We start from the raw sequence: 56,541 nt of genomic DNA, 5'->3' as shown, positions 1-56,541 counted from the left end.
GTCCTGATGGGGGGCTACCCGCTGGTGCTCAAGGCTCTGCACCGAGGCGAGCCGATGCTGACGGTCACCGGCTGGTCGCTGATCACCGGTACCGGTTGGCTGACCCTGGCGCTGCTATTGGTCCAGCCCCATTGGGAGTGGCCCACCCTGGCCCAGAGCGGAGCCATCCTGTGGCTGGCCACCGCCACCACCATGCTCACCTTCTTCCTGTTTCAGTCTGCCAGCCTGGTGGTGGGCGGCAGCTCCGCCAACGCCTACTCCTTGCTGAGTCCGGCCCTGGTGCTGGTGATCAACACCCTGCAGGGCAAGCCCTGGCCCAGCCTGTGGGTGTTGCCGGCGGTTGTGCTGATCGTCATCAGTCTGCTGATGCTGCTGCAGCTGGATCGCCGCAGATAGACACAAAGGATTCAAACATAAAAAGGGCGCCCTAGGGCGCCCTTTTTCATCGTGTAGCGGGAGCTTATCTGCCCACGCCTTTGCGGATGGTCTCAACAACTCGGAGTTGTGCCATCGCCTTCGCCAGCTCGATAACCGCGGCCTCGTAGTCGAGGTCAGCAGAGGCTTTCGCCATATGCTCTTCGGCGGAACGCTTGGCTGCCTGGGCAGCTTCAACGTCAATATCTTCACCACGAATGGCCACATCAGCCAGCACGCTGACATTATCGGGTTGAACCTCGAGAATGCCACCAGACAGGTAGATTACCTCTTCACTGTCGTCTTGCTTTTTGATGCGAACCATACCGGGCTTAATGGCGGTGAGCAATGGAGTGTGGCCATGCATAATACCCAACTCGCCCTCAACACCTGTAACTTGCAGGTACTGAACGCGGCCAGAGTAAATGCTTTCTTCCGCACTGACTACATCCAAATGAAGTGTCATAGCTGCCATCTCATCCTCTCCGCAACCGGATTACAGTTTCTTCGCTTTCTCGGCGGCTTCGTCGATGCCACCAACCATGTAGAACGCCTGCTCAGGCAGTTCATCGTACTCGCCGGACAGGATGCCCTTAAAGCCAGAGATGGTGTCTTTCAGCGAAACGTACTTGCCGGGAGCACCGGTAAATACTTCGGCTACGAAGAAGGGCTGAGACAGGAATCGCTCAATCTTACGGGCACGGGCTACGGTCTGCTTATCTTCCTCAGACAGTTCGTCCATACCCAGAATGGCGATGATGTCCTTCAGCTCTTTGTAACGCTGCAGGTTGGACTGCACGCCACGAGCCACATCGTAGTGCTCCTGACCGATGACCAGAGGATCCAACTGACGAGAGGTGGAATCCAGTGGGTCGATCGCTGGGTAGATACCGCGGGCCGCAATGTCACGGCTCAGTACTACGGTCGCATCCAGGTGAGCAAAGGTGGTCGCTGGGGACGGGTCAGTCAAGTCATCCGCAGGTACGTATACCGCCTGTACGGAGGTGATGGAGCCTGTCTTGGTGGAGGTAATACGCTCCTGCAGAACACCCATCTCTTCCGCCAGAGTAGGCTGGTAACCTACCGCAGAAGGCATACGGCCCAGCAGTGCGGATACCTCGGTACCGGCCAGGGTGTAACGGTAGATGTTGTCCACGAACAACAGTACGTCACGGCCCTCGTCACGGAACTTCTCAGCCATAGTCAGACCGGTCAGTGCTACACGCAGACGGTTTCCTGGTGGCTCGTTCATCTGACCGTAAACCATGGCTACCTTGGACTGGACTTTGTCATCCAGGTTAACTACGCCAGATTCGGCCATCTCGTAGTAGAAGTCGTTACCTTCACGAGTACGCTCACCCACACCGGCGAATACAGACAGACCGGAGTGTGCCTTCGCGATGTTGTTGATGAGCTCCATCATGTTTACGGTTTTACCTACACCCGCACCACCGAACAGACCGATTTTACCACCCTTAGCGAATGGGCAAACCAGGTCGATTACCTTGATGCCGGTTTCCAGCAGCTCGGTGGCGCTGGATTGGTCTTCGTAGCTGGGCGCTTCACGGTGGATTTCCCACGTTTCTTCCTCGCCGATCTCACCGCACTCGTCGATGGGATCACCCAGAACGTTCATGATACGGCCCAGAGTGGCAGTGCCCACTGGAACCTTAATTGCACTACCGGTGTTGGTAGCTACCAGTCCGCGACGCAGACCTTCGGACGCACCCATTGCAATGGTACGAACAACACCGCCACCGAGCTGCTGCTGAACTTCCAGCACCAGCTTAGCGCCATCGTTGTCGATGTGCAGGGCGTCGTATACCTGTGGTACGGCGTCTTGTGGGAACTCCACGTCAACTACCGCACCGATCACTTGAACGACAGTACCTGTGCTCATGATTAATCCTCTGATTATCTCGTTTCCGCTGCCTTAAACCGCCGCTGCACCGGCACAAATCTCCGACAGTTCCTGCGTAATCGCAGCCTGACGGGCTTTGTTGTACACCAGTTGCAGATCGTCGATCAGGTTGCCTGCGTTGTCGGTTGCGGACTTCATTGCAACCATACGGGCGGCCTGTTCAGACGCGGCATTTTCAACTACACCCTGATAAACCTGAGATTCGACATAGCGAACCAGCAGTTTATCCAGCAGAGCTTTCGGATCGGGCTCATAGATATAATCCCAAGCGTGAGCTCGTTTTTGGGTGTCATCTTTTGGCAACGGCAGAAGCTGATCGATCACCGGATCCTGTTTCATGGTGTTCACAAACTTGTTGTACACCACGAACAGGCGGTCCAGCGTGCCCTCGTTGTAGGCATCCAGCATAACCTTCACAGAACCGATAAGGTCGGTGAGGCTGGGGGCGTCGCCCAGGCCAGTGGCCTGTGCAGCAACGTCACCACCAAAGCTCTGGAAGAAACCTGCGCCTTTGGAACCGATGGCTGCGTAGGACACGTTTGCGCCCTTCTCAGTCCATTCGGTCGCGGCTTTCACCACCTGCTTGAACATGTTGATGTTCAAGCCGCCACACAGTCCACGGTCGGTGGAAACGACGATAAAACCGACGTTTTTCACCTCACGCTCTTCCAGGTAGGGATGCTTATATTCCAGAGAGCCCTGCGCTACGTGACCAATCACCTTTCGCATATTCTCTGCGTAGGGACGGCTGGCGTGCATGCGATCCTGCGCTTTACGCATTTTCGAAGCAGCCACCATCTCCATGGCAGAAGTGATCTTCTGAGTGTTTTTTACACTCGCGATCTTGGTACGGATCTCTTTAGCGCCGGCCATCTTCTATCTCCCCCTGTTACCAGGTTTGAGTCGCTACGAACTTGTCCAGAGCAGCTTGCAGCTGAGATTCGATGTCGGAGTTGTAGTCTCCGGTCTCGTTGATCAGCTTCAGCAGGTCAGCATGTTCGGCGTTCACGTAGGAGAGCAGAGCCGCTTCGAAGTCACCAATCTTGTTAACTGGTACGGAAGACAGGAAGCCTTTCTCTGCAGAGAAGATGACAACGGCCTGGTCAGCCACGCTCAGAGGCGCGTACTGCTTCTGCTTCATCAGCTCGGTAACACGCTCACCATGCTCCAGCTGGGCACGGGTAGCATCATCCAAGTCAGATGAGAACTGAGCAAAGGCCGCCAGTTCGCGGTACTGTGCCAGTGCGGTACGAATACCACCGGACAGCTTCTTGATGATCTTGGTCTGCGCGGAACCACCTACACGGGATACGGAGATACCGGGGTTTACCGCAGGACGCAGGCCAGCGTTAAACAGGTCGGTTTCCAGGAAGATCTGACCATCGGTAATGGAGATCACGTTGGTAGGTACGAACGCAGATACGTCACCAGCCTGGGTTTCAATGATTGGCAGAGCGGTCAGAGAGCCGGTCTGTCCTTTCACTTCACCGTTGGTGAAACGCTCAACGTAGTTGGCGTTTACGCGGGCTGCACGCTCCAGCAGACGGCTGTGGAGGTAGAATACGTCACCGGGGAAGGCTTCACGGCCTGGGGGACGACGCAGCAGCAGGGAGATCTGACGGTAAGCTACGGCCTGCTTGGACAGGTCATCGTAGATGATCAGAGAATCTTCACCGCGGTCACGGAAGAATTCACCCATGGTACAACCGGAGTAGGGAGCCAGGTACTGCAGAGCAGCCGCTTCAGAAGCGGAGGCAACCACTACGATGGTGTTCTTCAGGGCGTCGTGCTCTTCCAGCTTGCGCACTACGTTGGCGATGGTGGAGGCCTTCTGGCCAATCGCAACGTACACACACTTAATGCCAGATTCACGCTGGTTGATGATGGCGTCAACGGCCATCGCAGTCTTACCAGTCTGACGGTCACCGATGATCAGCTCACGCTGGCCACGACCGATTGGGATCATGGAGTCAACGGACTTATAACCGGTTTGTACAGGCTGAGATACAGACTGACGGTCAATTACACCGGGAGCAATTACTTCAACGGGGCCGTAGCCTTCGGCCTCAATAGGACCTTTACCGTCGATGGGCTCACCCAGGGTGTTTACCACACGGCCCAGCAGACCGCGGCCAACTGGCACTTCAAGAATACGGCCAGTGGACTTAACTTTTACGCCCTCAGCCAGATCGGCGTAAGGACCCATTACTACCGCACCTACGGAGTCACGCTCCAGGTTCAGTGCGATTGCGTAACGGTTGCCAGGAAGCTCAATCATTTCACCCTGCATCACGTCGGCCAGGCCGTGGATGCGGATAATACCGTCGCTTACAGATACGATGGTACCTTCGTTGCGAGCTTCGTTGACAACATTGAACTTCTCAATTCTCTGTTTGATCAGTTCACTGATTTCGGTTGAATTCAGTTGCATGCTTAAATCCCCGTTAGGATTGCAGCGTATCGGCCAAGCGGTTTAATTTACCGCGAACCGAGCCATCAATGACCAAGTCACCAGCGTTGATAACAACACCGGCAATTAGCTGCGGATCAACAGTGCAGTTCAGCTTTACCTTGCGCTCTAGACGTTTCTCCAGAGACTCGGCAATCTTCTGCTTCTGTTCGTCACTAAGTTCTGTTGCGGACACCACATCGGCCTCCACCAGGCTTGCTTGCTCATCGGCCATCTGTTTGAACAGAGTGGCAACCTGAGGCAGCACAGCCAGACGACCATTCTCAGCCATCACCTTCACCAGGTTCTGGCCAAACTCGTCGAGGTTCTCGTCACAGACCTTGATAAAGATCTCCGCGAGTTGATCGACGGCAATGGCGCCATTCAACAGCTCAGCAATCGCATCGTTCTCAGCTACCGCGGCAGCAAAGTCCAATTGGCCTTGCCACTTGTCGATAGCCTGATGCTCCACTGCAAACTCAAAGGCAGCTTTGGCATAGGGGCGTGCAACAGTAGTCAGTTCAGACATATGCCCTCTCCCCTGTTAAAGCTCCGCAGCCAATTTCTCAACGATGTCGCTGTGCGCGTCAACGTCGATGGAACGCTCAATAATCTTCTCAGCACCGGCGACGGCCAGAACAGCAACCTGCTTACGCAGAGCTTCCTTGGCACGGTTACGCTCGGCTTCGATTTCGGCCTGGCCCTGAGCGATGATCTTGGCACGCTCGGCTTCCGCCTCAACTTTAGCTTCGTCGACAATTTGCGATTTACGCTTGTTCGCTTGCTCAATGATCTCACCAGCCTGCACTTTGGCGTCTTTCAGCTGATCGCTGATTTTTGCCTGTGCCAGCTCAAGATCCTTGGAAGCTCGGTCAGCGTTTGACAGGCCATCCGCGATTGCCTTCTGTCGTTCTTCGATGGCAGCCATCAAAGGTGGCCACACATACTTCATGCAGAACCAGACAAAGACAATAAAGGCGATGGTCTGACCGATAAAAGTCGCGTTGAGATTCACAACGGCTCCTCCTCAAAACCCATTCAAAGTCGGCTCCGGGTATCCGGAACTCCAAGACATTGGATTAAAGGGTCGCCTTAAACACCAACAACGAACAGGATGTACAGACCGATACCTACACCGATCATAGGTACCGCATCCAGCAGACCGGCCATGATGAACATCTTGGTTTGCAGGGCAGGGGTCATTTCAGGCTGACGACCAACGCTCTCCAGGAACTTACCACCCAGCAGACCGAAACCAATAGCAGTACCCAGAGCACCCAGGCCAATCAGCAGAGCAACAGCAATAGCAGTCATCGTATTCTCCAGTTTCTCTTAATTTGTTACTTAGTCTTAAAAATTAATGATCTTCATGAGCCATGCTGAGGTACACAATCGTCAGCATCATGAAGATAAACGCCTGCAATGTAATCACCAGGATGTGGAAAATCGCCCACGCCAGCTGCGCAAAGCCGCCGAGCGCGCCGATAGCCACGTTACCGGTGTACATAAGAGCAATAAGAATAAAGATCAGCTCACCTGCATACATGTTACCGAACAGACGAAGGCCCAGAGACACAGGTTTAGAGATCAGTCCTACAATCTCAAGCAGGAAGTTAAAAGGAATCATTAACTTGTTGTTAAACGGCTGGAGCGTCAACTCCTTAACGAACCCGGACACGCCTTTCACCTTGATGCTGTAGAAGATCATCAAGAAGAAGACGCTGCAGCTCATCGCCAGGGTGATGTTCAAGTCAGTGGAAGGAACCACTTTCAGGTAGTGAACACCAGCGGCGCCTGCTGCTGCGGGTAGCCAATCAACCGGAATCAGATCCATCAGGTTCATCAGGAAAACCCAGACGAAGATGGTCAGAGCCAGGGGGGCGATCAGCTTATTCTTGCCGTGGAAGGATTCCTTAACGCTGGTATCGACGAACTCAACCAGCATCTCGACGAAGCACTGGAGCTTGCCGGGAACGCCAGTAGTGGCCTTTTTACCAACGGAACGGAACAACCAAAGGAAGAAAACGCCGAGTCCAACCGAAAACAGCAATGAATCCACGTTCCAAGTCCAAAAACAGTACTCACTCGCATCAGCGCTACAACTGCCAGCGCGATACTGCAAGTTCTGCAAGTGGTGCAGAATATACTCCTGCGGATTTGCAGCCATGATTCATCCCAAATGTTTTCGTTGAAACAACAAAGGTGCCATCCATAACACCATGAGGGCGGAAATGTAGCAGCCAAAAACGGCCCTAGGGTCAGATTTAACTACCGCAAATGCCAGCACAAACAGGGTTACGGTCAGCATCAGCTTAATCGCTTCTCCCCGGTAGAAGGCATTCACCATGCTACCAGTTACCTTTTCCCACAAACGGGAGAAGGTGAGAGTTGCGAAAACGAGGTTGGGGACAACCGCCACACTGCCGCCCATCAGGGCTGACAAGGCCAGCTGTTCTCCCCAAAGTACGAAACAAAGCGTACTGATCAGAGCTACCACTATTGCTTGAGCGGCCACTAACCGCAGTGCGGTCATTCGGCCTTTGCGTCTGGGGTCTCGTTTCAACGCCTTGACTCCGTAATCTTTCAAGAGAGGGTCCGAAAACCCTTAATCTGCCTAAAAGCAAGCGAAAGTATACCTACTTGCCTTGCCGATGCAACCAAGTGGAGGTTGGAAAACTGTGATCCAGAACGGATGGTGAAACCTTGAAAACCCTAGGCTTCTCACATGTTGCCGGGCATATTTGTTATTGATCAACAAGAGCTGGTTATAACCTATCAAAAACCACCCAGATCGCTACCACCACCGGCTAGGTTAATCTGGTTTTTGGATTCAAAAGTACAGAATTAACGGTTTTATAATGCATAAAAAATGACAAATTCTGTGAGTTGAGCGATTTTTTGCTCTCGCCTGCCGTACGAAAAAAATTTAGTTTGTGCAAATGATCACAAGCAGAAAAAAACCTCCCGAGGGAGGTTTTTTATCTTAGGTTGCAATTACGCGACTTATGATCCCGTCCAATTGGTCAAGGTTGTCATAGCTGATCACCAGCTTTCCCTTGCCCTTGCTGCCTTGCTGGATGGCGACCTGAGCGCCGAGGCGGTCGGTTAACTCGTTAATCAACCGGGTCACATCCGGGTCCTCCACCTTAGGCGGTTTGGCCGGTTTGGGCTCAAGCTGCCTGCTCACCAGCTTCTCGGTTTCACGAACCGTCATCCCTTTGGCCACCACGGCTCGTGCCGCCAGTGTCTGGGCGTCCCCCTCCAGGCTGAGCAGGGCCCGGGCATGGCCCATCTCGATGTCCCCATGCTCCAGCAGGATCTTCACCTCGTCGTTGAGGTTGTTCAGCCTGAGCAGGTTGGTCACCGTGGTCCGGGACTTGCCAACGGCTTCCGCCACCTCGGCGTGAGTCATATCAAACTCGTCCGCCAGGCGCTGCAGGGCAATGGCCTCTTCCATGGCGTTGAGGTTTTCACGCTGAATGTTCTCAATCAGGGCGATGGCCACGGCGGCTTCGTCGGCCACCGGCTTGATGATGCAGGGGATGGTATCCAGTCCGGCGATCTGCGAGGCGCGCCAACGGCGCTCACCCGCCAGAATCTCGTACTGGCCACCGTCGATGGGACGCACCACCACAGGCTGCAGCACCCCTTGACGACGAATGGATTCGGCCAGCTCTTCCAGGGCCTCTTCCGACATATCCCGGCGAGGCTGATAGATGCCGCGCTGCAGCAGTTCCAGTCTCAGGTGCACCAGAGCACCATCCTGCTGAGTCTGGGCTACAGGCTCCGGGCGGGGGGCGCTCTGCGCCTGCTGCTCCCGCTTCTCCACCACAGATCGGCTGGTGCCCAACAGGGCATCCAGTCCCTTGCCTAATCCGCGCTTCTTAGCTGACATGCTTTCCCCTTAAACCTCTTCGGTGGCCGGCTCATTGCGCTCGGCACGGCGCAACATCTCTCCGGCCAATGCCAGGTACGCCTTGGCACCGGCACTGCTCTTATCGTAATAGATGGCGGGCGCCCCAAAGCTGGGAGCCTCAGCCAGTCGCACGTTGCGCGGAATCACGGTGCGGTACACCTTCTCGCCAAAGTGCTGTTTCAGCTGATCGGACACATCATTGGCCAGGCGGTTACGCGGATCGTACATGGTCCGCAGAATCCCTTCGATCACCAGATCGGGATTCACCACCGCAGCCAGCTTGGTGATGGTGTCAATGAGGGCGGTCAATCCCTCCAGGGCATAATACTCGCACTGCATGGGCACCAGAACCGAATCGGCGGCCCCCATGGCGTTTACCGTCAGCATGTTCAGTGAAGGCGGACAGTCGATGAAGATGAAATCGTACTGATCCTTTATCGGCTCCAGGGAGTTGCGCAGGCGAACCTCCCGGGCGAAGAACTCCATCAGCTTGATCTCGGCGGCGGTGACATCGGCGTTGGCGGCGATCAGGTCGTACTTGCCACTGGTATCACGGACAATCACCTGTTCGGCAGGGGTCTCCTCCACCAGCAGGTCGTAGGCAGAATACTCCACCTCGTACTTGTCCACGCCGCTGCCCATGGTGGCATTTCCCTGGGGATCGAGATCCACCAGCAGCACCTTGCGACGGGTGGCGGCCAGGGAAGCGGCCAGGTTGACACAGGTGGTGGTCTTACCCACTCCCCCCTTCTGGTTGGCTACCGCAATCACTCTTGCCATCGACTGTTCCCCAAAAATCTACGAATGGTTTCTGACAAATACCAGGTGACGCTGGGCATCCAGTTCAGGCACATGCAGCGCCTGCTGACCCAGAATCTCGAACCCTGACGGTATGGCAGCCAGCTCTTCGGTGTCCAGCTGCCCTTTCAGCGCGTAGAAACGTCCTTGTGGAGCAGGCAGATGATGGCACCACTCCAGCATGTCGGACAGGGAAGCAAAGGCGCGGCTGAGCACACCATCGAAGCCCTGTTCCGGTTGATACTCCTCCACCCGACTCTGCACCGGAGTAACGTTCTCCAGCCCCAGAGTGTGCACCACGGTCCGGATGAAACGGATGCGCTTGCCCAGGCTGTCCAGGAGGACAAAGGATTTGTCCGGATTGCAGATCGCCAGAGGCAAACCAGGTAACCCGGGACCAGTACCTACATCGATGAAACGCTCTCCCTGAAGATGGGGGCCTACCACCACGCTGTCCATGATGTGACGTACCAGCATCTCCTGGGGGTCACGGACCGAGGTGAGGTTATAGGCTTTGTTCCATTTGTTCAGCAGCTCGACCAGTTGCACAAGCTGACCCATCTGCTTATCGCTGAGCTGCAGATCGGTTTGCGCCACCAGTTCGGCCAGCCTTGTGGCTAACACGTGTAGGTACCTTCAGATTTGGAAAATAGAGAATAGGGTATTATGCGGTGATGAGCGGGGCTTGGAAAGCCCCGCGTTTGGCGGTTAGGCGGTTTTTCGCAGCAGACCGTGTTTTTTGAGATAAACCAGCAACAGTGAGATGGCGGCGGGAGTGATGCCGGAGATGCGCGAAGCGGCTCCCAGAGTCTCAGGTTTGTGCTCCTTGAGCTTGGCCACGACCTCGTTGGAGAGGCCGGACACCTGACTGAAATCCATCTCTTCCGGCAGCAAAGTCTGCTCATTGCGCTGGGCCTTGGCGATCTCATCTTTCTGGCGCTCGATGTATCCAGCGTACTTGATCTGAATCTCCACCTGCTCGGCCGCCTTGGGATCCGCCAGGCCCGGCCCGAGATCCGTTACCTGCATCAACTGAGCATAGGTCAGTTCGGGACGACGAATCAGCTCCTCCAGGTTGGCTTCACGGGACAGGGGGGTTTTCAACACCGGGTTGAGCTCGTCCGCCTGGGCACCGGTTTTCTGCACATAGGTGGTGCGCAGACGCTGCTTCTCCAGTTCAATGGCCTCCACCTTGTGGTTGAATGCGGCCCAACGTTCATCGTCCACCAGGCCCAACTCGCGCCCTTCGGGGGTCAGACGCAGATCCGCATTGTCCTCACGCAGCAGCAGACGGTATTCGGCGCGGGAGGTGAACATCCGATAGGGTTCCTTGGTGCCCAGGGTGGAGAGATCGTCCACCAGAACGCCCAGATAAGCTTGATCCCGTTTAGGGGACCAGGCATCACGCTCCTGCACCATCAGGGCCGCGTTGGTGCCAGCCAGCAGCCCCTGGGCGCCCGCTTCTTCGTAGCCCGTGGTGCCGTTGATCTGTCCAGCAAAGAACAGACCGTCGATAAAGCGCGTTTCCAGGCTGGATTTCAGATCCCTGGGATCGAAGAAATCGTACTCGATGGCGTAGCCGGGACGCAGGATCTCCGCCTGTTCGAAGCCATGAATGGAGCGGATCAGTTTCAACTGCACGTCAAAGGGCAGGGAGGTAGAGATGCCATTGGGGTAGATCTCTATGTTGTTCAGTCCTTCAGGCTCAACGAAGATTTGATGGCTGTTTTTGTCCGCAAAACGCATCACCTTGTCTTCGATGGAGGGGCAATAGCGAGGGCCCACCCCCTCGATTACCCCGGCATACATGGGGCTGCGATCCAGATTGGATCGGATGATCTCATGGGTCTGCTCATTGGTGTGAGTGATGAAACAGGAGATCTGACGGGGATGATCCTCCGCCTTACCAATGAAGGAAACGGTTGGGATCGGGGTATCACCCGGTTGCTCCTGCATCACGTCGAAGTTCAGGGTGCGGCTGTCCAGTCGGGCAGGGGTGCCGGTCTTCAGACGATCGACCCGGAAAGGCAGTTCACGCAGACGACGCGCCAGGGCGTTGGATGGCGGATCGCCGGCACGGCCACCCTGGTAGTGGTCCAGGCCGATATGGATCTGGCCGCCCAGGAAGGTACCTACGGTCAGCACCACTGTCCGGGCATCGAAGCGGACACCCGCCTGGGTGATCACCCCAACCACACGGTCCTGTTCCACCACCAGATCATCGACAGCTTGCTGGAATACGGTGAGGTTAGGCTGGGAAAACAGGATGTTCTGAATGGCCTGACGGTACAGGGCACGATCGGTCTGGGCACGGGTCGCCCGGACGGCAGGGCCCTTGGAGGCATTCAGGGTACGAAACTGGATCCCGGCGCGATCGGTAGCGCGAGCCATGGCGCCACCCAGGGCATCGATCTCTTTCACCAGATGACCTTTTCCAATGCCTCCGATGGCGGGGTTGCAGGACATCTGACCCAGGGTATCCAGATTGTGGGTCAGCAGCAGAGTTCTCACTCCCATGCGGGCACTGGCCAACGCGGCCTCGGTGCCTGCGTGACCCCCACCTACAACAATGACGTCATATTGATCCTGAGACTGCATCTGCCTTACTACCCCTTTTAGTCACTCGGCCTGGAAAAAGCGCGACATTCTAGCATTGCCAGAAGCGGAGATAAATGGTCATTTTTTAGTCTTGGCGATCGGGCTGGAGACTAATAGATCATAAAGATCTTTATATAAGATCTTTGTTATTACTCTTTTTAGGGAGGCCGATCTCTGTGGTTAACCCAAAATTACGTTTGATCATCAGGATCTTAAGTGCGATCGATCCCTGTGAATAGATCGCGATCTACTGCCGTATAAGCTGGGATCAGATCGGGGTTTTATACACAGGCAGATCTTGAGCTCGCTAGGGGAGTGGATTAATCCAAGGTTAGATCCCAGTTTGATCCAAAGTTATTCACATAGGCCTGTGAATAGAGATCTTTTCTGTGGGTAACCTTGGATCAGATCTGTATAAGGATCAGGGGTTGAGGATCGGGATCAGCTGATCGATCCACAGCAAAGCCTTGTCTTCAGGGAGTTCCAGGCTCTGCACATCGATCTCGATCTTATTCACAAGCTCGGTGGCCCCGTTTTGCTGAAGCAGTTCTTCCACGGTTTTGGCGGCACCGCAGAAGGTGTCGTAGCTGCTGTCACCAATGCCGCAAATGGCGTATCGAATGCTGGAAAGATCGACACATTCCAGGGATTTTGCCAGGGGCTGGAGGTTGTCTGGCAGCTCTCCGGCGCCATGAGTCGAGGTGACAACCAACCAGTTTGGTGTCTGTTTCAACGTCTCCAGTTCCGGACTCAAGTGGATCTCGGCATCGATACCCTGGGTCTGAAGCTTCTCAGCCAGTTCATCTGCGACGGCCTCGGCGCCACCCATGGTGGTGCCGACTATCAGGGCGAGTTGGGTCATAGGGGTTTCCTTGTTGTCTGTGACGACCATTATACGGACAGTGATGGGAAAGGCAGTGAGGTATTAAATTGATGACCGGGTAAGTAAAGGAAAAAAAAAGGCGCCTGCTGGCGCCTCTTTAGGATTGAATCTGGTCCCCATTACTTACCGATACAGAAGGAGGAGAAGATCCGCCCCAGAAGGTCGTCAGAGCTGAACTCGCCGGTGATCTCCGACAGGGCCTGCTGAGCCAGCCTCAGCTCCTCAGCCAGCAGCTCCCCCGCCTGAAACACCTCCAGTTGTTCGCGGCCCAGTATCAGGTGCTCATCGGCCCTGGCCAGGGCTTCTAGATGGCGTCCCCGGGCCATGAAGCCCCCCTCGCCGGCTCCCTGGTAGCCCATACAGGCCTTCAGGTGCTGACGCAGCGGCTCCATCCCCTCTCCGGTCTTGGCGGAGAGCTTGAACAGGGGGTAGTCCTGTTGCTGCTCGGTGAGCTGATGTTCCCCGGTCAGGTCCAGTTTATTGCGGATGATGGTCAGTCCCATCTCCCTGGGGAGTCTGTCCATGAACTCGGGCCAGATCCTATGAGGATCGGTGTCGCTGGTTTCTGTGCCGTCCACCATCATCAATACCCGATCCGCCTGCTGGATCTCCTCCCAGGCGCGTTCGATGCCGATCCGCTCCACTTCATCACTGGCTTCACGCAGTCCGGCGGTATCGATGATGTGCAGCGGCATGCCATCGATGTGGATGTGTTCGCGCAGTACATCCCGGGTGGTGCCGGCGATGTCGGTGACGATGGCCGATTCCCGGCCGGCCAGGGCGTTGAGCAAACTGGATTTGCCCGCGTTGGGGCGACCGGCGATCACCACCTTCATCCCTTCGCGCATCAGGGCGCCCTGACGGGCACTGGCGCGCACCTCGGCCAGGGCATCCTGCACCTGTTGCAGGTCGGCGGCGATCTTACCGTCGGAGAGAAAATCCACCTCCTCGTCGGGAAAGTCGATGGCCGCTTCGACGTAGATGCGCAGCACGGTGAGCTGTTCCACCAGCCCGGTCACCTTGCCGGAAAACTCTCCCTGCAGACTCTTCAGGGCACTGCGGGCGGCCTGTTCGGAGGAGGCCTCGATGAGATCGGCAATGGCCTCCGCCTGAGCCAGATCCATCTTGTCGTTGAGGAAGGCTCGCTCGGAGAATTCGCCAGGCCGGGCGGAGCGCGCCAGTCCTGTGGCGATGACGGCCCGTTGCAGCATGTCCAGCACCACAGGGCCGCCATGTCCCTGCAGTTCCAGAACGTCTTCTCCGGTGAAGGAGTTGGGGGCCTTAAACAGCAGGGCGATGCCCTGATCCAGTTGTTGGCCCAGCTCATCCTTAAAGGGCAGGTACTCTGCCTGACGAACCTTGGGCACTCTGCCCAGCAGGGCCTTGGCCAGGGCCTCGGCGTTGGGGCCGGAGACGCGGATGATGCCGACGCCGCCACGACCAGTAGCCGTGGCCTGGGCCACTATGGTGTCTGTGGTGATGGTCATTGGGATAGGTTTTAAAGGGTTTTCTGTATTGTACAAAAAAAGGCGGCATCAATGCCGCCTTTTCAGAGTGAGGGTGGGTTACTTCAGGCCCTGAACTTCCAGGGAGCGGTAGATGTACCACTGCTGAGTAATGGCCACCAGGTTACCGACCAGCCAGTACAGAACCAGACCGGAAGGGAACCACAGGAAGAATACGGTGAAGATGACCGGCATGTACTGCATCATCTTCTGCTGCATGGGATCCATACCCGGAGCCGCAGGCTGCATCTTCTGCATCAGGAACATGGACGCACCCATCAGCAGAGGCAGGATGTAGTAGGGGTCTTTCACCGACAGATCGGTGATCCACAGCATGAAGGGTGCCTGACGCAGCTCGACGCTTTCCAGCAGTACCCAGTAGAAGGCGATGAAGATGGGGAATTGCAGCAGCAGAGGCAGACAACCACCCATGGGGTTCACTTTCTCTTTCTGATACAGCTCCATCATGCTCTGGCTCAGACGCTGACGGTCGTCGCCATACTTCTTCTTTAGCTCCTCCAGCTTGGGCTGCAGCTTACGCATCTTCGCCATGGAGGTGTACTGCGCCTTGGTCAGAGGGTACAGGGCGCCACGAACCAGCAGGGTCATGCCGATGATGGCCATACCCCAGTTCACCACAACGGATTGCAGGGCGGTCAGCAGCCAGTGCAGGGGCACGGCGATAAACCACAGCCAGCCGTAATCCACTACCAGGTTCAGAGTCTCTGACAGGGCGGACAGAGCCTGTTGATCCTTGGGACCGATGTACAGCTGACCGTCGAAGGTCGCTGTCTGGCCGGCACCCACGGTGGTCATAGGCTGTTTCACGCCGATGGCGCCTTCGCTGCTGCCATACACCTTGGAGTAGATGTCGTTCTGGCTGTCAGCGGAGGGAACCCAGGCGGTCACGAAGTAGTGCTGCAGCATGGCAACCCAGCCACCAGGGGTGACCTGGCCCAGGTTACGATCCTTCATGTCGTCGAAATCGTACTTGCTGTAGCGAGTCTCGGCAGTGCTGTACGCCGCGCCGCGGTAAGTGGGCATCATCATACTGCTTTCATCGGCAGTGATGCTCTGACGCAGTTCGGTGAACATCTGCATGGAGGCATTGTTCGCGGTCTGGTTGTCCACTTTGTACTCAACCCGGACATCATATTGTCCGCGGGTGAAGATAAAGCGCTTGTCGAAGCGAATGCCGTTGGCGTCCACGAAGGTCATGGGCACCACCAGTTCGCCCTGTTCACCCATGGTGAAGCTGTCGGCGCTGACCTGGTAAACCGGACGCTGGGCGGCAGAATCGGGGCCCTGGGCGCCGATCAGACCACTGCGGGCCACATAGTTGTAACCGTTGTGGCGCTGAAGCAGTTTCAGGGGCTCGATGGAGTCCTGAGTCACAGGGTACTTCAGCAGGGAGGATTCGATGACATCGCCACCCTGGGTGTCGATCACCAGCTTCAGGGTGTCGGTGGTCACGGTGACCAGCTTGCCTGAAGTGGAGATCTGCTCCGGCAGGGGTTCGACACCGGTGCCGGTGGGCACCTCATTGGATACCTGGGTGCTGCTCTGCTGAGCAACAGGCTGAGGTTGCGGGTTCTGATCTGCATTCCACTGTTGCCAGAGCAGGAAGCTGACAAACAGAAGACAGATCAGCAATAAATTACGTTGAGAGTCCATGGCCGGTTTAGCTCTACCTTTATTTCGCTGGAGGTATGGGGTCACGGCCACCCGGGTGCAGGGGGTGGCATTTCAATATTCGTCTTAATGCTAACCAACTTCCCTTCAAACAGCCATGAACAGTAATGGCCTCAATCGCATATTGAGAGCAAGTTGGCTGAAAGCGGCAATTTTGCCCCAGAAGTGGGCTCAGCAGCTTTTGGTAGAGTCGGATGAATCCGATGAGCAACTTTTGCATCGTTTCGAAAGCTTTTTTAGTAGCTTCTCTACCAGCTTGTGGAGAGTGGCATTGTCCAGGTCATCAACGCCCTTTTTGGCAATGGCAACAATGTCCACACCGGGAAGGTTATGCTGATGCAAGCGGAATTCGTCTCTGACTATACGCTTGATACGATTGCGTTGACACGCTTTTTTGACATGCTTTTTGGCCACAGTCAATCCCAACCGAGGATGGTTCAGGTCGTTGACTACAGCTAGAAGGGTCATGTGGGGATGTGCTGCCCGGACAGGGTTAGCAAAGACAGATTTGAATTGAGCGGGAGTCAACAGACGTAACTCCCGCTCAAAGGTATAACGCACCACTGATGCGCTTTGCATAATCTTAGCGATTAAGCAGACAGGCGAGCGCGGCCTTTGGCGCGGCGACGAGCCAGCACCTGACGGCCAGACTTGGTGGCCATGCGAGCACGGAAGCCGTGGTTGCGCTTACGCTTCAGAACGCTCGGTTGAAAAGTACGTTTCATAGCTTCTTACCGTTTAGTTAAGCTTCGACTCCCGCACAAGGCGGTGGAATCGGTTCAAAAAAGAGGCCGAATTCTACAAAAAGTCGACCTACTTAGTCAATCTGGAGATGGGGATTTTTCAATAAATCTCCTCACCCCCATGTCTTGTGGATAAAACTGTGTTCTCACCCCAAGATATAGACAGCACGATCGCGATCGGATCCTGCGGACGCGGAGTATAGTGTTTTTTGCGATCCCTTTCCAGTCCTTGTGGCTCAGGCAATTGAGCAAAGATCTCCGGGATCCTTTTCTGCAGATCTTTGGGTTAAAGATCAAGGATCAAAATTGGGGATAACTTAGGTAAATGGCTGGCGATCACCCTTTAGGAAGGGTAGAATTGTCGCCCTTGGGTGATCTTTTTTTTTCGGAGTAATTACGGTGACTTTGTCTGTTTGGCAGCAATGTGTAGCAACCCTTCAGGAGGAGCTGCCGGCTCAACAGTTCAGCATGTGGATACGTCCGCTTCAGGCTGAATTTGAAGATCAGACACTGACTCTGTATGCCCCCAACCGTTTTGTGCTCGACTGGGTCCGGGACAAATACCTGGATCAGATCAACAGTTATCTCCAGGGGGCCATGGGCGATCAGGCCCCCACCCTGAAATTTGATATCGGCAGTCGCCCCTCGGCCACCAAGGCCAGTGCACCCAAGCCGGTACAACCTGCCTCTCCAGTGCCCGTCCAGGCGGTGGGCAATGTGGAGCCGTCCCAGGTAACCCCCGTAGCCGGTGGCAACCGCAGTAACATCAACCGCACTTACCAGTTCGACAACTTTGTTGAGGGTAAATCCAACCAGCTGGCTCGGGCAGCGGCCACCCAGGTGTCCGACAATCCCGGCGGTGCCTATAACCCTCTCTTCCTTTATGGGGGAACCGGCCTGGGTAAAACCCACCTGCTGCATGCCGTGGGTAACGGCATCCTGAAGAACAACCCCAACGCCAAAGTGATCTACATGCACTCCGAGCGTTTTGTTCAGGATATGGTGCGGGCTTTGCAGAACAACGCCATCGCCGAGTTCAAACGCTACTACCGCAGCGTGGACGCCCTGCTGATCGATGACATCCAGTTCTTTGCCAACAAAGATCGCTCCCAGGAGGAGTTCTTTCACACCTTCAACGCGCTGTTGGAGGGCAACCATCAGATCATCCTGACCTCGGATCGCTATCCCAAGGAGATCGATGGGGTGGAGGACAGGCTGAAATCCCGGTTTGGGTGGGGCCTGACCGTGGCCATTGAGCCGCCGGAGCTGGAAACCCGGGTGGCGATCCTGATGCGTAAGGCTCAGGAGAGCAAGATCCACCTGCCTGACGAGGTGGCCTTCTTCATTGCCAAGCGTCTTCGCTCCAACGTTCGAGAGCTGGAGGGGGCACTGAACAGGGTGATCGCCAACGCCAACTTCACCGGCCGCCCCATCACCATCGACTTCGTCCGTGAAGCCCTGCGTGATCTGCTGGCCTTGCAGGAGAAGCTGGTGACCATCGACAATATTCAGAAGACAGTGGCCGAATATTACAAAATTAAAGTGGCGGACATTCTGTCAAAGCGGCGTTCCCGCTCGGTGGCCCGTCCTCGCCAGGTGGCCATGGCCCTGGCCAAGGAGTTGACCAACCACAGCTTGCCTGAGATTGGTGATGCCTTCGGTGGCCGGGACCACACCACGGTGCTCCACGCCTGTCGCAAGATCGAGCAGTTGCGGGAAGAGAGCCACGACATTAAAGAGGATTACGCCAACCTCATCCGGACACTTTCCTCTTAATCCAGAGAGACAAAGATGAAATTTTCCATTAACCGTGAAGCCCTGTTGAAGCCTCTGCAGCTGGTTTCCGGAGCCGTTGAGCGGCGACACAACCTGCCAATTCTCTCCAATGTGCTGATGGAAGTAAGTGATCACTTACTTAAACTGACCGGCACCGATCTCGAAGTGGAACTGGTGGGTCAGTGCCCCCTGGAAGGCGAGGTGATCCCCGGTCGCACCACGGTGCCCGCCCGCAAGTTTCTCGACATCTGCCGCAGCCTGCCTGACCTGGTAGAGATTCAGATCGAGCAGCAGGACAACCGGCTGATGATCCGCTCTGGCCGCAGTCGTTTCAACCTGACTACACTGCCCGCCGAAGACTACCCCAACATGGGGGACTGGCATGAGGAACAGCAGTTCACCCTGAAGCAGGGGGTGCTCAAGCAGCTGATTGAGGCCACTCAGTTCTCCATGGCCAACCAGGATGTGCGTTACTACCTGAATGGCATGCTGTTCGAGACCGAGGGCAGCGTCCTCAGGACCGTGTCTACCGACGGTCACAGGCTGGCGGTCAGTTATCGAAACATTGATGCCAACCTCCCCGAAAAGCAGGTTATCGTGCCGCGAAAAGGGGTGATTGAGCTGGTTCGCTTGTTTAACGAAGAAGACGCTGACATCACCCTGTGCATCGGTAACGGCAACATTCGTGCGGTGACCGAAGACGCCATATTCACCTCCAAGTTGGTGGATGGCCGTTTTCCCGAATACCGGCGAGTGCTGCCCCAGGGGGGAGACAAGGTGCTGATCGCGGACCGAGAGGTGCTTCGCAGCGCCTTTGCCCGCGCCGCCATCCTCTCCAACGAGAAGTTCCGGGGCGTTCGTCTGAACCTGGACAACAACGAATTGAAGATCACCGCCAACAATCCGGAGCAGGAGGAGGCGGTGGAGATGCTGGATGTCCAGTATCCCCACGGTGAGCTGGAGATTGGCTTTAACGTCAGCTACGTCCTGGATGTGCTCAACGCCCTGAAACGGGAACAGGTAAAGCTGATCATGAGTGACGCAAACTCCAGTGCCCTGTTCGAGAATGTGGAGGACGATGAGGCCCTCTATGTTGTGATGCCGATGCGGTTGTAATGGCCCTCAGTCAGCTCAGGCTAACCCACTTTCGTAATATCGAGTCCGCCGACCTGCAACCCGCCGGCGGTCTCAACCTTATCCACGGCGTCAACGGCAGCGGCAAGACCAGTGTGCTGGAGGCAATCTGGTTTCTGGGGCTGGGGCGCTCGTTTCGCAGCCTTCAGTCCCACAGGGTGATTCAGTATCAGCAGGACGCCTTTACCCTGTTTGCCCGCGTCGGTGATGAACGGCTAGGACTGCAGCGTAACCGTCAGGGCGAGGCAGAGGTCAGAATCAACGGTGAGCGACCGGAGCGAATGGCGGAACTGGCCAAGCTTTTGCCCCTGCAACTGATCACCCCGGAGAGCTTTGCGCTGTTGCTGGATGGCCCAAAGGCCAGACGTGAGTATATCGACTGGGGGGCCTTCCACAGCGATCCACAGTTTCACCTTGTTTGGGCGCGTTGCCGCCGATTGTTGAAGCAACGTAATCAACTGCTGAGGAACCAGGTGGAAGACAGACAGATCGCCATTTGGGATAAGCAGTTAGCTCAATACAGCCAGACCTTGACCGAGATGCGGCGGTCGTGGGTAAATTCGTTAAATGGCGTCTTGGAGGGTATAATAGGAACGTTTTTACCCCAGGTGCCTGTTCGTGTATCGTTCAGCCAGGGATGGGATTCTAAATCCGATATAGAACAAATACTTACTGAGCAACTCCAACGAGATAAACAGTTGGGGTATACGGTGTCCGGTCCCCATAAGGCGGATCTGCGACTCAGGGTCAACAACATTCCGGTACAAGATGTGCTGTCCCGGGGCCAGTTGAAACTGCTGGTCTGTGCTTTAAAGATTGCCCAAGGCGTACTGCTCAGTAAACAGCACAATAAGCAATGCATTTATTTAGTTGATGATTTGGCCTCCGAACTGGACGCTGAAAAGCGTACTCTGTTGCTCAGGCAACTGGAGCAGACCGGCAGCCAGGTCTTTGTGACCGCCATCGATCCCGAGCAGCTGACCATGATAGATTGGCAGCGCAAGTTCCACGTGGAACATGGCAGGGTCACGACAAAGGATAGTTAACCAGAGACAAGCGTATGTCAGAGCAAAGTTACGGATCCTCGAGCATTAAGGTCCTTAAGGGTCTGGACGCCGTTCGTAAGCGTCCGGGTATGTACATTGGTGATACGGATGACGGCACCGGCCTGCACCACATGGTGTTCGAAGTGGTGGACAACTCCATCGACGAAGCGCTTGCAGGGCACTGTAACGACATCATCGTGACCATCCACATGGATGGCTCTGTGTCGGTCCAGGATGATGGCCGGGGCATTCCGGTGGATATTCACCCGGAAGAGGGGGTGTCTGCGGCACAGGTGATCATGACCGTACTGCACGCCGGGGGTAAGTTTGACGACAACTCCTACAAGGTGTCCGGTGGTCTGCACGGTGTGGGTGTGTCCGTAGTTAACGCCCTTTCCGATAAGCTGGAACTGACCGTTCGCCGTCAGGGCAAGGTGCACCAGCAAATCTACCGTCTGGGTGAGCCTGAGGCACCCCTGGACTCCATTGGTGAGACAGACAAGACGGGTACCACTATCCGTTTCTGGCCAAGCCCCGGCACCTTCTCCGATATCGAGTTCCACTATGATATCTTGGCAAAGCGTCTGCGAGAGCTCTCCTTCCTGAACTCCGGTGTGTCCATCAAGCTGATGGATGAACGTGACGATAAGAGTGACCACTTCTGCTACGAAGGGGGCATTCAGGCGTTCGTTGAGTACCTGAACCAGAATAAGACACCCATCCATCCTACGGCGTTCAGCTTCAACAGCGAGCGTGAAGATGGCATCTCTGTCGAAGTGTCCATGCAGTGGAACGATGGGTTCCAGGAGAACATCTACTGCTTCACCAACAACATTCCTCAGCGTGATGGCGGTACTCACCTGGCCGGTTTCCGTGCCGCGCTGACCCGGACCCTGAACTCCTACATGGAGAAAGAGGGGTTCAACAAGAAGAACAAGACCAGCGCCACCGGCGACGACGCTCGTGAAGGTCTGACGGCGGTGATCTCCGTTAAGGTGCCGGATCCCAAGTTCTCTTCTCAGACCAAGGATAAGCTGGTTTCCTCCGAGGTGAAGTCCGCGGTGGAACAGACCATGGGTGAGAAGCTCAGCGAATACCTGATGGAAAACCCCAACGACGCCAAGTCGGTGGTCAATAAGATCATCGATGCCGCTCGTGCTCGTGAAGCCGCCCGTAAGGCCCGCGAAATGACGCGCCGCAAAGGCGCCATGGATCTGGCCGGACTGCCCGGCAAACTGGCGGATTGTCAGGAAAAAGATCCTGCACTCTCTGAAATCTACATTGTGGAGGGTGACTCGGCCGGCGGTTCCGCCAAGCAGGGTCGAAACCGCAAGACCCAGGCGATCCTGCCCCTGAAGGGTAAGATTCTGAACGTTGAGAAGGCTCGCTTTGACAAGATGCTCTCCTCCCAGGAGGTGGCTACCCTGATCACCGCCCTGGGCTGCGGCATCGGTCGCGAGGACTACGACCCTGAGAAGACCCGCTATCACAACATCATCATCATGACCGATGCTGACGTGGACGGTTCACACATTCGTACTCTGTTGCTGACCTTCTTCTACCGTCAGATGCCGGAACTGATCGAGCGTGGCTACGTCTACATCGCTCAGCCACCTCTCTATAAGGTGAAGAAGGGCAAGCAGGAGCGCTACATCAAAGATGAGCCGGCGCTGACGGAATACCTGACCACTCTGGCCCTGGAGAAGTCGTCTTTGCACGTCAATGCCGATGCCCCGGGTATCGCCGATACGGCTCTGGAGTCTCTGGTAAACCAGTACCGTGGTGTTGAAGCGGTGATTGATCGTCAGAGTCGTCGCTTCCCCCGAGAACTGCTGGGTGCCCTGGTCTACGCCGGGGGCGTTGCCGAAGCCCAGCTTCAGTCTGAGTCTGAGATGAAAGCATGGGGTGATGCGGTCGCCGAAGCGATCAACGACAAGAGCAGTGATGGTTCCTACTACCGAGCTGAAGTGGTGTTTGACGCCGAACGCAATGTCCAGCAGCCGCAGCTGGTACTGCGCCAGCACGGCATCGATCACGAGTATCTGCTGACCTACGACTTCCTCCAGTCTCCCGATTACCAGGCCATCGTCGCCCTGGGCAACGAGATTGCCGATCTGGTGGAAGAGGGCGGCTATGTTCGTCGTGGTGAGCGAAACCGCCCCGTGGATTCCTTCGAAGAGGCTTTGACCTGGCTGATGACCGAGTCCAAGCGTGGCCTCTACATTCAGCGCTATAAGGGGCTGGGTGAAATGAACCCTGAGCAACTTTGGGAAACCACCATGGACCCAGAGGCCCGCCGCATGCTGAAGGTGACCATTGAGGATGCCATCGCCTGTGACCAGCTGTTCACCACCCTGATGGGGGATCAGGTTGAGCCGCGTCGCGACTTCATCGAGAAGAACGCATTGCTGGCGAATCTGGACGTGTAATCACACACGACAGAGTATGAAAAGGGGTGCCTTGATGGCACCCTTTTTTATTGCCTTAAAGTGTCGACAGCCATCTTGAAACCTGGCGGCAACCGGCGTCCTGTCGTCCCAGGCGACAAGTCACATAGGTCGACACAGGCGCAGATACCAAGGCTGGCCAGAAGGTGTTCCACGTGGAACATTGGGAGCGACAAGGCGAGAAGAGAATGAAAAAGGGGGCGAATATGCCCCCGGCTCTGGGTCAATGTTCCACGTGGAACATCAATTAAACACCCGGTTTTCCTGCTCCTGGACCCGGATGAAGGTGGTGCGCTTTGACAGCTCCTTCAGTTTGGCGGCGCCCACATAGGTGCAGGTGGAACGCACGCCGCCAAGCACATCCTGAACCGTGGCTTCTACGTCGCCGCGGTATGGCACCATTACCGTCTTACCTTCGGAAGCGCGGTAGTTGGCGACGCCACCGGCGTATTTGCCCATGGCGGTGGCGGAGCTCATTCCGTAGAACGCCCGGTACTGTTTACCGTCCTTTTCGACGGCTTCGCCGCCACTCTGATCATGGCCGGCGAGCATGCCACCAATCATCACGAAGTCGGCACCACCGCCAAAGGCCTTGGAGACGTCGCCGGCGCAGGTGCAACCGCCGTCACTGATGATTTGGCCGCCCAGGCCGTGGGCCGCATCGGCACACTCGATCACAGCGGAGAGCTGAGGGTAGCCGACGCCGGTCTTTACCCGGGTGGTGCACACCGAGCCTGGGCCGATGCCAACCTTGACGATGTCGGCACCGCTGATCAACAGCTCTTCCACCATCTCGCCGGTGACCACATTGCCCGCCACAATCACTTTATCGGGGTAGTGCTGACGCACCTTACGCACGAAGTCCACAAAGCTCTGCTGATAGCCGTTGGCGACGTCGATGCAGATGAACCTCAGGGCAGGGTGCTGACACAGGAGTCGTTGCAGCTTGCCGAAGTCGTTGTCGGACACACCGGTGGACACCATGATGTGCTCGAAGAAATCGCTGTCCTTATCGGCCAGCCATTGCTGCCACTCCTCTTCACTGTAGTGCTTGTGCACCGCACAGAGCATCTTATGGCGGGCCAGGGCTTCGGCCATCTTAAAGGTGCCTACGGTGTCCATGTTGGCGGCGATGACCGGTACGCCGGTCCAGGGCTGCGGAGCGTGCTTAAAGATAAAGGTACGTTCAATATTGACCTGGGAACGGCTGGCCAGAGTAGAGCGCTTGGGGCGGAACAGGACGTCTTTAAAACCCAGTTTGATGTCTGCTTCAATATGCATGATCGATTCCCGAATACTACGAAATTGGGGGACAGGAATCGGTGGGATCTTTTGAGGAGTGCACCGATACACTGACCCATGAAAATGGTCGTACGCACCGGTTTTCGACATTATATGTCGAGTTACGCCAAAGACAACATAAATCGATCGAACACAGAGTTCCTGTTCAGGAACAATTAAAAAAAGGGCGCCATCTGGCGCCCTTTTGTGTTTTAAAACCCCGTCTTATTGCTGCAGCAGGGAGATATCGGCAGCCTGCATGAACAGGCCGCGCAGCTGCTTAAGCATCGCCAGACGGTTGGCCTTCAGGGCCGGGTCTTCGGCGTTGACCATCACCTCTTCGAAGAAGTTGTCGATGGTGTCACGCAGTCCGGCCAGAATCGCCAGAGCATCGCCGTAGTTGCCTTGGGCAAACAGAGGCTCAACCTTGCCCTTGGTATCGCTGATGGCGGCAGCCAGGGCCTTCTCAGCGGCTTCCTGCAGCAGGGCTTCGTCGATGTGGTCGGCGATGGCGGCATCGGATTTGGCCAGGATGTTACCCACTCGCTTGTTGGCGGCGGCCAGAGCCTGGGCTGCTTCCAACTGGCGGAATGCCTGAACCGCCTTCACGCGGCGATCGAACTCCAGGGGACGGCTGGGGCGCAGCGCCAGAACCGCTTGGATGACGTCAACCGGGTAGCCTTCATCCTGGTACCAGGCGCGGAAGCGACCCAGCATGAACTCCAGTACGTCATCGGCCACCTTGTCGTTGGTGAGCTTGTCACCGAACAGCTCCTGAGCCTTGGCGATGAGGTCGGCCAGATCCAGAGGCAGGGCCTTCTCTACGATGATGCGCAGGGCACCGATGGCGGCACGGCGCAGGGCGAAGGGGTCGGCGGCACCTTTAGGGGCCTGACCGATGCCGAAGATGCCCACCAAGGTATCCATCTTGTCGGCCAGGGCCAGGGCCTGAGCCACGCCGGAGGCGGGCAGATCGTCACCACTGTAACGCGGCATATACTGCTCGTTCAGGGCGATGGCCACCTCTTCCGCCTCGCCGTCGTGGCGGGCGTAATGCATGCCCATGATCCCCTGGGTGTCGGTAAACTCGAATACCATGGAGGTCATCAGGTCACACTTGCACAGCAGGCCGGCACGGGCGGCATGCTCGGTGTTGGCACCAATCTGGCCAGCGATGTACTCAGACAGGGCCAGGATGCGGTCTGTCTTGTCGCGCAGGGTGCCCAACTGCTTCTGGAACAGCACGCTCTGCAGACGCGGCAGTTGATCCACCAGCTGCTGTTTCTTATCGGTTTCGAAGAAGAACTCGGCGTCTGCCAGACGGGGACGCACCACCTTCTCGTTACCCTCAATCACCTGACGGGGATCTTTGGAGTCCACGTTGGCAACAAACAGGAAACGGGGCATCAGCTTGCCGTCGTTGTCATAGAGGGGGAAGTACTTCTGGTCACCCTTCATGGTGTAAACCAGGGCTTCGGCGGGCACGTTGAGGAACTTCTCTTCGAAGGAGGCCATCATCACCACAGGCCACTCGACCAGTGAGGTAACCTCCTCCAGCAGTTCATCATCCATGTCCGGATTGCCGCCGATCTCGGCCGCGGCGGCGATCAGGTCAGCCTTGATCTTGGCTTTACGCACCTCGTAGTCGGCAATCACCTTACCCTGCTCCTCGAGCAGAGCAGGGTACTGGGCAGCGTCGGCAATGGTCAGGCTTTGCTGGCCCATGAAACGGTGGCCTTTAAGCGTCAGGCCACTTTTCACATCCAGGATTTCGGCGTCCAGGGAGGTGTTACCCAGCAGCAGAGTCAGGGTATGCACAGGGCGGATAAACTGAGTCTCGGAGCTGCCCCAGCGCATCGCCTTGGGGATGGGCAGTTTGGACAGGGCTTCCTTGACCAGTTGTGGCAGCAGGGCGTCGGCGCCCTGGCCCTTAACCTCGGCCTTATGCAGCAGCCACTCACCCTTGTCGGTGACCATACGGTCGGCCTCGGCTACGGTGATGCCGTTGCTGCGGGCCCAGCCCTCGGCGGCCTTGGTGGGGTTGCCATCGGCGTCGAAGGCGGCTTTCACCGCCGGGCCGCGCTTCTCAACCACTTTGTCGGACTGGGACAGGGTCATCTCGGCGATCTTGACCGCCAGGCGGCGAGGGGAGGCAAACCATTCAACCTGACCGTGGGGCAGTTCCGCCTTGGCCAGCAGTTCCACCAGGTTGTCGCGAAACGCTTCACCCAGCTGTCGCAGTGCCTTTGGTGGCAGCTCTTCGGTGCCCAGCTCTACCAGAAATGTTTCAGTAGCCATTGTCTCTTACTGCTCCTTTTGGCACATGGGGAAGCCCAGGGCCTCGCGGGAGGCGTAGTAGGCTTCGGCGACGGACTTGGTCAGGGTGCGGATCCGCAGGATGTAGCGCTGACGTTCGGTCACGGAGATCGCCTTGCGGGCGTCCAGCAGGTTGAACGCATGACCCGCCTTGAGGATACGCTCATAGGCGGCGAGTGGCAGAGGCGCGTCCAGCTCCAGCAGGTGCTTGGCTTCCTTCTCACACTGGTCGAAGAAGGTGAACAGGAAGTCCACATCGGCGTGTTCGAAGTTGTAGGTGGATTGTTCCACCTCGTTCTGATGGAACACGTCGCCGTAGGTGGTCTTGCCCAGGGGGCCGTCGGACCACACCAGGTCATAGACGTTGTCCACGCCCTGCAGATACATGGCCAGACGTTCCAGGCCGTAGGTGATCTCGCCGGTCACCGGGCGACAGTCCAGGCCGCCTACCTGCTGGAAGTAGGTGAACTGGGTGATCTCCATGCCGTTGAGCCACACTTCCCAGCCCAGGCCCCAGGCGCCCAGGGTGGGGTTTTCCCAGTTGTCTTCGACGAAACGGATGTCGTGAACCTCGGTGTCCAGACCGAGCTCGCGCAGGGACTCCAGGTACAGCTCCTGAATCTCAGCCGGAGAGGGCTTGATGATCACCTGGAACTGGTAGAAGTGCTGCAGCCGGTTAGGGTTCTCACCGTAACGACCGTCGGTAGGACGGCGGGAAGGCTGCACATAGGCGGTGGCGATCGGCTCGGGGCCGATGGCACGCAGGCAGGTCATGGGGTGGGAAGTACCCGCACCCACTTCGATGTCCAGCGGCTGCACTATGGTGCAACCCTGGCGAGCCCAGAAGTCCTGCAACTGCAGGATCAGACCCTGGAAGGTCTTGACGTCAAACTTTTGCATGGGGTATCACCTGGATACGTCTAAATGGCGTGAAACTTGCGCGAAATGGGCAATAGTATACCTTCCTAGAGGCCGGGTATGTAGGCTAATTTTTGTCGTCTTGAGTAAGGAATAGGGAATCGATGGATAAGCAACGTTGCTCCTGGTGTGGAGAGGACCCCCAATATGTCGAGTATCACGATACTCAGTGGGGCAGACCGGTTACCGATGGCCGAGAACTCTTTGCCAAGTTGTGTCTGGATGGGCAGCAGGCGGGACTCTCTTGGCTGATCATCCTGCGTAAAACCGCGCGTTACTACGAAGTGTTTGAGCAGTTCGAGCCGGCACGCATCGCCCTGTTCGATGAGGAGCGGGTCGAACAGCTGCTGCTGGATCCGGGCATTGTCCGCAACCGGCTCAAGGTGAACTCCATCATCAAGAACGCCCGGGCTTACCTGAAACTGCAGGAGCAGGGGGTCGATTTCTCTGAGTTTCTGTGGTCCTTCACCGGACACAAGACCCTGGTGAACGCCCTCGAGCCGGGTCAGCCATACCCGACCTCCAGTCCGGAATCGGACGCCATGAGCAAGGCTCTCAAGAAAGCGGGCTTCAACTTCGTGGGAACCACCATCTGCTACGCCTTCATGCAGGCGGTGGGGATGGTGAACGACCATCTGGTGACCTGCCCATCCTATGAGGAGTGCCTGACGCAGGCGAGATAGCCAAAAAGAGAGGGCTCAGATGAGCCCTCTGGTCTTAGTGTGAGCCTCTACCTTTCAAAGTAGAAGGGGGACCTTTCCCGCTTGCGGCCATTGAGCTCATTCATTGACACCGCATCATAGAGCCGGCCACCTACCATGGTGTGGGTCACCCTGTCGCTGTGGCGGATGTCCTGCAGTGGGTTGCCGTCGATAACGATCAGGTCCGCCAGCTTGCCGGGCTCGATGCTGCCCAACTGATGGTCCATGCCGAAGTGCATCGCCGGGTTGATGGTGGCGGTCTTCAGGGCCTCCAGGTTGCTCATCCCTCCCTGGGCGAACATCCAGATCTCCCAGTGGGCCCCGAGGCTTTCGCGCTGGCCGTGGGCACCGATGTTGGCATGAACACCCAGCTGGCCAAGTTCATTGGCAACCCGGGCCACATTGAAGTGGTTGTAATGCTCATCCGGTGCCGTGGTGCGGCGCATGGCCCTGGGCCTGAGAATCTCCTGGGGCACATACTTGGACAGGCGAGGGTGCTTCCATACTTCGGTCTTGTCGTACCAATAGTGTTCGCCCCAGATGCCGCCGTAAGCCACTACCAGGGTGGGGGTGTAACCGACTTCGGTCTGGCTCCAGAACTGCTTGATATCGTCATAGACCGCTGCCACGGGGATGGCGTGCTCCACCCCTGTGTGACCGTCGGCAATCATCGACAGGTTGTGCTGCAGCAGACTGCCCCCTTCGGGGACCACCATCATCTCCAACTCGCGGGCCGCGGCAATGATCTGCTGTCTCTGGTTGCGCCTGGGTTGGTTGTAACTCTTTACCGAGAAGGCGCCCACTTTTTTCAGACGTTCCAGGTGAAATTTGGCGTCATCCAGGCTGTCCACATGAGAGGTGTAGCCCGGGATATTGGCACCATAGAGTATGGTGCCGGTGGAGAAGAGGCGGGGCCCGGTCACTTCGCCGGCCTTCTGCAGCTCACTGGCGGAGAACACCTCGGTGGTGTCGTTGGAGGGGTCGTGGATACTGGTGACTCCCAGAGCCAGGCTGGCGTAGTTGATGCGGTTCTGTCTGGGGATGATCTCGTTGCTGCCCTGACCACCATGGGCATGGGCATCGAACAGCCCGGGCATCAGGGTTTTGCCCCGGATGTCGATCACCTGGGCATCCTCAGGGACCGGAACGTCACTGCGTTGGCCTACGGCGATGATGGTGTTGTCTTTCACCACCACCACGCCATCTTCAATGACCTTATCTCCCTCCATGGTGACAACCCGGCCGCCGGAAAAGACGATGGTTCCACGTGGAACATAGGTGTCCGAGCGAAAGCCGATCTCGGTCATCTGAGCCTGGGTGTCACCCTCGAAGCCCAGAGTAAACAGCTCGGAGATGCCCACCTGGTAAAGCTCCGGCCCCAGGGACCAGTAGAGAGACTGACTGTCGCCGCTCCAGTTGATGTTCTCACCGGCTCGCTGGGACAGCTGCTTTACCGGCAGTCCGCCCCCGTCCGGGCCGATGTGCAGGGTTTCACCATGCTGGCCGAAAGGGGTGACAAAGACGTTGAATCGCTCGGCAAAGGCAAGGCGATCACCATTGGGGGAGACGTGGAACTCGGTGGCGTGGTCGGAAGTAAAGTGCACCCGCTTGTCGAACCCCTGGAGGTTGATGGAGACCAGGGCGGGTTTGCCCTCTGCCAGATCGGTGAGGAACAGCCGGTCTGAACTGGCTCCGAAGTGAGGCATGCTGCCGCTGTCGCTGACCAGGCGGGGGACGCCGCCCTTGGCCGGGATGGCGTAGACGCCGGGGTCTCTGTCCCAGGTGGGGGAGGTGATGTAACCGCCGGTTGCCTTACGGAATACCACGCTGTTGCCATCCGGGCTGAAGGCGGGTTCCACGTACTTGCCCGGTTCCTCGGTCAGGGTGGTGATCTTGCCACGGCGCAGATTCATCACCTTGATGGCGCCCTGTTTGTCATCCTCCCAGGTGACGAATACCAGGGATTTGCCATCGCGGGAGAAACGGGGGAACAGCTCGAAGGCGTCCTTTTCCCGGGTCAGCCGCTTGGGCTTGCCGTCGGGCAGGCTGCGCTGCCACAGCTTGCCCAGGGCCTCAAACACCACCCGCTTGCCGTCTGGAGACACCTGAACCTGACGCAGCATCTTCACCTGGAACTGATCTGGGTCCAGTGTCTGGGCAAACCGTACCGCCGGTTGCACCTGCTTTTGGGTGCTGACGTGGAAGGGAATCACCTGGCTGTCGCCATTGTCGAGATCCAGCCTGTGGATCTTGCCACCGGCCCAGAACACCAGGGCATCGCTGTCCGGGGTCCACGCCAGGGTGGGATAGACGCCATGGATGGCCCAGGTTTCTTGCATATCCCTGTCCAGATTACCGTAAACCTTGCGCTTCTCTCCGGAAGCCAGGTCATAGAGATAGAGGCTGGACTGGAAACCATCCCGGCTGATGTAAGCCAGGGTCTTGCCATCCGGACTCGGGGTGGGGCGGATGGCGCCGCCGGTGCTGCTGAGCAGCACTTCAATTTCGCCGCTTTCCCGGTCGTAGCGCTTGATCTTGTAGATCCCCTGGACCGAGTCCTTGGAGTAGTGGAAGGTCTTGCCCGGGGTGGCGTCCTGAGAGAAGTAGATGTAGCGGCCATCGGGAGAGAAGGCGGGTTCACCCAGGTCTTTCTGGTCGTTGGGGCGCTCGGTCAGTTGTATGCCGCTGCCACCCTGGATGTGATACATCCACACCTCGCCGGCCCCCAGGCTGCGGGCGGCGGTGTAGTGTTTTCGGCCCACCAGATACTGCCCATCGGGGCTCCAGGCCGGGCTGTTGAGCAGCCTGAAGGACTCTTCGGAGACCGGACGAGGGTCGCTGCCATCCGCCTTCATGATCCACAGGTTGTCACCGCCATCCTGGTCTGAGGTGAAGGCGATGTAGTTGCCGTCCGGACTGAACCTGGGCTGCATGTGCCAGGCAATGCCCTTGATCAGCGGGGTGGCTTCTCCTCCGGTTATCGGCATGGCATAGATGTCCCCAAGCAGGTCGAACACCAGGGTCTTACCGTCCGGACTGATGTCCAGGTTCATCCAGGTGCCCTGGGTGACATCGATGTTGATCTTCTGCAGAGGCCCCTGGGGCTGATTGACGTCCCAGCCGGGGGATTCGTTGGCCTGGACCGGTCCGGTGCAGGCCAGGCCGACCGCCAGCAGGGCGGCATAGAGGGGGGTGAGAGCTGACATAGGGTTCCCTGTCTTTGTCTTTATTCGCTGGAGACCGAGTCTACTGAATGGCCGGGGTGGTGAATACTTCCCAGTCGTTGACGCTTTAGGGGGATCCTCTGGGGGGGCATTCAACGGCCATTGATGGTGCTCAGAATCGGCGCAGGGTCGGAGGATTCGCCGAGCAGGCACAAAAAAAGCCGTGATAAACGGCTTTTTTGCAATGGAGTGTGTCCTTAGGAGCGCAGGGACTAACCGCCCTTGCGAATCAGGTACTGATAGGGGGCCTGGTCGGTCTGGCTGGCCACCAGGGTGTGGTCCATAAAACGACAGAAGCTGGGGATGTCCCTGGTGGTGGAGGGGTCATCGGCGGTGATCAGCAGGGTCTCACCCTGAGCCATAGTCCGCACCGCCTTACGCACCATCATAACCGGTTCAGGGCAGCGCAGCCCGATGGCATCCAGAGTGTGTTTGGCGTCGGTGAAGGTGTCGGACATGGGGTCTACCAGATTCAATAAACAGGGCGGTAATGATACGCCGCTGGCGTGATGACGCAAGAGATGGCGGCCGGCTGAACATAATTTGTGCAGAGGGATCACAAAAAAAGGGGAAGCACAGGCTTCCCCTTGGGTCTGAGTTGGCGGTTATGCCCGCTCGAAGACGGTGGCGATCCCCTGACCCAGGCCAATGCACATGGTGGCCAGGCCTAACTGGACGTCGCGATGTTCCATCAGGTTGATCAGGGTGGTGGAGATGCGCGCACCGGAGCAGCCCAGAGGGTGCCCCAGGGCGATGGCGCCACCGTTGAGGTTGACCATGTCATCCATCTTATCCAGCAGCCCCAGGTCCTTGGCACAGGGCAGGGACTGGGCGGCAAAGGCTTCATTGAGCTCAACCTGCTGAATGTCCGCCATGGTTAGGCCACTGCGTTTCAGCGCCTTCTGAGTGGCGGGCACCGGGCCGTAGCCCATGATGGAGGGATCACAGCCGGCGATGGCCATGGCACGGATGCGGGCACGGATTGGCAGACCCAGGGCCTTGGCCCTCTCTTCACTCATCAGCAGCATGGCGGAGGCGCCATCGGACAGGGCGGAGGAGGTGCCGGCGGTGACGGTACCGTTGACCGGGTCAAACACCGGGCGCAGGGCGGACAGGCTTTCGGCGGTGGTTTCCGGACGAATCACCTCATCCTGAGTCACCTGAATCAAAGTGCCGTCGCCATCGTGCCCCTCGATGGGGACGATCTCATTGGCAAAACGTCCTTCAAGGGTGGCCTGATGGGCCAGCTGATGGGAGCGTGCACCAAACTCATCCTGAGCCTGGCGGCTGATGCCGTGCATCTTACCCAGCATCTCCGCAGTCAAACCCATCATGCCCGCGGCCTTGGCCACGTTGTTGGCCAGGCCGGGGTGGAAGTCGACACCGTGGTTCATGGGAACATGGCCCATGTGCTCGACACCGCCAACGATAAAGACGTCGCCCTGGTCCAACATGATGGCCCGGGCTGCATCGTGAATCGCCTGCATGGAGGAGCCGCACAGCCGGTTGACGGTGACGGCGCCCACGCTCTTGGGCAGGCCAGCCAGCAGGGCGGCGTTACGGCCGATGTTGAACCCCTGCTCCAGGGTCTGCTGCACACAGCCCCAGATCACATCCTCAATCTCGTTGGGATCCACCTTGGGGTTGCGCTTGAGCAGCTGCTTCATCAGTTCCGCTGACAGGGTCTCAGCACGAACGTTGCGGAACACCCCACCCTTGGATCGTCCCATGGGGGTGCGGATGCAATCGACGACTACCGCATGTTTCATTGCCAATCTCCTTATTTAGCGGGGTAGAAACGGTCGCCGGCGGCGGCCATTTCGCGCAGTTTGTCGGTAACCTGGTACATCTCGCCCAGGTGAGCAAAGCGGTCAGCCATGGCCACGAACTTGTCCAGTCCCAGGGTGTCCAGGTAGCGGAATACGCCGCCGTGGAAGGGCGGGAAACCGATGCCGTAGACCAGGGCCATGTCCGCTTCTGCCGGGGTGGCCACGATGCCCTCCTCGAGGCAGCGCACGGTTTCATTGATCATTGGGATCATGGTGCGGGCGATGATCTCTTCGGCCTCGAACGCCTTGGTGTCGCCATAGGCCTCCTTGAGGGCGGCAAGGGTGAATTCGTCCACGCTCTTCTTCGGCTTGCCCTTGCGATCCGGGGCGTACTGATAGAAGCCCTTGCCGTTCTTCTGACCGAAGCGCTCCGCCTCGAACATGATGTCTACGGCGTCACGGAAGGTCTTGCTCATGCGGGTGGGGAATCCTTCGGCCATCACCGCCACCGCATGGTGGGCGGTATCGATACCGACCACGTCCAGCAGGTAGGCGGGACCCATGGGCCAGCCAAACTGCTTGCTCATCACCTTGTCCACCTGCTGGAAGTCGGCGCCGTCGCGCAGCAGCAGGTTGAAGCCAAAGAAGTAGGGGAACAGCACCCGGTTAACGAAGAATCCGGGGCAGTCGTTGACGACGATGGGGGTCTTGCCCATCTTGGCGGCGTAGGCCACCACGGTAGACACCGTCTCTTCACTGCTGTGCTCGCCACGGATGATCTCCACCAGGGGCATGCGATGCACCGGGTTGAAGAAGTGCATGCCGCAGAAGTTCTCAGGGCGCTTCAGGTTCTTGGCCAGGGCATTGATGGAGATGGTGGAGGTGTTGGAGGTCAGCACTGCATCATCACGCAGAATCTCCTCCGCTTCCGCCAGCACGATTCCCTTCACCTTGGGGTTCTCTACCACCGCTTCCACCACCACGTCGGCGTGCTTGATGGCGGAGTAGTCCAGGCTGGGGACGATGCTGTTGAGAACACCGGCCATCTGGGCGGGCTTCATGCGGCCACGCTCCACCTGTTTGGCCAGCAGCTTGGCGGCTTCGTTGAGCCCCAGTTCCAGGGCGGGCTGGGCGATGTCCTTCATCACCGCAGGCACGCCTTTGCGGGCCGACTGGTAAGCGATGCCGCCACCCATGATGCCTGCGCCCAAAACGGCGGCACTGTTGACCGGACGCGCCTGTTTGCCCGCTCTCTTGGCTTTGCCTTTGACATATTGGTCGTTGAGAAAGATGCCCACCAGGGCCTGGGCGACGTCGCTCTTGGCCAGCTTGATGAAGGCGGCTGCTTCCCCCTGCAGGGCTTCGGCGCGGCCGCAACCGGCCACCTGCTCCAGTAGTTTTACCGCGGCATGGGGGGCCGGGTAGTGCGGACCCGCCTTCATGGCCACCATCCCTTTGGCGGTGGTGAAGGACATGGTGGCTTCAATTTTGGACAGACTCAGCGGCGACAGCTTGCGCTGGCGGCGTGCCTGCCAGTCAATATCGCCATTGATGGATTGCTGCACCATCTTAACGGCGGATTCCATCAGTTTTTCGGGTGTGGTGACCGCATCCAGCGCCCCCACCTTCAGGGCCGCGTCGGCGCGGTTTTCCTGACCCGTGGTGATCCACTCCATGGCGTTATCGGCACCAATGATGCGGGGAAGGCGTACGGTGCCGCCAAAGCCCGGGATGATCCCCAGTTTGGTCTCCGGCAGCCCGATGCGGGCACTGCTGTCACCCACCCTCAGGTCACAGGCCAGAATCGCTTCACAGCCGCCGCCCAGGGCGAAGCCGCGGATCGCCGCCACTGTGGGTACGGGAAGGTCTTCCAGCTTGTTGAAGATGGCGTTGGCTTCCACCAGCCAGTTGCCGAGCACCTCTTCCGGCTCGGCAAACAGGCCGAGGAATTCGGTGATGTCGGCGCCAACGATAAAGACATCCTTGCCGCTGCTGACCACCAGCCCCTTAAGGCCAGATTCCTGCTGAAGTGCGGTGAGGGCCTGATCGAAATCGTTCAGTGTGGTTCGGTCGAACTTATTCACTGAACCCTCAGCGTCAAAACAGAGGTTGGCGATACCGGGCTCCAGCCAGCTGACCTTAATGGTGCTGCTTTGATAAATCATGCTTGGTTTCCTTTTTACCGCGGGGGGTCACGTCCGAATTGGTGACCGATTACTCAAAGTGTGTCCTGCGTCACAGTAAATTGCAACACCTATTTAAAACGCTTGTTTGATATCCGTGGCGGCTCAGTTCCTGAGCTGCCTTTGGGACTGTGTTACACTGCCGCCACAGATCACTATCACGACAACAGAGAGAGTCATGGACCGTTTCGCTCCCCTCTATCAGGACCATCTGGCCACCCTGACCCGACGTGCAGAAACCCTGCTGAACAGGCATGGGCTGCAAGGGCTGGTGATTCACGCCGGTGTGCCTCAGAGAATCTTCCTGGATGACATGGATTACCCGTTCAAGGTGAACCCCCATTTCAAACACTGGGTACCGGTAACTGACAACCCTCACTGTGTGTTGCTGATCCGTCCATCCCAGAAGCCGGCTCTGCTGTTCTACCGCCCGGTGGACTTCTGGCACAAGGTGCCGCCGTTGCCTCAGGGGTTCTGGACCGAGGCGGTCGATATCAAAGTGATAGAGAAGCCGGAGCAGGCGCGAGCCTTGCTGCCGGATGACCTGTCTGCTTATGCCTTTATCGGAGAGGCGACGGAGCTGGCGGGGCAGTGGGGCATGGAGCAGGTGAATCCTCAGCCGGTGATGGACTATCTGCATTATCACCGTGCGTACAAGACCGACTATGAGCTGGCCTGCATGCGCATCGCCAGTGAGATTGCCGTCTGCGGCCATGAGGCTGCGCGTGATGCCTTCTTCGGTCAGAAGAGTGAGTTCGACATTCAGTTGGCTTACCTGAGTGCCACCGCCCAGGGGGAGAACGAGGTGCCTTACGGCAACATCGTTGCCCTCAATGAGAACAGTGCCATCTTGCACTACACCGCTCTGGAGCGGGTGGCGCCGAAGCGGATGCGCAGCTTCCTGCTGGATGCCGGTGCCAGCTTCCATGGTTATGCGTCCGACATTACCCGGACCTACGCCTTCGACCCGGATAGCCGTTTTGCGGAGCTGGTGGCGGCCATGAATGAGCAGCAACTGGCCATTATCGACACCATCAAACCGGGCATGGCCTACACCGAGCTGCACCTGGATATGCACCAACGAGTGGCCCAGCTGCTGAGCCGCTTCGAGCTGGCCTCGGGGTCCACCGAAGCCCTGATCGCCGAAGGGGTGACCGCCGCGTTTTTCCCTCATGGCCTGGGTCACCAGATCGGCCTGCAGGTGCACGATGTGGGCGGTTTCATGCAGGATGAGCTGGGAACCCATCTGGCGGCTCCCGGCGCCCATCCTGCCCTGCGCTGCACTCGCACATTGGAACCGGGTATGGTGCTGACCATTGAGCCTGGCCTCTATGTCATCGATACCTTGCTGGCGGGCCTCAGCGCCAGCGCCAAGGGGATGCTCAACACCTCGATGATCGACGAGCTTCGTCCTTACGGAGGCATCCGCATCGAGGATGATGTGGTGGTCCATGGCGACCGAATTGAAAACCTGACCCGGGATCTTGGGCTGGCCTGATGAGCGCCGGATTCCAGGTGCCCGCCCGCTTTTATGAGGTGGAGGAGGTGATTAAGCGCAGTCGCTTTATCACCTGGGTGGCCCATGTCTCCGAGGGCAGACAGGCCCGTGAGCTGCAACAAAGGGCCAGGGAGTTGCACCCGGAGGCCAGCCATCATTGCCTGGCTTTCAATGCCGGTCCTCCCGGGGATACCCGAGATATTGGTGCCAGTGACGATGGGGAGCCGGCGGGAAGCGCCGGTCGGCCCATGCTCAATGTGGTGCTGGGGGCCGAGGTGGGTCAGCTGGCGGTGGTGGTGATTCGCTACTATGGTGGCACCAAACTGGGGGTTGGCGGGTTAGTACGTGCTTACTCCGGTGGGGTGAAACTGGCCCTGGACACATTGCCCACCTGTGCCTACGTGCCCATGGTACAGGGCAGGATTCGGGTGGATTACGCCGATCAGCCCACCCTGGAACATTGGCTGGGTCACTTTGATGGCAAAATTATTTCCCAAGATTTTGAACAACAAGTAACTTATAGCCTGGCGTTGCCCGAGGAACAGAGGCAGCGCTTCGCTTTACAACTGGCCCAGAGTAGTCAGGGCCGACTGCAGGTTGAGTGGGACTGACCCCGGACAAGAACAGCTGACACACAGATGCAATATCGATCGATAGTTCGAATCATCGGCCTGTTGGTGATGCTTTTTAGCCTCACCATGGTGCCACCGGCCCTGGTTGCCGTGATCTACAAGGATGGAGAGGGCGCCACCTTCATGCAGGCGCTGGTGATCAGTCTGGTGATAGGGCTGATCGCCTGGTACCCGAACCGCAATATCAGGGAGGAGCTCAAGGCCCGTGAAGGGTTCTTGATCGTGGTTCTGTTCTGGACGGTGCTGGGGTCCATTGCGGCCATCCCCTTCCTGCTCTCCTCGGAGCCGGATCTGACCGTCACCAATGCCTTCTTCGAAGCCTTTTCTGTCTTGACCACCACCGGGGCGACGGTGATCACCGGCCTGGAGCATCTGCCCAAGGCGATTCTGTTTTATCGTCACCTGCTGCAGTGGCTGGGTGGCATGGGGATCATTGTACTGGCGGTGGCGGTGCTGCCGATGCTGGGCATTGGTGGCATGCAGCTCTATCGCTGTGAAACCCCGGGTCCGGTGAAGGACAATAAGATGACCCCCCGCATCGCCGAAACCGCCAAGGCGCTGTGGTACATCTACCTGGCGCTGACGCTAGCCTGTGCCGGAGCCTACTGGTTGGCGGGCATGAGCGCATTTGATGCCCTGGGGCACAGTTTCTCTACCGTCTCCATCGGTGGCTTCTCCAGCTACGATGACTCCATTGGGGCCTTCGACAGCCAGTTGGTCAATACCATCTGTGTGGTGTTTCTGCTGATCGCCGGGGTGAACTTCAGCCTTCATTTCGGTGCCTTCAGCCGCCGGGGCATCAACCTGAAGAACTACTGGCGTGACGCTGAGGTCCGGGTGTTCCTGTTGTTCCAGCTGATCCTGACCCTGCTCTGTTTTTTGGTGTTGCTGGACAGCGGCATCTACGACTCACCGGAGTCGACGCTGGACTATGCCCTGTTCCAGGCGGTCTCCATCTCCACCACCGCAGGCTTTGGTACCCACAGCTTCTCCGAATGGCCGCTGTTCCTGCCGGTTCTGCTGATACTGTCGAGCTTTGTGGGGGGCTGCGCCGGCTCTACCGGCGGCGGCATGAAGGTGGTGCGTTTTATTCTGCTGCTGTTGCAGGGGGGGCGTGAGCTCAAGCGCCTGGTTCACCCCAGGGCGATGTTCTCCATTCGTTTGAATAACAAGGCGGTACCAGACCGGGTTATCGATGCGGTGTGGGGCTTCTTCGCCGCCTACGCCCTGGTGTTTGCCATCTGCCTGGTGGCACTGCTGGCCACAGGACTGGATGACATTACCGCGTTCAGTGCCACGGCGGCCTGCCTGAATAACCTGGGGCCGGGTCTGGGGACGGTGGCATCCCACTACGGTGACATCGGCGACGTGGCTAAGTGGATCCTGGTGTTGGCCATGCTGTTTGGCCGACTGGAGATCTTTACCCTGCTGGTGCTGTTCACCCCGGCATTCTGGAAGAGCTAAGGAGAGGCTGTGAGGCGGATTTTGATTCTCTATTCCACCGTGGACGGGCAGACTCGCAAGATAGCCCAGCGGATGCAATCACGGCTGCAGGCCACGGAAAATCAGGTGCAGCTGGCGGAGATAGACCAGCCGCCAAAAGAGATGAGTGGCTTCGATACCCTGGTGATTGGCGCCAGTATCCGCTACGGCAAATACCGACCCGCAGTCATCGACTTTGTGAAAGCCAATCAGGGGCTGCTGGAGCACAAGCGCAGTGCGTTCTTCTCCGTCAATCTGGTGGCACGCAAGCCGGAGAAGAACAACGCCGACACCAACCCCTATGTGGCCAAGTTTCTGAAGATGGTGCCCTGGCAGCCCCAACTGCTGGATGTGTTTGCGGGTTCGCTGAATTACCCGGCTCTGGGGTTCTGGGACCGCAACATCATCCGCTTTATCATGTGGATCACCAAGGGACCAACGGAACCGTCGACGGTGCAGGAGTTTACCGACTGGGGCAGAGTAGAGGCGTTCGCCGATCGGGTTGCTGGCGAATAGGAGAGGAGCAATCCGCTCCGGTAACCACAGGATGGGCTACGGGAGGGATTACTGTTCGGCGCCGCAGTACAGGTCGTACAGCAGATTGATGATTGCCTCGACCTCTTTGCTGTCCAGGCTGTACCAAACCAGCTGTGCCTCTTTTCGGGTCTTCACCAGACCTTCATTTCGTAACACGGCCAGGTGCTGAGACAGGGCTGATTGGCTCAGGGGTACCTGCTCATTCAATTCACCCACGGTCAATTCCTGCTTGCCTATCAGGCAGAGCAGCATCAGTCGATGTGGGTTGGCGATGGTCTTCAATAACTTCGACGCTTCCTGAGCGTTCGTTGTCATATTCTCCAGGTCAATTGTCAGTGCCATAATCTACCTCGGCTTTAGGAGAGACTAATATTAATCCGAACGCGGCGTTTTGTTAAGCAGTGCCAGATCCCGATTCGACCAATTCTTACAAATTTTCCTTAAAAAAGTGTGATCTTTCTCCATAGATGAGAAGGTGGGCAGACCTATATCATCCATTAGTCGAGATTTGCGCATAGAGGCGGAGGCCAAGTGAAGCGTTTTTTAATTTTGTATATGAGCCGTGGTGGACATACTGCACGGGTGGCCAGAGTGATCATGGAGACCATCCGAGAACAGGGGCACCAATGCGACATGATGGATATTGTCGAAGCGACCCACGAACCGGTGGCCTGGGACAGCTATGATGCCGTGGTCCTGGGGGCGCCGGTTCTTTACGGCAACTACGATAAGCGCTTTATGCAGTTTGTGGCCGATCACCAGGAGCTGATTCAGGCGAAACCCAACAGCTTCTACAACCTCTCCGTGGTGGCCCGCACACCGGAGAAGGCCACGGTGGAGGGTAACCGCTATATGCAGAAGTTCCTGGAGTTGTCTCCCTGGAAACCTCAGCACCTTAAAGTCATCGCCGGCAAGGTGGACTACCCTGCCTGGGGCACACTGGACACCCTGATGATTCAGATGATCATGAAGATGACCGATGGCCCTACGGACAAGAGTTCGGTGATCGACTACACCGATTGGGAGGATGTGAAGGCTTATGGCCGCCACCTGATCACCCTGGCGGAATAACTACAGGGGCTTGGGCCCCTAGTAGCGCCAGAAGGAGGGCAGGAACAGCACGGCCACAGTGATGATCTCCAGCCTTCCTAGCAACATTCCCAGGCTGAGTGCCCACTTGGCCGAATCCGGCAGGCTGGCGAAGTTGCCAGCCGGGCCGATCACTTCGCCCAGTCCAGGCCCCACATTGGTGACCGCGGTAATGGACCCGGTCAGGCTGGATACCGGATCCACGCCCACCAACACCAGGAACAGTGCCAGCACTATGATGGTGGCAATAAACAGGATGGAGAAGCTCACCAGGGAGCGGACAATGTCTTCGCTGATGGTGCGTCGGTTGTAACGCTGGGGAAACAGCGCCGAGGGGTGAATCTGCTGCTTCAGGGCCTTATGCAGGATGGCTCCGGCCAGCTGGAAGCGGAAGATCTTGATGGCGCCTGACGTCGACCCTGAACAGGCGCCCACAAACATCAGGAAGAAGAAGATCACCCAGGCCGCCGGTCCCCAGGCACTGTAGTCGGTGGAGGCGAAGCCCGTGGTGGTCACCACGGACACCAGGTTGAAGCTGGCCAGGGTTAGGGCGTCGAAGAAGGGCAGTTGCTGTTCGTTGCTCAGCCACCAGCCCAGGGCCAGTGAGGCCAGCACCACAAAGCTCAGGTATCCCTTCACCTGCTGATCGTTCCAGACGCTGAAGGATCGCATGTGCACCATCTGCAGGTAGATCAGCATGGGCAGCCCCCCAAGGAACATGAACAGGGTACCGTTCCAGTGGGCCAGGGTGCTGAAGTGGGTCATGGAGCTGTCTGTGGTGGAGTACCCGCCAGTGGACAGGGTGGTCATGGCGTGATTGATCGCCTCAAACGGGGTCATGCCCGCCAGCAGATAGCCGATGCAGCACAGGACGGTGAGCAGCAGGTAGACCTTCACCAGACCCCGGCCAATCAGCTGGGTGCGTGGCATCCATTTATCGGACCAGTCGGAGGATTCGGTGCGAAACAGCCGCATGCCACCCACGTTGAGCATGGGGAAGATGGCCACGCCCATGACGATGAAGCCAATGCCTCCGAGCCACTGCAGCAGCGAGCGCCAGATCAGGATGGACCAGGCGGTATCATCCAGGCCAGACAACACCGTAGAGCCTGTGGTGGTGATTCCTGACATGGTCTCGAAGAAGGCATCGGTGTAACTGATGCCGTGGTAGAAGGTGAAGGGCAGCGCCGCAAACATGGATACGATGATCCAGGTCAGGGTGGTAAACAGGTAGAGATCCCGGGTACTCAGGGTCAGGTGGCTGCGGTAGCCGTTACTCACCGCCACCAGGGCGGCGATGGCGGTCAGGGAAGCGGACTTGAAGAAATCCTCGGCCAATCCTTCGCCGTGATAGAGGGATACCCCTGCCGGGACCAGCATCAATCCGGCGACTACCGCCAGAAAGAGCCCCAGCAGGAAGGAGAGTGGCCTGATATTGATCATGATTAAAGTCTAGATAAACAGCGCGCTGGGCTGGAACAGTTTCTCGACTTCCGTGATGTACTTCTTATCCACCAGGAACATGATCACATGGTCGTCCGCCTCGATGACAGTGCGGTCGTGGGCGATCAGTACCTGTTCCTTGCGGACGACGGCACCAATGGTGGTGCCCGGGGGCAGCTTGATGTCCTGAATCTGCTTGCCCACCACCTTGGAGGTGTTTTCATCCCCATGGGCCACGGCCTCAATGGCTTCTGTGGCGCCGCCCCTCAGGGAGTAGACGTTGGTGATGTCCCCCTGGCGCACGTGGGTCAGCAGCGAGCTGATGGTGGCCTGCTGCGGGGAGATGGCAATGTCGATGTTGGCGTCCTTCACCAGATCCACGTAGGCTTCCCGCTGAATCAGCACCATCACCTTCTTGGCGCCCAGGCGCTTGGCCAGCAGGGCGGACATGATGTTGGCCTCATCGTCGTTGGTGACGGCAATAAATACGTCGGTCTGGTTGATCTGCTCTTCGTTGAGCAGCTCCTGATCCGAGGCATCGCCATGGAACACCGTGGTGGAGTCCAGCCACTCGGAGAGGGCGGATGCGCGTTCGCCATTGCGTTCGATGAGCTTGACTTCGTGGTAGGGTTCCAGGGCTTTGGCCAGGCCGAATCCGATGTTGCCTCCCCCGGCGATCATGATGTGACGGTAGCTGGACTCCAGCTCCTGCATCTCGCTCATCACCGCGCGGATGTGTTTGGAGTCGGCGACGAAGAACACCTCGTCATCCGCCTCGATCACCGTGGTGCCCCGAGGCAGAATGGGACGCCCCTGACGGAAGATGGCGGCGACCCGGGTGTCGATGTTGGGCATGTGTTCCCGCAGGGCGGAAAGGGCATTACCCACCAGGGGGCCGCCATAATAAGCTTTCACCGCCACCAAACTGACCCTGCCTTCGGCAAACTCCACCACCTGCAGGGCGCCGGGGTACTCAATCAGGCGGCGAATGTAGTGGGTCACCAACTGTTCCGGGGCGATCAGCTCGTCGATGAAGAAGCGGCCACGGCAATCGTTGCCCTGGCCGCTGCGTTGAAACAGCGCGTCCTGGCGAGCCATAAACTGCTCTGAACGGATTCGGGCAATCTTGGTCGGCGTGCCGTAGAGGGTGTAGGCCAGGTGGCAGGCCACCATGTTGGTTTCGTCGGAGTTGGTCACTGCAATCAGCATGTCCGCGTCCTCCGCGCCCGCTTCATGCAGGACACCGGGGTGGGCTGCGTGGCCATGAACCACCCTCAGGTCGTACTTGTCCTGCAAAGAGCGCAGGGTGACCTGATCGTTGTCGACTATGGTGATGTCGTTGTTTTCGCCAACCAGATTTTCGGCCAGCGTGCCGCCCACCTGGCCGGCCCCGAGAATGATGATTTTCATCTAATAATTCAGTGCCTTTTGGTCATTCTGGCGTAGTAGAAGCCGTCACCGCCGTCGGGGCGGGGCAGCAATTGCCAGCCAGGTTGGTCACTGGTGTCTTCCGGATTGATGCTAAGCAGCATAGCATCCGGCACCTGCTGAAGAAATGTCTTGATCTGGTTCACATTTTCTTCAGGAAGTATGGAGCAGGTGGCGTACACCAGGGTGCCGCCGGGCTTCAGCATTTTCCAGCAGGCGTGCAGGATCTGCTGCTGCAGCACCGCCAGGGTATCGATGTCGCTCTCCCGGCGCAGCCATTTGCTGTCCGGGTTACGGCGAATCACCCCGGTGGCGGAGCAGGGGGCGTCCAGCAGGATGCGATCGAACTGGCGTCCGTCCCACCAGGTGTCGGGGTCGGCGCCATCACCGGCCACCAGGGTGGCGGTCAGTCCCAGTCGCTCCAGATTCTGCTGCACTCGTTCAAGACGCTTCTGATCGATGTCCAGGGCCACCACCTCGTCCAGTTGCGGCTGATACTCCATCAGATGACAGGTCTTGCCTCCCGGGGCGGCACAGGCATCCAGTACCCTTTCTCCGGGACGGGGGGCCAGCAGGTAGGCGGACCATTGTGCCGAGTGATCCTGGACGGACACGCTGCCCTGGTCGAAACCGGGGAGCTTGGTGACATCCATTCCCTGAGTCAGCCGCAGGGCATTGGGGCTCTGGCCGACGACCGCCTCGATGCCCAGCTCCTCCAGGGCATCCAGTAAGGTTGTCCGGCTCTGCTGGCTGGCATTGTTGCGCAGCCACAGGGGAGGGTGTTGATTGTTGGCCTCCAGGATCTGCTGCCAACTGTCCGGATAGGCGTGCCGCACCCGCTCGATAAACCAGCGGGAGTGCAGGTAGGTGCGGCTGTCGTCACTGAAACGCTGCTGCTGCACCTGTTCCAGCTCCCGGCAGAGGCGACGCATCACTCCGTTGACCAGGCCGGATAGGCCTCCGGCCTTGAGCTGGCGGGTGGCTTCGACGGTTTCGGTGACCGCGGCGTGCTGTTTTACCCTCATGTGCTTGAGCTGATACAGACCAGCCAGCAACAGGCAGTGGATGATGCGTTTCTTTCCCTTGAGCGGGTTATCCAGACAGGCCAGTACCTGGGTGTCCAGCACCGGCAGTTGGCGCATTACGCCGTAACATATCTCCGCCAGCAGTCCCTTATCCTTGGGGTTGGCAAGATACTGCTGTGCCTGGGGCAGACAGGTGGCCAGGGACTGGCCCTTGTCGATCACCTGCTCGATGACCCAGGCGGCCTGGGCTCGGGTGTTGCGTTGGCTCATGACAGCAGAGTCCCGGTTTCGAACCACTCCTTGCGGGCGTTCAATACGTCGGTGGCGGCCATCGCTTTCTTGCCAGGCAACTGGATGGTTTCCAGCTTCAGGGCTTGGTCGCCGCAGTTGATCACCAGACCCTGTTTATCCGCCTGGATGATGGTGCCGGGCTGGCTGTCGTTGCCGGTGACTACACTGGCCTGCCAAAGCTTCAGGGTGTTGTCACCGGCAACAAAATGGCTGACTGGCCAGGGGTTGAAGGCGCGGACGCAACGGGCGATGAACTCGGCACTCTGGGTCCAGTCGATGCGCGCCTCCTCTTTGGAGAGTTTCTCGGCGTAGTTGGCCTGGTTGTCATCTTGCACCTCCGCCCTGGCGGTGCCGTCGGCAATTTGGCTCAGAGCTTCCAGCAGTCCCTGGGGACCCAGTTGTGCCAGCTTGTCATACAGGGCTGCCGAGGTGTCGTTGGCCTCAATAGGCAGCTCCACCTTGTGCAGCATGTCGCCGGTATCCAGTCCCTCGTCCATCTGCATGATGGTCACCCCGGTCACTGCATCGCCAGCCCAGATGGAGCGCTGGATGGGGGCGGCACCGCGCCAGCGGGGCAGCAGGCTGCCGTGGACATTGATGCAACCCAGTCTGGGGGTGTCCAGTACCACCTTGGGCAGAATCAGGCCGTAAGCCACCACCACCATGATGTCGAAGTCCAGGGCAGCCAGCTCCTGCTGGGCCTCCTCCTGACGGAGGGACTTGGGTTGGTACACCGGGATGTCGTGCTCAAGGGCCAGGGTTTTCACCGGACTGGCGGTCAGTTTCTTGCCTCGGCCGGCTGGGCGGTCGGGCTGGGAATAGACGGCCACCACCTGGTGGTCGCTCTGGATCAGCGCATCCAGGTGACGCGCGGCAAAATCCGGCGTACCGGCAAACACAATCTTCAGGGGATTCAAGGCTGTCTCCTAGGCGTGGCGGGCATCCAGCCGGGCTTGTTTTTCCAGCTTCTGGCGGATGCGCTGGCGTTTCAGTGGCGACAGGTAGTCCACGAACAACTTGCCATTGAGGTGGTCCATCTCGTGCTGAATGCAGATGGAGAGCAGCTCACTGGCGTCGATGGTGAAGGGGGTACCTTCCCGGTCCAAAGCCTTGATGGTCACGGTCTCATGACGGTCGACCTTGGCATAGACGCCAGGCACGGACAGGCAGCCCTCTTCGTTGGTGAAGGAACCGCTTTGATTGCTCAGCTCTGGGTTGATGAACACCATGGGAGCAGACTTGTCTTCAGAGTGGTCCATCACGATCACCTGGACGTGGCGATCCACCTGGGTGGCAGCCAGGCCGATCCCCTTCTCTTCGTACATAGTTTCCAGCATGTCATCAACCAGTTGCTGGAGGTTGCCATCAAATTCGGTCACCGGTTTGGCAACCGTTCTCAGGCGCTCGTCCGGGAAACGCAGGACTTGCAAAGTAGCCATGGTTCTCTCGTCTTCAAATCTGTAAAAACACTCAACCTGATTATACTTAGGTTGTCATTGGCTCAATTTTAACTGTTTGCCGAGGTCATGAACAGGCACAGGCGAAACGGTTATAGGTCGACAAGGATGTTGAATGCGCCGAACTCTTCTGATGTTTTTTCTTATCCTCGCCATCCCCGGGTGGGCCTCCAGCCTGTCTCTGCGCCCTGGGGCTCCAAAGATATATACGGTAAAACAGGGAGATACCCTTTGGGGGATCTCGGGTCTCTATCTGAATGATCCCTGGCTCTGGCCCAGGTTGTGGCGCGTCAACCCGGCCATTGCCAACCCACACCTTATCTACCCCGGGGATCGTCTTTGGCTGACTCTGGAAAATGGTATGCCGGTGCTGAGGCACCAGAGAGGGAGCGAATCGCACTCCCCTCTGCCAACGCTGGACAGGGCCTTACTAAGACCACTGTTGGAGCATGTGGCGGTGCTCAGCCCTGAGGCTCTGAAACAGGCTCCTGTGGTGGAGTCCGGAAGCCGAAACTCCCTGAGGTTTGTGGCGGGAGATACCCTGTACCTCAGCCATCCTCTGCCGGCGGGCGGAGAGTTTGGGGTGTTCCGGCGCCGACAGAGCCTCAGAGATCCGGACAGTGGCGCCCTCCTGGGGGAGGAGATGGTGCTGGCGGCTACCGGGGTTGCCGACGGGGCGGGGCACCTCAAGCTGATCCACAGCCTGCGGGAGGTGTCTCCTGGCGAGTCGCTCTACGCGTTGTCCACCATAGAGGCGGAGCCACTCCTGTTTCCCCTGGGACCGGCCGAGCCTGGTACTGACCTGCCGCTGTTGGCGGCACCGAATCAGGCCAGTGAGGTGGGACCTGGGGAGTTGGTGTATCTGGGGCGAAGCGAACAGTTGAAACCCGGTCAGCTGTTGACGGCGGTGCACAGGCCAAGGGCTGAAGCCCGGTTGGTACGTGGAGAGCTTTTGGTGGTGCGCTGCTATGAGCGGGCGTGCCTGGCCCTGGTGACCCGGGCGGGCCACCCCCTGCAGATGGCTGACCGTGCGGTGACTCCGGAGGGGCGATGGCGTCCTCTTTGACCGATTGGCTGGCCCTGGAACTGGCCAGAGGGTTGGGGCTTGGGGCTAAGTTGTCCCTGCTGGATGTTGCGCCGGTTGAGGTTCTTCGCCAGTGGGCCCTCACCGGGGATCTGCCCGGTGGACACCATGACTTTGCCCAAACCCTGGCCTATCCGGATCGACGGCGGCTGGATCTCGCCCTGAGCTGGGCCGAGGGAGATAACAGGCAGATCCTGACCCTGGACCACCCGGGGTATCCCCAGGCGCTCAGGCAGATCGCGGATCCACCTTTGCTGCTGTTTGTGGAGGGAAGCCCGCAGCTGTTGGCCGGACCTGCACTGGCGGTGGTGGGCAGCCGCCGGGCCACCCCGGCCGCCAAGGAGCGAACCCAGCAGTGGTGCCGGGAGTTGGCCGCCGAGGGTTGGGTCATCGTCAGCGGTCTGGCGGAGGGGATAGACGGTGCCGCCCACCGGGGGGCCCTTGCAGGTGGCAAAACCGTGGCAGTGACAGGGTGTGGTCTGAGTCGTTGCTACCCACGTATCCATAACAGGCTGCAAAACGAGATTGCCAGGCAGGGGGCGGTGGTGTCCACCTTCTGGCCGGATATGCGCCCTCACAAAGGGTGTTTTCCGAGGCGCAACCGGGTGGTCAGTGGTTTGTGCTACGCCACTCTGGTGGTGGAAGCCGGAGTGAAGTCCGGGTCGTTGATTACTGCTCGTCTGGCGGCCGAACAGGGCAGGGAGGTGTTTGCTGTGCCCGGCTCGGTGGACAACCCCCAGGCTCAGGGGTGTCATTTTTTGATTCAGCAGGGTGCCAAACTGGTCTCTGCCCCGGTCGATATCTTTGAGGAGTTGATGCCGCAACTGCCAAGGCGGTCTCAGTCAGGAATTCGCCCCCAGGCACCGGAGTTGCCTTTGCCCAGGTTGTTGGATAGTGTGGGCTATGAGGCCACGCCAGTAGATGTAGTGGTGGCTCGGAGCGATTTGCCAGTAGATGTTGTGCTAGAGCAACTGTTGTTACTGGAGTTAGAGGGTCGGGTCACGCAAGTGCCCGGCGGTTACATCCGGCTTAGGGGAGGGTAGCGCATGTTCGACATACTGATGTACCTGTTCGAGACCTATGTCCAAAGCGATGTTGAGTTGTTGTTGGATCGCGAAGAGCTGACGGAAGAGCTAAGTCGTGCGGGTTTTAAGTCAGAGGAGATTGGTAAGGCATTAATCTGGATTGAGAAGCTGGCGGCATTGCAGGACGGTACTGACCAGCCCTATCTGTACACTAACCCCAACCACAGTCTTCGCGTTTACACAGAAGCGGAGCAGATCCGACTGGACACCGCCTGTCGCGGGTTCCTGCTGTTCCTGGAGCAGATCCAGGTGCTGAGCGGAGAGACCCGGGAGATGGTGATCGACCGTGTGATGGAGCTCGATGGTGAGCCTCTGACCCTGGACGATCTCAAATGGGTGGTTCTGATGGTGTTGTTTAACGCCCCCGGCAACGAAGGTGCCTATCGTCAGATGGAGGACCTGGTGTTCGAAGAGCCCGAGGGGATGATCCACTAAGCCAGAATAAGAAAGCGGCACTCAAGCGCCGCCGTCGGAAGGGGAGGGCCACAGCAGCCCTCTTTTTATTTTCTCTGTCCGTTAAAGATTCAGGTGACTGTCGCTTTGAGCCAGATGTGAAGGCTTAAGGTAGTCCCGGTAGCTGTAGTGATTCTCCTTGCGAGGCACGGGAGTGTCGGCCAACTGCATCGGAACGGTTTCCTGGGGCATGGCATCCACCAGGGTGCTTAGCCACTCATTGAAGCCTTCCTGATTTTCCGCAGCGAACGCCAGCAGGGCCTCATCATAGGAGCTGAAGTCGTTTTGCTTTAAAGCGCGCCCCAGTGCCTGCAGGGCTTCCCGGTCATTCTCGCAGAAGTAGCGTACTGCCAGGTAGCTCCAGCGATAGGTGCGATCCAGGCCATCGTGATAGTGGGTGGAGAAGATCTCCTCCAGCGAAGGCCAGCTGTCGACACCATAGTCCCGGGCCAGGGTCAGGGCCTGATCATTGCTGCGGCCCTTGGAGACGTACTCCGCCATTCCCTCGGCCCACCACACCATCTTTTCCGGAAAGTGACCAAACCCACCGTATTTGACGAAACGGCCATCCAGATAGTGGATGTATTCGTGGTTCAGGTTCCAGACCTGGAACTCCTCTTTCCACCAGGCGCGATAGGCGTAAAAGGTGGCCTGGTTGCTCTGCTCATCCGGGCTGCCCTCGATGTACATGCCACCGTTGTCGGTATTGATGTCATAGAGCAGTTGCCCGTAGGCGTTGTATTGGCTCCAGTTCTTGAAGACCACCACTTTCAGGGCGTCGTTGTGGTCGTTGGCCACAGGCTGTTGATCGGTCGCCAGCAGCAGATGGAAGTCCTGCTCCTGAGAGGTGAGGCGGCGGCAGGTCTGCTCCAGCTCATGCTGGGTAAGATCCTGAGCGCGAATGTAGAGGCTGTCGGAGCATTGATGCTCGATGGGCAGAACTTCCTCCTCTTTAGGCAGAACACAGAGGTCGCCATAATCCTGGGTACAGGCTTGCTGACCCAGAAAGGCATTGACCAGAAAGCCCATGGTAAAGGCCTGGCCAGCCTCGGTGCCGCGAATGGTTTGATCGTCACGGGCCACCTGGGCCACACGCTGCTCGGTCAGCAGGCGAATCTCTTCGGGTTGGTTCAGTTGCCACATGGCCAGTGCCCAGTAGGCATTTTGCTGGGCCCAGTCACCGGAAGGACGCTGGGCGCCCTTGCTGGCGGCGAAACGGAGCAGGGCGTTGTCCAGATCGCTCTCCAGCAGCTGCTCTTTAAGAGGGCTGTCAGGGACCCGGCGCACTGACTCCAGCAGCATGCCGGCACCTCGCAGTAGCTCCCACAGGGCGTAATCCTGGATGGCGGAGCCACTGCCGGTCTGTTCGAAGGAAGCCAGTTGCTGTGCCATCAACTCTGGAATGGAATCCAGGTCCTGGCCCATCCCATCCTGACGATAGTAGCGATACACCAACACTCCCCACTGCTCGAGCAGTTCTGGGGTGCGACGATCCAGAGACTGACCCAGAGTGATGACCCCCTGATGCAGCTGCTGAATCTGTGCATCGTCGATAAGATCAACATCGGCAAAGTAACTGTAGGCGCGCAGATACTGAAGGTGATTGAACAGGGCTTGGCGGTTGCTGATGGGGTCGGCGGCCATGGCAGAGACGGCTGCAATGCTGCGTGCCAGCTGATGATCATTGATGACGCTGGCATCGCCGCGGTTCGCCAGGGAGAGATCCACGGAGTTGGTGATGACGGCCTGGGCGTTCTCCTGGGTGCCGGCGCAGCCAAACAGCAGGGTTGCCGCGGCAAGACAAAGAGAGACACTCTTCAATTTCATCACCAGATACTCCTCTACAAAAGTTTGCATACAGATCTAAATGAGGTTTCAGAAGCCAATTCAGGGTAAACACCGTGCCCCCCGCCTTGGGCACTGGTACTATATTCAAGCACCCTAGGTGTGTCGATGATTGTTCATTTTTTGAGCGGAAAAGTGTGACGTGAGTAGAATTGATGACGGTTTGTTCAATGCCCATGAGCATGCCCTGGAGCGGGAGTACGAGGTTTGCCCCCAGTGCGGGTCCGAGCTGCATATTCTCCATGGCAAGCGCGGCCAGTTTCTTGGGTGTCAGAGCTACCCCGCCTGTGACTACAGCAGACCGCTGAGCCATAAAGAGGTGGGCATCATCGAAGTGATGGAGGATCAGCCCTGCCCCCAGTGTGAGCTGCCCCTGGCATTGAAGTCCGGTCGATACGGCATCTACATCGGCTGTACCGGCTATCCTGAGTGTGATTTCATCGTCCGCGAGGAGGAGGAGGACTCTGAGGTGGTGTGCCCGGATTGCGGCAAAGGACATCTGCTTCACCGAAGTGGTCGTTCGGGAAAACCTTTCTATGGCTGCAGTAACTACCCTAAATGTAAATATGTGGTAAATGCCCAACCGCACGAGCAGAAATGCCCGGATTGTGGTTGGGGTATCCTGGTGGAGAAGCGTGCCCGGGGCGAATTGAGATTAATTTGTCCGCAACGAACCTGTAAATATCGGGGCAAAGCGATATAATCGCTCGCGAAGTACCCTACCCATAATAAAACGGTATAAAAAGGAAGTACCACAATGACCACACCCTTTGTTGCTGTACTCATGGGGTCAGATTCCGATCTGCCCGTAATGCAGTCCACCCTGGACGTCCTTAAGAGCTTTGACATTCACTTCGAAGTCAAGGTGACCTCCGCACACCGCACCCCTGCGGCAACTCACGCCTACGTGAAGGATGCCGAAGAGCGCGGTTGCAAGGTGTTCATCTGTGCTGCTGGCCTGGCCGCTCACCTGGCTGGTGCCGTTGCTGGCATTACTACCCGCCCTGTCATCGGTGTGCCCATCGATGCTGGCCCGCTTCAGGGCCACGACGCACTGCTCTCCACCGTGATGATGCCTGGTGGTGTGCCTGTAGCCTCAGTTGCCATCGGCAAAGCCGGTGCCAAGAATGCCGGTTACCTGGCCGCTCAGATGCTGGCGGTTGCCAGCGAAGAGATGGCTGAGCGCGTTAAGGCGGATCGTCAGAAGAACGCCGAGGCTGTTATGGCCAAGGATGCTGCCTTGCAGGAAAAGCTGGGCCGCTAATCCATGAGTAAGTGCATTACCCCCAAGCAAGGGGCCGAGATGATGGCCGAAGGTGGCGTGATTGCCTATGCCACCGAAGCGGTGTTCGGCCTGGGTTGTGACCCTGATAATCGGGACGCGGTAATGCGCTTACTGTCCATCAAGCAGCGTCCGGTTGAGAAGGGGCTGATCTTGCTGGCGGCGAATGTTGACCAGCTTAGTCCCTATGTGGACTTTGATTCCCTCACCGATGCCCAGCGACAGCGGGTATTGGACAGCTGGCCAGGCCCCTATACCTGGGTGGTCCCGGCCAAACCCGGTACTCCTAACTGGATAACCGGCCAATTTCAATCAGTGGCGGTTCGAGTGACCGGCCACGTCCAGGCGGCCGAGTTGGCCGGCCTGTTCGGCAAGCCCCTGGTGTCAACCAGTGCCAACCTGACCGGTGAAGAGCCGGGCCGGAGTGTTTCCGAGGTTCAGTTGGCCCTGGATGGACTGCTGGATGGGGTTGTCGATAGTCAGATCGGGGAATCTCTTGCCCCATCCACCATCAGAAATGCCATCACCGGCGAGACTCTGCGCGCCGGCTAACGTCGACCGAGGCAACCATGGAACAACGGATTGAGCAGGTGCGTCAGTTTTTGCTGGCGCTGCAGGACAGCATTTGTGCCAGCCTGGAACAAGCAGACGGCAAGGCAACCTTTGCACAAGATGAGTGGCAACGCTCTCAGGGGGGCGGGGGTCGCAGTCGAGTCCTGGCCGAGGGCGAGGTGTTTGAACAGGCGGGCGTCAACTTCTCCCATGTGTTTGGCGATCGCATGCCTGCGTCTGCAACCGCGCAGCGTCCCGAGTTGGAAGGGTGTCACTTTCAGGCCATGGGGGTCTCTTTGGTGATTCACCCCAGAAACCCTCATATACCGACCTCGCATGCCAACGTGCGTTTCTTTATCGCCCAGAAAGAGGGGGCGGCGCCCATCTGGTGGTTCGGCGGTGGTTTCGACCTGACCCCCTTCTATCCCGAGGATGACGATGTTCTGCACTGGCACACGACGGCCCGGGATCTGTGCCAGCCCTTCGGTGACGACATCTACCCCAGGTACAAGAAATGGTGTGACGAGTACTTTTTCCTCAAGCATCGGGGTGAGACCCGGGGAGTCGGTGGTCTGTTCTTCGATGATCTCAACGAACCCGGATTTGAGAAGAGCTTTGCCTTTATGAAGGCCGTGGGGGAGGGTTTCATCCCCGCCTATGCTCCCATCGTGGCTCGCCGTAAGGACACCCCCTATACCGAAGAGCAGCGTCAGTTCCAGTTGTATCGTCGCGGTCGCTATGTGGAGTTCAACCTGGTCTGGGACAGGGGCACCCTGTTTGGGCTGCAATCCGGCGGCCGCACCGAATCGATCCTGATGTCCATGCCGCCGTTGGTGCGCTGGGAGTATCAGTATCAGCCGGAGGAGGGGAGCGCAGAGGCGGCGCTGTACCGCGATTATCTGCGCCCACGTGATTGGATCTCGGAGCTGAGTTAGTCCTCATTCACATTGCGCATATGGTCCGCAAGGGGGATCAGGGCTTTGAGTATGGCCTGACGTCCCTCTTTGTGACTGACCGTTTCGTTCAGGGACCGCCGCATGCAATCCAGCCACTGATCCCTTTGTGCTTTATCAACCCGGAAGCTTAGGTGTCTTGCCTTGAGCATCGGGTGGCCATGAGCTTGTTCGAACAGCGGAGGGCCCCCCAGCCAGCCCGACAGAAACATAAACAACTTGTCGGCACTGTCTTGCAGGTCATCCGGGTGCTGTTGCCTCAGTGGCTGATATCGGGACTCCTGCTCCATCAACTGGTAGAAGCGATTGGCAATGGCACGCACCACGGGTTCGCCCCCAATGAGTTCATAAGCGCTGGCGGGTTCTGCCGGCTCTTGCCTGCGGTCGACCAGGCGGCGTATAACAGATAGCATTCCTTTCCCTCTTACAGATGACGACGCCAATGGACAGATACGCCGTATTCGGTCATCCCATCAAACACAGTAAGTCTCCGCTGATTCACGCCCGTTTCGCCGCACAGACCGGTCAGCAGATTAGCTATGAGGCGATTCTAGCACCTCTGAATGGCTTTACTGAGTCGGTCGAGCAATTCCGGAGCGCCGGCGGCCAGGGTGCCAATGTGACCCTGCCGTTCAAGCAGCAGGCTGCAGAGCTGTGCGACTCACTGAGTGAGCGCGCTCGCCTGGCGGGTGCGGTGAATACCCTATTCTGGCGAGACGGTCAGCTGTGCGGTGATAACACCGATGGCGAGGGCTTGGTTAGGGATCTGCTCAAGCATGAGGTGGCTCTGGCGGGGAAACGGGTATTGGTGCTTGGGGCCGGGGGCGCGGTGCGCGGTGTTATTCCAGAGCTGATGGCGGCTCAGGTGGGCCAGTTGGTTATCGCCAACAGAACTGCGGCCAAAGCCCGCGAGTTGGCGAAACTGTTTCATCATCTGGGTCAGGTCCAGGGGGGGGGATTCGAGGAGGTCCAGGGGGCCTTTGACGTGATCATTAACGGCACTTCGGCGTCGCTGTCGGCTGCCTTGCCTCCTTTGAAGCAGGAGATGTTGGTGGCGGGAGGCAGTTGCTATGACATGGCCTATGGCGATAAACCCACAGTGTTTCAGCGCTGGGCTGAGGATGCCGGGGCGGTCATCAACCTGGCCGGACTGGGGATGTTGGTGGAGCAGGCGGCGGTCAGCTTTGAGATTTGGCGGGGGGTGTCTCCCTCAACGGATGAGGTCTATGATCTGCTTATGGCCCAGCTGGGAGAGGCACAATGAATCAGCAGATATTGTTTAATGACCAGCTTCAGGTGGATATGCAGCAGCATCACTTGAGCTTCACTGCTTTGGTGGCGGGCCAAAAAGTGGGGTGCTTCATCGCACTGCCGGCGTTGGCGCACCTGGCAGACACCGAGATCACCACTCAGGAGCAGGCGATCCAGGCATTTGAACAACACAGGTTTGATCTCGAAGATGAGGCAGAAACCCTCATCGAAGAGGAGAACTTTGATGCTCAGGGCCGGATCTGGTTACAGCATCCGGCCATCTGATGCCTATTCCTGGTTCAGATATTCATTCTTCAGTTTCACGTAGTTTTCTGCTGAAACCGCCAGGAAAGCACGTTCTTTGTCGTTCAGGGAGCGTGCTTGCTTGGCCGGACTGCCTACATAGAGAAAACCGGACTCCAGGGTCTTGCCCGGGGGCACCAGGCTGCCGGCACCCAGTATGACATCGTCTTCAATGACTGCGCCGTCCAGAACGATGGCACCCATGCCCACCAGTACCCGATCCCCTACGGTGCAGCCATGCAGCATCGCCTTGTGGCCCACGGTAACATCCTGACCAATAAGCAGTGGGTAACCGTCGGGATTGGATTCTCCTCTACGGGTGACGTGTAGCACGGAGCCATCCTGGACGTTGCTCCGATCGCCGATACGAATGTGGTTTACATCACCACGGGCGGCGACCAGGGGCCAGACACTGACGTCTTCGCCTAAAGTGATGTCGCCATAAAGAACTGCACTGGGGTCGACGAAGGCGGTTTCGGGTACTGCCGGAGTGATGTTGTTGAACGGTTTAGTTGCCATGAAATGCTCCCTAAATGCCCAGTTTGACTGCTTTCTCGTCCTTGCTGGGGGTTTTGTGAACAAACGGGTTTGTTACATCATAATAGCGCTTGTCAGGATAAAATAACCCCCTATAATGCGCCTCCGTCGACAGGGCAAACGGCTGAAAACGCAGGTTTGACTGAAGACTCTAAGTCAAAATCGGATTTATGAAGAAAATTTCAAAATTCCCTTGACTTAGGTGCTGGGAAGCGTATCATTCGCATCCCGCTACGATAGAAAAATCGTGGCACGCTCTTTAACAATTAGTCAGACAATCTGTGTGGGCACTCGCGCAGGATTGATATCTCATATATCAATGTTGCACTGAGTGACTATAACAAGTTAATTCAGTAATTCATTGAGTCGGAGTTTTCGGATTTCAAAAAACTTTTTAATTGAAGAGTTTGATCATGGCTCAGATTGAACGCTGGCGGCAGGCCTAACACATGCAAGTCGAGCGGAAACGACAACAAAGATTCTTCGGATGATTTGTTGGGCGTCGAGCGGCGGACGGGTGAGTAATGCTTAGGAATTTGCCCAGTCGAGGGGGACAACAGTTGGAAACGACTGCTAATACCGCATACGCCCTACGGGGGA

55 protein-coding genes and 1 rRNA gene (1 of these 56 only partly in view) are annotated in these 56,541 nt (G+C 57.8%); 21 read left to right on the top strand and 35 right to left on the bottom strand.

From position 1 onward, the window contains the following. Positions 1 to 396: the 3' portion of a DMT family transporter gene (locus G505_RS0115450; protein ID WP_028110376.1), read on the top strand. The gene continues 492 nt to the left of window position 1, outside the view; the window shows 396 of its 888 coding nt (coding positions 493-888); its start codon lies beyond the left edge, outside the window; the stop codon is at positions 394 to 396. Positions 397 to 460: 64 nt separating this feature from the next. On the opposite strand, the gene G505_RS0115445 is transcribed toward G505_RS0115450, so the two are convergent. From G505_RS0115445 to rpmH, 19 genes are all read right to left on the bottom strand, one after another. Next, positions 461 to 889 (bottom strand): F0F1 ATP synthase subunit epsilon, encoded by a 429-nt coding sequence (locus G505_RS0115445; RefSeq protein WP_028110375.1) that lies wholly within the window; start codon positions 887 to 889, stop codon positions 461 to 463. A 21-nt stretch (positions 890 to 910) separates the two neighbouring features. After that, the gene (gene atpD, locus G505_RS0115440; protein WP_028110374.1) at positions 911 to 2,314 is read right to left on the bottom strand and encodes a F0F1 ATP synthase subunit beta; all 1,404 of its coding nucleotides are present in this window, start codon (positions 2,312 to 2,314) and stop codon (positions 911 to 913) included. 33 nt (positions 2,315 to 2,347) lie between these two features. Then, a complete protein-coding gene (gene atpG / locus G505_RS0115435) occupies positions 2,348 to 3,208 on the bottom strand; it encodes a F0F1 ATP synthase subunit gamma (RefSeq protein WP_028110373.1) in 861 nt (286 codons plus the stop codon). A 16-nt stretch (positions 3,209 to 3,224) separates the two neighbouring features. Then, positions 3,225 to 4,766: a F0F1 ATP synthase subunit alpha gene (atpA, locus tag G505_RS0115430; protein ID WP_028110372.1), complete on the bottom strand. Its 1,542-nt coding sequence runs from the start codon at positions 4,764 to 4,766 to the stop codon at positions 3,225 to 3,227. 13 nt (positions 4,767 to 4,779) lie between these two features. Then, a complete protein-coding gene (gene atpH / locus G505_RS0115425) occupies positions 4,780 to 5,313 on the bottom strand; it encodes a F0F1 ATP synthase subunit delta (RefSeq protein WP_028110371.1) in 534 nt (177 codons plus the stop codon). A gap of 15 nt (positions 5,314 to 5,328) precedes the next feature. Next, positions 5,329 to 5,799, bottom strand: coding sequence for a F0F1 ATP synthase subunit B (gene atpF / locus G505_RS0115420; protein WP_028110370.1), 471 nt, complete (start codon positions 5,797 to 5,799; stop codon positions 5,329 to 5,331). 77 nt (positions 5,800 to 5,876) lie between these two features. After that, positions 5,877 to 6,098 carry a F0F1 ATP synthase subunit C gene (atpE, locus tag G505_RS0115415; protein ID WP_028110369.1) on the bottom strand — a complete coding sequence of 74 codons (222 nt, stop codon included), beginning with the start codon at positions 6,096 to 6,098 and terminating at the stop codon, positions 5,877 to 5,879. 43 nt (positions 6,099 to 6,141) lie between these two features. Continuing rightward, the gene (atpB, locus tag G505_RS0115410; protein WP_028110368.1) at positions 6,142 to 6,951 is read right to left on the bottom strand and encodes a F0F1 ATP synthase subunit A; all 810 of its coding nucleotides are present in this window, start codon (positions 6,949 to 6,951) and stop codon (positions 6,142 to 6,144) included. Between the two features lie 3 nt (positions 6,952 to 6,954). After that, the gene (locus tag G505_RS0115405) at positions 6,955 to 7,317 is read right to left on the bottom strand and encodes an ATP synthase subunit I (protein ID WP_035385476.1); all 363 of its coding nucleotides are present in this window, start codon (positions 7,315 to 7,317) and stop codon (positions 6,955 to 6,957) included. Positions 7,318 to 7,767: 450 nt separating this feature from the next. Further along, on the bottom strand, positions 7,768 to 8,679 hold the full coding sequence (locus G505_RS0115400; protein ID WP_028110366.1) for a ParB/RepB/Spo0J family partition protein: 912 nt from the start codon (positions 8,677 to 8,679) through the stop codon (positions 7,768 to 7,770). A gap of 9 nt (positions 8,680 to 8,688) precedes the next feature. Beyond that, positions 8,689 to 9,480: a ParA family protein gene (locus tag G505_RS0115395; RefSeq protein WP_028110365.1), complete on the bottom strand. Its 792-nt coding sequence runs from the start codon at positions 9,478 to 9,480 to the stop codon at positions 8,689 to 8,691. 18 nt (positions 9,481 to 9,498) lie between these two features. Further along, positions 9,499 to 10,122, bottom strand: a complete 624-nt coding sequence (gene rsmG / locus G505_RS0115390) for a 16S rRNA (guanine(527)-N(7))-methyltransferase RsmG (RefSeq protein ID WP_028110364.1) — start codon at positions 10,120 to 10,122, stop codon at positions 9,499 to 9,501. Between the two features lie 84 nt (positions 10,123 to 10,206). Further along, on the bottom strand, positions 10,207 to 12,096 hold the full coding sequence (gene mnmG / locus G505_RS0115385; protein WP_028110363.1) for a tRNA uridine-5-carboxymethylaminomethyl(34) synthesis enzyme MnmG: 1,890 nt from the start codon (positions 12,094 to 12,096) through the stop codon (positions 10,207 to 10,209). 421 nt (positions 12,097 to 12,517) lie between these two features. Beyond that, positions 12,518 to 12,958, bottom strand: coding sequence for an FMN-binding protein MioC (gene mioC / locus G505_RS0115380; protein ID WP_028110362.1), 441 nt, complete (start codon positions 12,956 to 12,958; stop codon positions 12,518 to 12,520). A gap of 140 nt (positions 12,959 to 13,098) precedes the next feature. Further along, positions 13,099 to 14,460 (bottom strand): tRNA uridine-5-carboxymethylaminomethyl(34) synthesis GTPase MnmE, encoded by a 1,362-nt coding sequence (gene mnmE, locus G505_RS0115375; protein WP_028110361.1) that lies wholly within the window; start codon positions 14,458 to 14,460, stop codon positions 13,099 to 13,101. 84 nt (positions 14,461 to 14,544) lie between these two features. After that, entirely contained in the window at positions 14,545 to 16,158 is a 1,614-nt protein-coding gene (gene yidC, locus G505_RS0115370; RefSeq protein WP_028110360.1) for a membrane protein insertase YidC, read from the bottom strand. 19 nt (positions 16,159 to 16,177) lie between these two features. Continuing rightward, positions 16,178 to 16,396 carry a membrane protein insertion efficiency factor YidD gene (yidD, locus tag G505_RS22820; protein ID WP_084644026.1) on the bottom strand — a complete coding sequence of 73 codons (219 nt, stop codon included), beginning with the start codon at positions 16,394 to 16,396 and terminating at the stop codon, positions 16,178 to 16,180. Then, positions 16,348 to 16,740 (bottom strand): ribonuclease P protein component, encoded by a 393-nt coding sequence (rnpA, locus tag G505_RS22815; protein WP_157509243.1) that lies wholly within the window; start codon positions 16,738 to 16,740, stop codon positions 16,348 to 16,350. The genes yidD and rnpA overlap by 49 nt, the downstream gene beginning before the upstream one ends. Before the next feature lie 26 nt (positions 16,741 to 16,766). Next, complete coding sequence (rpmH, locus tag G505_RS0115360; RefSeq protein WP_028110358.1) at positions 16,767 to 16,901, bottom strand: 50S ribosomal protein L34; 135 nt, start codon at positions 16,899 to 16,901, stop codon at positions 16,767 to 16,769. Between the two features lie 417 nt (positions 16,902 to 17,318). Between rpmH and dnaA the strand changes: the two genes are divergently transcribed. Genes dnaA through gyrB form a run of 4 tightly spaced genes read left to right on the top strand, consistent with a single transcriptional unit; the run spans position 17,319 to position 23,304 of the window. Then, the gene (dnaA, locus tag G505_RS0115355; RefSeq protein ID WP_028110357.1) at positions 17,319 to 18,695 is read left to right on the top strand and encodes a chromosomal replication initiator protein DnaA; all 1,377 of its coding nucleotides are present in this window, start codon (positions 17,319 to 17,321) and stop codon (positions 18,693 to 18,695) included. A 15-nt stretch (positions 18,696 to 18,710) separates the two neighbouring features. After that, the gene (gene dnaN / locus G505_RS0115350; RefSeq protein WP_028110356.1) at positions 18,711 to 19,811 is read left to right on the top strand and encodes a DNA polymerase III subunit beta; all 1,101 of its coding nucleotides are present in this window, start codon (positions 18,711 to 18,713) and stop codon (positions 19,809 to 19,811) included. Then, positions 19,811 to 20,875, top strand: a complete 1,065-nt coding sequence (recF, locus tag G505_RS0115345; RefSeq protein WP_028110355.1) for a DNA replication/repair protein RecF — start codon at positions 19,811 to 19,813, stop codon at positions 20,873 to 20,875. Before dnaN ends, recF begins: the two co-directional genes overlap by 1 nt. Before the next feature lie 14 nt (positions 20,876 to 20,889). Continuing rightward, entirely contained in the window at positions 20,890 to 23,304 is a 2,415-nt protein-coding gene (gene gyrB / locus G505_RS0115340) for a DNA topoisomerase (ATP-hydrolyzing) subunit B (protein ID WP_028110354.1), read from the top strand. A 261-nt stretch (positions 23,305 to 23,565) separates the two neighbouring features. Here gyrB and G505_RS0115335 read toward each other — a convergent pair whose 3' ends face one another. The 3 genes from G505_RS0115335 to glyQ all read right to left on the bottom strand — a co-directional run bounded on the left by G505_RS0115335 (position 23,566) and on the right by glyQ (position 27,819). Next, on the bottom strand, positions 23,566 to 24,603 hold the full coding sequence (locus tag G505_RS0115335) for a GMP reductase (RefSeq protein WP_028110353.1): 1,038 nt from the start codon (positions 24,601 to 24,603) through the stop codon (positions 23,566 to 23,568). 225 nt (positions 24,604 to 24,828) lie between these two features. Further along, positions 24,829 to 26,901: a glycine--tRNA ligase subunit beta gene (glyS, locus tag G505_RS0115330; protein ID WP_028110352.1), complete on the bottom strand. Its 2,073-nt coding sequence runs from the start codon at positions 26,899 to 26,901 to the stop codon at positions 24,829 to 24,831. 6 nt (positions 26,902 to 26,907) lie between these two features. Beyond that, the gene (gene glyQ / locus G505_RS0115325) at positions 26,908 to 27,819 is read right to left on the bottom strand and encodes a glycine--tRNA ligase subunit alpha (protein WP_028110351.1); all 912 of its coding nucleotides are present in this window, start codon (positions 27,817 to 27,819) and stop codon (positions 26,908 to 26,910) included. A gap of 122 nt (positions 27,820 to 27,941) precedes the next feature. On the opposite strand from glyQ, the gene G505_RS0115320 reads away from it, so the two are divergent. After that, positions 27,942 to 28,520, top strand: a complete 579-nt coding sequence (locus G505_RS0115320) for a DNA-3-methyladenine glycosylase I (RefSeq protein WP_028110350.1) — start codon at positions 27,942 to 27,944, stop codon at positions 28,518 to 28,520. 47 nt (positions 28,521 to 28,567) lie between these two features. Here the strand turns inward: G505_RS0115320 and G505_RS0115315 are convergent, their stop codons facing one another. The 4 genes from G505_RS0115315 to fadB all read right to left on the bottom strand — a co-directional run bounded on the left by G505_RS0115315 (position 28,568) and on the right by fadB (position 35,696). After that, on the bottom strand, positions 28,568 to 31,744 hold the full coding sequence (locus tag G505_RS0115315; protein ID WP_028110349.1) for an amidohydrolase family protein: 3,177 nt from the start codon (positions 31,742 to 31,744) through the stop codon (positions 28,568 to 28,570). Between the two features lie 230 nt (positions 31,745 to 31,974). Beyond that, positions 31,975 to 32,220, bottom strand: coding sequence for a sulfurtransferase TusA (tusA, locus tag G505_RS0115310; RefSeq protein ID WP_028110348.1), 246 nt, complete (start codon positions 32,218 to 32,220; stop codon positions 31,975 to 31,977). 147 nt (positions 32,221 to 32,367) lie between these two features. Further along, on the bottom strand, positions 32,368 to 33,531 hold the full coding sequence (fadA, locus tag G505_RS0115305; protein ID WP_028110347.1) for an acetyl-CoA C-acyltransferase FadA: 1,164 nt from the start codon (positions 33,529 to 33,531) through the stop codon (positions 32,368 to 32,370). 11 nt (positions 33,532 to 33,542) lie between these two features. Next, positions 33,543 to 35,696 carry a fatty acid oxidation complex subunit alpha FadB gene (fadB, locus tag G505_RS0115300; protein ID WP_028110346.1) on the bottom strand — a complete coding sequence of 718 codons (2,154 nt, stop codon included), beginning with the start codon at positions 35,694 to 35,696 and terminating at the stop codon, positions 33,543 to 33,545. A gap of 196 nt (positions 35,697 to 35,892) precedes the next feature. Between fadB and pepQ the strand changes: the two genes are divergently transcribed. The 4 genes from pepQ to hemG (G505_RS0115280) are packed head-to-tail and all read left to right on the top strand — an operon-like array spanning position 35,893 to position 39,842. After that, entirely contained in the window at positions 35,893 to 37,212 is a 1,320-nt protein-coding gene (gene pepQ / locus G505_RS0115295) for a Xaa-Pro dipeptidase (protein ID WP_028110345.1), read from the top strand. Further along, positions 37,212 to 37,823 (top strand): YigZ family protein, encoded by a 612-nt coding sequence (locus G505_RS0115290; protein ID WP_028110344.1) that lies wholly within the window; start codon positions 37,212 to 37,214, stop codon positions 37,821 to 37,823. The genes pepQ and G505_RS0115290 overlap by 1 nt, the downstream gene beginning before the upstream one ends. A 27-nt stretch (positions 37,824 to 37,850) precedes the next feature. Beyond that, the gene (locus G505_RS0115285; RefSeq protein ID WP_028110343.1) at positions 37,851 to 39,308 is read left to right on the top strand and encodes a TrkH family potassium uptake protein; all 1,458 of its coding nucleotides are present in this window, start codon (positions 37,851 to 37,853) and stop codon (positions 39,306 to 39,308) included. 9 nt (positions 39,309 to 39,317) lie between these two features. Continuing rightward, positions 39,318 to 39,842, top strand: a complete 525-nt coding sequence (gene hemG / locus G505_RS0115280; RefSeq protein ID WP_028110342.1) for a menaquinone-dependent protoporphyrinogen IX dehydrogenase — start codon at positions 39,318 to 39,320, stop codon at positions 39,840 to 39,842. Between the two features lie 48 nt (positions 39,843 to 39,890). On the opposite strand, the gene G505_RS0115275 is transcribed toward hemG (G505_RS0115280), so the two are convergent. Continuing rightward, positions 39,891 to 40,205 carry an ArsR/SmtB family transcription factor gene (locus G505_RS0115275; RefSeq protein WP_084644024.1) on the bottom strand — a complete coding sequence of 105 codons (315 nt, stop codon included), beginning with the start codon at positions 40,203 to 40,205 and terminating at the stop codon, positions 39,891 to 39,893. A 189-nt stretch (positions 40,206 to 40,394) separates the two neighbouring features. Here G505_RS0115275 and hemG (G505_RS0115270) point away from each other — a divergent pair, with 189 nt between their 5' ends. Continuing rightward, positions 40,395 to 40,934 (top strand): menaquinone-dependent protoporphyrinogen IX dehydrogenase, encoded by a 540-nt coding sequence (gene hemG / locus G505_RS0115270; RefSeq protein WP_028110340.1) that lies wholly within the window; start codon positions 40,395 to 40,397, stop codon positions 40,932 to 40,934. Positions 40,935 to 40,952: 18 nt separating this feature from the next. Here the strand turns inward: hemG (G505_RS0115270) and G505_RS0115265 are convergent, their stop codons facing one another. From G505_RS0115265 to def, 5 genes are read right to left on the bottom strand one after another with little or no spacing between them, the layout of a single operon-like run. Continuing rightward, positions 40,953 to 42,395 carry a TrkH family potassium uptake protein gene (locus G505_RS0115265; RefSeq protein WP_028110339.1) on the bottom strand — a complete coding sequence of 481 codons (1,443 nt, stop codon included), beginning with the start codon at positions 42,393 to 42,395 and terminating at the stop codon, positions 40,953 to 40,955. Positions 42,396 to 42,404: 9 nt separating this feature from the next. After that, positions 42,405 to 43,805, bottom strand: a complete 1,401-nt coding sequence (gene trkA, locus G505_RS0115260; protein WP_028110338.1) for a Trk system potassium transporter TrkA — start codon at positions 43,803 to 43,805, stop codon at positions 42,405 to 42,407. A gap of 8 nt (positions 43,806 to 43,813) precedes the next feature. After that, positions 43,814 to 45,118 (bottom strand): 16S rRNA (cytosine(967)-C(5))-methyltransferase RsmB, encoded by a 1,305-nt coding sequence (rsmB, locus tag G505_RS0115255; RefSeq protein WP_028110337.1) that lies wholly within the window; start codon positions 45,116 to 45,118, stop codon positions 43,814 to 43,816. Beyond that, positions 45,115 to 46,056 carry a methionyl-tRNA formyltransferase gene (gene fmt, locus G505_RS0115250; RefSeq protein ID WP_028110336.1) on the bottom strand — a complete coding sequence of 314 codons (942 nt, stop codon included), beginning with the start codon at positions 46,054 to 46,056 and terminating at the stop codon, positions 45,115 to 45,117. Before fmt ends, rsmB begins: the two co-directional genes overlap by 4 nt. Positions 46,057 to 46,065: 9 nt before the next feature. Further along, the gene (gene def / locus G505_RS0115245; RefSeq protein WP_028110335.1) at positions 46,066 to 46,578 is read right to left on the bottom strand and encodes a peptide deformylase; all 513 of its coding nucleotides are present in this window, start codon (positions 46,576 to 46,578) and stop codon (positions 46,066 to 46,068) included. A 133-nt stretch (positions 46,579 to 46,711) separates the two neighbouring features. Here def and G505_RS0115240 point away from each other — a divergent pair, with 133 nt between their 5' ends. Genes G505_RS0115240 through G505_RS0115230 form a run of 3 tightly spaced genes read left to right on the top strand, consistent with a single transcriptional unit; the run spans position 46,712 to position 49,200 of the window. Further along, entirely contained in the window at positions 46,712 to 47,662 is a 951-nt protein-coding gene (locus G505_RS0115240) for a LysM peptidoglycan-binding domain-containing protein (RefSeq protein ID WP_028110334.1), read from the top strand. Continuing rightward, positions 47,647 to 48,723, top strand: coding sequence for a DNA-processing protein DprA (gene dprA / locus G505_RS0115235; protein WP_028110333.1), 1,077 nt, complete (start codon positions 47,647 to 47,649; stop codon positions 48,721 to 48,723). Before G505_RS0115240 ends, dprA begins: the two co-directional genes overlap by 16 nt. Before the next feature lie 3 nt (positions 48,724 to 48,726). After that, a complete protein-coding gene (locus G505_RS0115230) occupies positions 48,727 to 49,200 on the top strand; it encodes a DUF494 family protein (RefSeq protein WP_028110332.1) in 474 nt (157 codons plus the stop codon). 81 nt (positions 49,201 to 49,281) lie between these two features. Here the strand turns inward: G505_RS0115230 and G505_RS0115225 are convergent, their stop codons facing one another. Beyond that, a complete protein-coding gene (locus tag G505_RS0115225) occupies positions 49,282 to 51,045 on the bottom strand; it encodes a collagenase (RefSeq protein WP_245568387.1) in 1,764 nt (587 codons plus the stop codon). 160 nt (positions 51,046 to 51,205) lie between these two features. Here G505_RS0115225 and G505_RS0115220 point away from each other — a divergent pair, with 160 nt between their 5' ends. Genes G505_RS0115220 through hemF form a run of 4 tightly spaced genes read left to right on the top strand, consistent with a single transcriptional unit; the run spans position 51,206 to position 53,832 of the window. Beyond that, complete coding sequence (locus G505_RS0115220; RefSeq protein ID WP_028110330.1) at positions 51,206 to 51,766, top strand: DNA topoisomerase family protein; 561 nt, start codon at positions 51,206 to 51,208, stop codon at positions 51,764 to 51,766. Positions 51,767 to 51,820: 54 nt separating this feature from the next. Continuing rightward, positions 51,821 to 52,327: a 5-(carboxyamino)imidazole ribonucleotide mutase gene (gene purE, locus G505_RS0115215; RefSeq protein WP_028110329.1), complete on the top strand. Its 507-nt coding sequence runs from the start codon at positions 51,821 to 51,823 to the stop codon at positions 52,325 to 52,327. 3 nt (positions 52,328 to 52,330) lie between these two features. Continuing rightward, a complete protein-coding gene (gene tsaC / locus G505_RS0115210) occupies positions 52,331 to 52,897 on the top strand; it encodes an L-threonylcarbamoyladenylate synthase type 1 TsaC (RefSeq protein ID WP_051216305.1) in 567 nt (188 codons plus the stop codon). A gap of 17 nt (positions 52,898 to 52,914) precedes the next feature. After that, complete coding sequence (gene hemF / locus G505_RS0115205; protein ID WP_028110327.1) at positions 52,915 to 53,832, top strand: oxygen-dependent coproporphyrinogen oxidase; 918 nt, start codon at positions 52,915 to 52,917, stop codon at positions 53,830 to 53,832. On the opposite strand, the gene G505_RS0115200 is transcribed toward hemF, so the two are convergent. Beyond that, complete coding sequence (locus G505_RS0115200) at positions 53,829 to 54,263, bottom strand: group II truncated hemoglobin (protein WP_051216302.1); 435 nt, start codon at positions 54,261 to 54,263, stop codon at positions 53,829 to 53,831. The genes hemF and G505_RS0115200 overlap by 4 nt on opposite strands. 29 nt (positions 54,264 to 54,292) lie before the next feature. Here G505_RS0115200 and aroE point away from each other — a divergent pair, with 29 nt between their 5' ends. After that, positions 54,293 to 55,114: a shikimate dehydrogenase gene (gene aroE, locus G505_RS0115195; RefSeq protein WP_028110325.1), complete on the top strand. Its 822-nt coding sequence runs from the start codon at positions 54,293 to 54,295 to the stop codon at positions 55,112 to 55,114. Next, a complete protein-coding gene (locus tag G505_RS0115190) occupies positions 55,111 to 55,386 on the top strand; it encodes a DUF1488 family protein (protein WP_028110324.1) in 276 nt (91 codons plus the stop codon). The genes aroE and G505_RS0115190 overlap by 4 nt, the downstream gene beginning before the upstream one ends. Before the next feature lie 3 nt (positions 55,387 to 55,389). Here G505_RS0115190 and G505_RS0115185 read toward each other — a convergent pair whose 3' ends face one another. Further along, positions 55,390 to 55,923 (bottom strand): gamma carbonic anhydrase family protein, encoded by a 534-nt coding sequence (locus G505_RS0115185; RefSeq protein ID WP_028110323.1) that lies wholly within the window; start codon positions 55,921 to 55,923, stop codon positions 55,390 to 55,392. A gap of 413 nt (positions 55,924 to 56,336) precedes the next feature. On the opposite strand from G505_RS0115185, the gene G505_RS0115180 reads away from it, so the two are divergent. Then, a 16S ribosomal RNA gene (locus G505_RS0115180) occupies positions 56,337 to 56,541 on the top strand; the annotation flags it as partial.

Origin of the sequence: Ferrimonas futtsuensis DSM 18154 (assembly GCF_000422645.1) — a bacterium.
Taxonomy (GTDB): domain Bacteria; phylum Pseudomonadota; class Gammaproteobacteria; order Enterobacterales; family Shewanellaceae; genus Ferrimonas; species Ferrimonas futtsuensis.
Note: the sequence above shows the minus strand (reverse complement) of the source record. Positions and strands in the feature narration are given on the sequence as shown.

Excerpts from the sequence above, each read along its gene's own strand:
- G505_RS0115445 (WP_028110375.1), bottom strand. The coding sequence starts at position 889 with ATGGCAGCTATGACACTTCATTTGGATGTAGTCAGTGCGGAAGAAAGC.
- atpD (WP_028110374.1), bottom strand. The coding sequence starts at position 2,314 with ATGAGCACAGGTACTGTCGTTCAAGTGATCGGTGCGGTAGTTGACGTG.
- atpG (WP_028110373.1), bottom strand. The coding sequence starts at position 3,208 with ATGGCCGGCGCTAAAGAGATCCGTACCAAGATCGCGAGTGTAAAAAAC.
- atpA (WP_028110372.1), bottom strand. The coding sequence starts at position 4,766 with ATGCAACTGAATTCAACCGAAATCAGTGAACTGATCAAACAGAGAATT.
- atpH (WP_028110371.1), bottom strand. The coding sequence starts at position 5,313 with ATGTCTGAACTGACTACTGTTGCACGCCCCTATGCCAAAGCTGCCTTT.
- atpE (WP_028110369.1), bottom strand. The coding sequence starts at position 6,098 with ATGACTGCTATTGCTGTTGCTCTGCTGATTGGCCTGGGTGCTCTGGGT.
- atpB (WP_028110368.1), bottom strand. The coding sequence starts at position 6,951 with ATGGCTGCAAATCCGCAGGAGTATATTCTGCACCACTTGCAGAACTTG.
- G505_RS0115405 (WP_035385476.1), bottom strand. The coding sequence starts at position 7,317 with ATGACCGCACTGCGGTTAGTGGCCGCTCAAGCAATAGTGGTAGCTCTG.
- G505_RS0115400 (WP_028110366.1), bottom strand. The coding sequence starts at position 8,679 with ATGTCAGCTAAGAAGCGCGGATTAGGCAAGGGACTGGATGCCCTGTTG.
- G505_RS0115395 (WP_028110365.1), bottom strand. The coding sequence starts at position 9,480 with ATGGCAAGAGTGATTGCGGTAGCCAACCAGAAGGGGGGAGTGGGTAAG.
- mnmG (WP_028110363.1), bottom strand. The coding sequence starts at position 12,096 with ATGCAGTCTCAGGATCAATATGACGTCATTGTTGTAGGTGGGGGTCAC.
- mioC (WP_028110362.1), bottom strand. The coding sequence starts at position 12,958 with ATGACCCAACTCGCCCTGATAGTCGGCACCACCATGGGTGGCGCCGAG.
- yidC (WP_028110360.1), bottom strand. The coding sequence starts at position 16,158 with ATGGACTCTCAACGTAATTTATTGCTGATCTGTCTTCTGTTTGTCAGC.
- yidD (WP_084644026.1), bottom strand. The coding sequence starts at position 16,396 with ATGCAAAAGTTGCTCATCGGATTCATCCGACTCTACCAAAAGCTGCTG.
- rpmH (WP_028110358.1), bottom strand. The coding sequence starts at position 16,901 with ATGAAACGTACTTTTCAACCGAGCGTTCTGAAGCGTAAGCGCAACCAC.
- dnaN (WP_028110356.1), top strand. The coding sequence starts at position 18,711 with ATGAAATTTTCCATTAACCGTGAAGCCCTGTTGAAGCCTCTGCAGCTG.
- recF (WP_028110355.1), top strand. The coding sequence starts at position 19,811 with ATGGCCCTCAGTCAGCTCAGGCTAACCCACTTTCGTAATATCGAGTCC.
- gyrB (WP_028110354.1), top strand. The coding sequence starts at position 20,890 with ATGTCAGAGCAAAGTTACGGATCCTCGAGCATTAAGGTCCTTAAGGGT.
- G505_RS0115335 (WP_028110353.1), bottom strand. The coding sequence starts at position 24,603 with ATGCATATTGAAGCAGACATCAAACTGGGTTTTAAAGACGTCCTGTTC.
- glyS (WP_028110352.1), bottom strand. The coding sequence starts at position 26,901 with ATGGCTACTGAAACATTTCTGGTAGAGCTGGGCACCGAAGAGCTGCCA.
- glyQ (WP_028110351.1), bottom strand. The coding sequence starts at position 27,819 with ATGCAAAAGTTTGACGTCAAGACCTTCCAGGGTCTGATCCTGCAGTTG.
- G505_RS0115320 (WP_028110350.1), top strand. The coding sequence starts at position 27,942 with ATGGATAAGCAACGTTGCTCCTGGTGTGGAGAGGACCCCCAATATGTC.
- G505_RS0115315 (WP_028110349.1), bottom strand. The coding sequence starts at position 31,744 with ATGTCAGCTCTCACCCCCCTCTATGCCGCCCTGCTGGCGGTCGGCCTG.
- tusA (WP_028110348.1), bottom strand. The coding sequence starts at position 32,220 with ATGTCCGACACCTTCACCGACGCCAAACACACTCTGGATGCCATCGGG.
- fadA (WP_028110347.1), bottom strand. The coding sequence starts at position 33,531 with ATGAAACATGCGGTAGTCGTCGATTGCATCCGCACCCCCATGGGACGA.
- fadB (WP_028110346.1), bottom strand. The coding sequence starts at position 35,696 with ATGATTTATCAAAGCAGCACCATTAAGGTCAGCTGGCTGGAGCCCGGT.
- pepQ (WP_028110345.1), top strand. The coding sequence starts at position 35,893 with ATGGACCGTTTCGCTCCCCTCTATCAGGACCATCTGGCCACCCTGACC.
- G505_RS0115290 (WP_028110344.1), top strand. The coding sequence starts at position 37,212 with ATGAGCGCCGGATTCCAGGTGCCCGCCCGCTTTTATGAGGTGGAGGAG.
- G505_RS0115285 (WP_028110343.1), top strand. The coding sequence starts at position 37,851 with ATGCAATATCGATCGATAGTTCGAATCATCGGCCTGTTGGTGATGCTT.
- G505_RS0115275 (WP_084644024.1), bottom strand. The coding sequence starts at position 40,205 with ATGGCACTGACAATTGACCTGGAGAATATGACAACGAACGCTCAGGAA.
- G505_RS0115265 (WP_028110339.1), bottom strand. The coding sequence starts at position 42,395 with ATGATCAATATCAGGCCACTCTCCTTCCTGCTGGGGCTCTTTCTGGCG.
- trkA (WP_028110338.1), bottom strand. The coding sequence starts at position 43,805 with ATGAAAATCATCATTCTCGGGGCCGGCCAGGTGGGCGGCACGCTGGCC.
- rsmB (WP_028110337.1), bottom strand. The coding sequence starts at position 45,118 with ATGAGCCAACGCAACACCCGAGCCCAGGCCGCCTGGGTCATCGAGCAG.
- def (WP_028110335.1), bottom strand. The coding sequence starts at position 46,578 with ATGGCTACTTTGCAAGTCCTGCGTTTCCCGGACGAGCGCCTGAGAACG.
- G505_RS0115240 (WP_028110334.1), top strand. The coding sequence starts at position 46,712 with ATGCGCCGAACTCTTCTGATGTTTTTTCTTATCCTCGCCATCCCCGGG.
- dprA (WP_028110333.1), top strand. The coding sequence starts at position 47,647 with ATGGCGTCCTCTTTGACCGATTGGCTGGCCCTGGAACTGGCCAGAGGG.
- G505_RS0115230 (WP_028110332.1), top strand. The coding sequence starts at position 48,727 with ATGTTCGACATACTGATGTACCTGTTCGAGACCTATGTCCAAAGCGAT.
- G505_RS0115225 (WP_245568387.1), bottom strand. The coding sequence starts at position 51,045 with ATGAAATTGAAGAGTGTCTCTCTTTGTCTTGCCGCGGCAACCCTGCTG.
- purE (WP_028110329.1), top strand. The coding sequence starts at position 51,821 with ATGACCACACCCTTTGTTGCTGTACTCATGGGGTCAGATTCCGATCTG.
- tsaC (WP_051216305.1), top strand. The coding sequence starts at position 52,331 with ATGAGTAAGTGCATTACCCCCAAGCAAGGGGCCGAGATGATGGCCGAA.
- hemF (WP_028110327.1), top strand. The coding sequence starts at position 52,915 with ATGGAACAACGGATTGAGCAGGTGCGTCAGTTTTTGCTGGCGCTGCAG.
- G505_RS0115200 (WP_051216302.1), bottom strand. The coding sequence starts at position 54,263 with ATGCTATCTGTTATACGCCGCCTGGTCGACCGCAGGCAAGAGCCGGCA.
- aroE (WP_028110325.1), top strand. The coding sequence starts at position 54,293 with ATGGACAGATACGCCGTATTCGGTCATCCCATCAAACACAGTAAGTCT.
- G505_RS0115190 (WP_028110324.1), top strand. The coding sequence starts at position 55,111 with ATGAATCAGCAGATATTGTTTAATGACCAGCTTCAGGTGGATATGCAG.
- G505_RS0115185 (WP_028110323.1), bottom strand. The coding sequence starts at position 55,923 with ATGGCAACTAAACCGTTCAACAACATCACTCCGGCAGTACCCGAAACC.